Source organism: Bacteroides caecimuris (assembly GCF_001688725.2).
GTDB classification, from domain to species: domain Bacteria; phylum Bacteroidota; class Bacteroidia; order Bacteroidales; family Bacteroidaceae; genus Bacteroides; species Bacteroides caecimuris.
On the sequence record NZ_CP015401.2, the window covers coordinates 3,457,412 to 3,515,082 of the forward strand.

General features: G+C 40.5%; 28 protein-coding genes, 3 tRNA genes, 3 rRNA genes and 1 pseudogene (2 of these 35 running past the window's edge). 14 read left to right on the plus strand and 21 right to left on the minus strand.

The features are described from left to right. Together A4V03_RS15005 and A4V03_RS15010 are read right to left on the minus strand one after the other, a co-directional pair. Positions 1–868: the 5' end (the start) of an LptF/LptG family permease gene (locus tag A4V03_RS15005; RefSeq protein ID WP_065539492.1), read on the minus strand. It extends 1,031 nt beyond the left edge of the window; the window shows 868 of its 1,899 coding nt (coding positions 1–868); the start codon lies at positions 866–868; the stop codon falls past the left edge of the window. 76 nt (positions 869–944) lie between these two features. Further along, on the minus strand, positions 945–1,331 hold the full coding sequence (locus A4V03_RS15010; RefSeq protein WP_065539493.1) for an START-like domain-containing protein: 387 nt from the start codon (positions 1,329–1,331) through the stop codon (positions 945–947). A gap of 223 nt (positions 1,332–1,554) precedes the next feature. On the opposite strand from A4V03_RS15010, the gene A4V03_RS15015 reads away from it, so the two are divergent. Then, positions 1,555–1,628 (plus strand) — tRNA-Met (locus A4V03_RS15015). Between the two features lie 961 nt (positions 1,629–2,589). Here A4V03_RS15015 and guaA read toward each other — a convergent pair. Together guaA and A4V03_RS21340 are read right to left on the minus strand one after the other, a co-directional pair. Next, positions 2,590–3,414 (minus strand): annotated as a pseudogene (gene guaA / locus A4V03_RS15020) (glutamine-hydrolyzing GMP synthase); the annotation flags it as partial. Continuing rightward, complete coding sequence (locus A4V03_RS21340) at positions 3,415–3,558, minus strand: hypothetical protein (RefSeq protein ID WP_236588620.1); 144 nt, start codon at positions 3,556–3,558, stop codon at positions 3,415–3,417. It abuts the pseudogene before it with no gap. A 227-nt stretch (positions 3,559–3,785) separates the two neighbouring features. Here A4V03_RS21340 and A4V03_RS15025 point away from each other — a divergent pair, with 227 nt between their 5' ends. From A4V03_RS15025 to A4V03_RS15065, 9 genes are all read left to right on the plus strand, one after another. After that, positions 3,786–4,367, plus strand: coding sequence for an RNA polymerase sigma-70 factor (locus tag A4V03_RS15025; RefSeq protein WP_065539494.1), 582 nt, complete (start codon positions 3,786–3,788; stop codon positions 4,365–4,367). A gap of 83 nt (positions 4,368–4,450) precedes the next feature. Beyond that, positions 4,451–5,641, plus strand: coding sequence for a FecR family protein (locus A4V03_RS15030; protein WP_065539495.1), 1,191 nt, complete (start codon positions 4,451–4,453; stop codon positions 5,639–5,641). A gap of 24 nt (positions 5,642–5,665) precedes the next feature. After that, positions 5,666–8,995, plus strand: a complete 3,330-nt coding sequence (locus tag A4V03_RS15035; protein ID WP_065539496.1) for a SusC/RagA family TonB-linked outer membrane protein — start codon at positions 5,666–5,668, stop codon at positions 8,993–8,995. An 11-nt stretch (positions 8,996–9,006) separates the two neighbouring features. Continuing rightward, positions 9,007–10,509 carry a RagB/SusD family nutrient uptake outer membrane protein gene (locus tag A4V03_RS15040; protein WP_065539497.1) on the plus strand — a complete coding sequence of 501 codons (1,503 nt, stop codon included), beginning with the start codon at positions 9,007–9,009 and terminating at the stop codon, positions 10,507–10,509. 11 nt (positions 10,510–10,520) lie between these two features. Then, positions 10,521–11,381, plus strand: a complete 861-nt coding sequence (locus A4V03_RS15045; protein ID WP_065539498.1) for a DUF4843 domain-containing protein — start codon at positions 10,521–10,523, stop codon at positions 11,379–11,381. Positions 11,382–11,402: 21 nt separating this feature from the next. Then, the gene (locus tag A4V03_RS15050; RefSeq protein ID WP_065539499.1) at positions 11,403–13,082 is read left to right on the plus strand and encodes a PKD-like family lipoprotein; all 1,680 of its coding nucleotides are present in this window, start codon (positions 11,403–11,405) and stop codon (positions 13,080–13,082) included. 32 nt (positions 13,083–13,114) lie between these two features. Next, on the plus strand, positions 13,115–15,700 hold the full coding sequence (locus A4V03_RS15055; protein WP_065539500.1) for a zinc-dependent metalloprotease: 2,586 nt from the start codon (positions 13,115–13,117) through the stop codon (positions 15,698–15,700). Between the two features lie 14 nt (positions 15,701–15,714). Then, complete coding sequence (locus tag A4V03_RS15060; protein WP_065539501.1) at positions 15,715–18,258, plus strand: zinc-dependent metalloprotease; 2,544 nt, start codon at positions 15,715–15,717, stop codon at positions 18,256–18,258. A 285-nt stretch (positions 18,259–18,543) separates the two neighbouring features. Further along, a complete protein-coding gene (locus A4V03_RS15065) occupies positions 18,544–21,327 on the plus strand; it encodes an outer membrane beta-barrel protein (RefSeq protein ID WP_065539502.1) in 2,784 nt (927 codons plus the stop codon). Positions 21,328–21,447: 120 nt separating this feature from the next. Here A4V03_RS15065 and rrf read toward each other — a convergent pair. From rrf to A4V03_RS15160, 15 genes are all read right to left on the minus strand, one after another. Continuing rightward, positions 21,448–21,558: ribosomal RNA gene (rrf, locus tag A4V03_RS15070) — 5S ribosomal RNA — on the minus strand. Between the two features lie 91 nt (positions 21,559–21,649). Continuing rightward, positions 21,650–24,529, minus strand: a 23S ribosomal RNA gene (locus tag A4V03_RS15075). 159 nt (positions 24,530–24,688) lie between these two features. Beyond that, positions 24,689–24,762 (minus strand) — tRNA-Ala (locus A4V03_RS15080). A 15-nt stretch (positions 24,763–24,777) separates the two neighbouring features. Beyond that, a tRNA-Ile gene (locus A4V03_RS15085) sits at positions 24,778–24,851 on the minus strand. Between the two features lie 162 nt (positions 24,852–25,013). Further along, a 16S ribosomal RNA gene (locus A4V03_RS15090) occupies positions 25,014–26,542 on the minus strand. The 16S, 23S and 5S rRNA genes sit together here with 2 tRNA genes alongside, the layout of an rRNA operon. Positions 26,543–28,097: 1,555 nt before the next feature. Continuing rightward, positions 28,098–30,092, minus strand: a complete 1,995-nt coding sequence (locus tag A4V03_RS15110; protein ID WP_065539504.1) for a glycoside hydrolase family 97 protein — start codon at positions 30,090–30,092, stop codon at positions 28,098–28,100. A 228-nt stretch (positions 30,093–30,320) separates the two neighbouring features. Beyond that, the gene (locus tag A4V03_RS15115; protein WP_065540454.1) at positions 30,321–32,324 is read right to left on the minus strand and encodes a hypothetical protein; all 2,004 of its coding nucleotides are present in this window, start codon (positions 32,322–32,324) and stop codon (positions 30,321–30,323) included. A gap of 33 nt (positions 32,325–32,357) precedes the next feature. Next, positions 32,358–33,332: a glycoside hydrolase family 43 protein gene (locus A4V03_RS15120; RefSeq protein ID WP_065540455.1), complete on the minus strand. Its 975-nt coding sequence runs from the start codon at positions 33,330–33,332 to the stop codon at positions 32,358–32,360. A 23-nt stretch (positions 33,333–33,355) separates the two neighbouring features. Then, positions 33,356–35,599, minus strand: a complete 2,244-nt coding sequence (gene bglX / locus A4V03_RS15125) for a beta-glucosidase BglX (protein WP_065539505.1) — start codon at positions 35,597–35,599, stop codon at positions 33,356–33,358. 105 nt (positions 35,600–35,704) lie between these two features. Beyond that, entirely contained in the window at positions 35,705–37,768 is a 2,064-nt protein-coding gene (locus A4V03_RS15130; protein ID WP_084081161.1) for a DUF5125 domain-containing protein, read from the minus strand. 13 nt (positions 37,769–37,781) lie between these two features. Then, entirely contained in the window at positions 37,782–38,774 is a 993-nt protein-coding gene (locus tag A4V03_RS15135; protein WP_065539506.1) for a glycoside hydrolase family protein, read from the minus strand. 36 nt (positions 38,775–38,810) lie between these two features. After that, entirely contained in the window at positions 38,811–40,457 is a 1,647-nt protein-coding gene (locus A4V03_RS15140) for a RagB/SusD family nutrient uptake outer membrane protein (protein ID WP_065540457.1), read from the minus strand. A gap of 23 nt (positions 40,458–40,480) precedes the next feature. Further along, positions 40,481–43,846: a SusC/RagA family TonB-linked outer membrane protein gene (locus A4V03_RS15145; RefSeq protein WP_065539507.1), complete on the minus strand. Its 3,366-nt coding sequence runs from the start codon at positions 43,844–43,846 to the stop codon at positions 40,481–40,483. Between the two features lie 272 nt (positions 43,847–44,118). Further along, positions 44,119–45,132 (minus strand): FecR family protein, encoded by a 1,014-nt coding sequence (locus A4V03_RS15155; protein ID WP_065539509.1) that lies wholly within the window; start codon positions 45,130–45,132, stop codon positions 44,119–44,121. A gap of 71 nt (positions 45,133–45,203) precedes the next feature. Beyond that, positions 45,204–45,794, minus strand: a complete 591-nt coding sequence (locus A4V03_RS15160) for an RNA polymerase sigma-70 factor (RefSeq protein ID WP_065539510.1) — start codon at positions 45,792–45,794, stop codon at positions 45,204–45,206. A 188-nt stretch (positions 45,795–45,982) separates the two neighbouring features. Between A4V03_RS15160 and A4V03_RS15165 the strand changes: the two genes are divergently transcribed. Next, a complete protein-coding gene (locus tag A4V03_RS15165; RefSeq protein WP_065539511.1) occupies positions 45,983–47,497 on the plus strand; it encodes an SLC13 family permease in 1,515 nt (504 codons plus the stop codon). A 61-nt stretch (positions 47,498–47,558) separates the two neighbouring features. Here the strand turns inward: A4V03_RS15165 and A4V03_RS15170 are convergent, their stop codons facing one another. Both A4V03_RS15170 and A4V03_RS15180 read right to left on the minus strand, forming a co-directional pair. Then, a complete protein-coding gene (locus tag A4V03_RS15170; protein ID WP_065539512.1) occupies positions 47,559–51,587 on the minus strand; it encodes a hybrid sensor histidine kinase/response regulator transcription factor in 4,029 nt (1,342 codons plus the stop codon). A gap of 365 nt (positions 51,588–51,952) precedes the next feature. Next, a complete protein-coding gene (locus A4V03_RS15180) occupies positions 51,953–54,151 on the minus strand; it encodes a GH92 family glycosyl hydrolase (protein ID WP_065539513.1) in 2,199 nt (732 codons plus the stop codon). Positions 54,152–54,423: 272 nt separating this feature from the next. Between A4V03_RS15180 and sppA the strand changes: the two genes are divergently transcribed. The 3 genes in view from sppA to A4V03_RS15195 are tightly spaced (at most 10 nt apart) and all read left to right on the plus strand, a layout consistent with a single transcriptional unit that may run on beyond the window. Continuing rightward, positions 54,424–56,202 (plus strand): signal peptide peptidase SppA, encoded by a 1,779-nt coding sequence (gene sppA / locus A4V03_RS15185; RefSeq protein WP_065539514.1) that lies wholly within the window; start codon positions 54,424–54,426, stop codon positions 56,200–56,202. 10 nt (positions 56,203–56,212) lie between these two features. Further along, positions 56,213–57,343, plus strand: coding sequence for a tetraacyldisaccharide 4'-kinase (lpxK, locus tag A4V03_RS15190; protein WP_065539515.1), 1,131 nt, complete (start codon positions 56,213–56,215; stop codon positions 57,341–57,343). Next, positions 57,300–57,671, plus strand: partial view of a purine-nucleoside phosphorylase gene (locus A4V03_RS15195; protein WP_004316831.1) — the beginning only. The gene runs 438 nt beyond the window's last position; 372 of the gene's 810 nt are visible here — the first part of the coding sequence; its start codon is at positions 57,300–57,302; its stop codon lies beyond the right edge, outside the window. Before lpxK ends, A4V03_RS15195 begins: the two co-directional genes overlap by 44 nt.

The following is a 57,671-nucleotide window of genomic DNA, read 5'->3' on the forward strand; positions in this document are numbered from 1 at the left end:
AATACTGTCGTCCGATACTGTCACCCACAACCGTCATCGAGTCAATGGAACTCTGCAACTTCGCCATGTCTTTAGCACTGGACTGCTTGCCCATAATCTCACCATCAACCATATTGAAATCGGAATTAAACTCGATAATGGTATGTTTTTCCCTGAATTCCTCGCGTCGATAAGGCACATTCTCCGATTTCATACTTTGGGCTTTCAGATTCTCGAATAAATCTCCGCTATACAAATGTAGCCAAAGGTGCTGTTTATCCGCGGTCATCTCCAAACGCCCGGAATCAGCATATATGATACGTGCTTTCTCAAAGCCATCTTTCATACTATAAATCAGCACATCATATAGCATACCGGTCTTCCGGTTCTTCTTAGCTACCTTTAAATTATAGTCCTTGATTTCAGAATAGAAAACTCCTTCCGGAATGTCCAACTCCGGAGATTTTTGTTTCATCGAAAGGATCAGGGTTCCCAGTTTAGCCTGGGCGATAGGACCTACTACATTTTGGAAATAGAATGAGACGCCGACAATCCCGCAAACGAAGAAAGCAAGCGGACGCATGATTTTAAGGAGAGAAATACCTGCGGCTTTCATCGCGAGCAATTCATAACGCTCACCAAAGTTACCGAAAGTAATCAAAGAAGCCAGTAGCACTGCCAATGGCAACGATACTGGCACTAATGTCAACGCGGAATAAAAGAAGAATTGAGCCATTACGCTCATCTCCAACCCCTTTCCAACCAATTCGTCTACATATCTCCACAGGAACTGCATCATGAATATGAACAGACAGATGAAGAATGTACCAATAAAGAGCATCAAAAAACTCTTTACGATGAATATATCTAATTTCTTTATGCGTAGCATCTTAATAGGTTCGTGCAATTAGGATGCAAAATTAGCACAAAAAAAGGAGCATCGAAAATTTTTAGTTGAAAGTTAACTAAAAACCACAAGTTCTTCTTAATTTAGCTACTTGTGACTCCCACAATTCTTTCATATCATCCACTTCGTCCGGCTCTGCGAAATCAGTTATTTCCAGCACATAATCACTAGTCAGCTCATTATAAGTCATCTTGATTTCAAAATAATCGCGTTCGTTTTCATCATCCAGCCAACGGAAGCGGATAAAAGAGAAAGAGCGGATGGCTGTAATCTCTGCTTTCCTCAGCTCTGTCTTCCCCCAATGGAACTCTACTATTTTATCGTCAGAAATAACTTTGTCGGCAAACCAATCCTCCAACCCAGTCGGTGTACTTATAGCTGACCAAAGAATATTTTTAGACGTTGCATTCAGCAAATACTCTAAATGAATCTTTTCCTTTTTCATAGCAATTTCGAATTATTTTACGTGTACCAAGATAAATACTTTTTTCTAAATACATCGCATAAATCAGACACTTTATTTTATTATTCTCTCATTATCGGGCCTCAAGTTCCCTGTTTATAGGGGAAATTGAGGGCCTTCTTACAGAAAAAACACAAAAAAGTTATGAATTGTTTTGGAGATTATAAAAAAACATCTATCTTTGCACCCGCAATCGAGAAACGATGGCGGGATAGCTCAGCTGGTTAGAGCGCATGATTCATAATCATGAGGTCCCCGGTTCAATCCCGGGTCCCGCTACTAAGCCGAAAGGCTTGCGAATTAGGCAATTAGGAGGCTTCCACTCTTGGTTGTCTTTTTTTGTTTATAAGGGCATTTGCACAGATTTTGCACGAATTTCGATGTAAAGGCGGATCAGGGGGCACCGGATAAATCTCCGACTCCCCCGTTATCGGGGGGAGAGCAACCTTCTAGAAGGAGGAGAAGCTATGCAGAGCACTTGCGAGACTTGAAGTACCATAATATGCCCGCAGTTTTTTCAGGCTGACCCGCAGGGTTTTCAGACTGACCCGCAGGGCTTTCAGACTGACCTGTTTGTTTCCATCCGATGCCGTTCTTGGTTAAATGGGCTCAACCGCGCTGTAATTATGCTTCAATGCAGTCAACAATCACTGGCGGGAGAAAGTTTTCCGACAGGCGCCCCGTTCTGTTAACGGATGCAAACGCAATAGAAGAGAGTTTGTCCGCATTTTTAAAAACGTAACAAGCCACCCGTTGATTTACATCATTTAACAATCAAGCATCAAAATCCGCTTTATCATCGCTTCATGAAGCATTCATTTTCGTTTCTTCACGGATATTAAGTAAATATTTATTCAATTTTAGAACGAAGAGGGAACGAAGAGGAAACGAAGGGGATACGAAGGGGATACGGAGAAGTGACGAAAAAGCAGCGGAGAAGCGAGGAAAAGACAAAAAAGCGGAATCTTCGGGAAGGCTCCGGAAGGAGCTTGTTTTTTCGTTTTTTTATCAGTCTGTTAACCAAGATTAAGCGTCCGGAGTGAACCGCCGAATGGAAAACCTTGGGGTTCGTATATGGTATGTCACTCTAAAGTAAATAAAGAATTTACACCCATGTAAATCATATATCAATCAGATTACACATCCGTCAAGTTCAATGTGGCAAGGTTCAGCATATACAAAAAAATAGCCTCAACTTATAAAAAATTGAGGCTATCGAAATATCACTTAAAAAGTTTGTCTATTCCCATTCTATAGTCGCGTTAGGTTTCGGCGACATATCATAACAAACGCGATTTACATTCTTCACTTCTTTCAGGATACGGTCTGTTATCTTCATCAGGATAGGCCATTCTATCGGTTCGATAGTAGCCGTCATAGCATCTACCGTGTTGACAGCGCGAATAATCACCGGCCAATCAAAAGAACGGGCATTATCACGCACACCAACCGATTTAAAATCGGGTACTACCGTAAAGTATTGCCATACCTTTTTATCCAATCCGGCAATCCGAAACTCTTCACGCAAAATAGCATCGGACTCACGTACAGCCTCCAAACGCTCACGCGTTATAGCACCTAAACAACGTACGCCCAAACCTGGACCAGGGAAAGGTTGACGGTAGACCATCTCATAAGGCAATCCCAACTCCAAGCCACAAGCACGAACTTCATCTTTAAATAATTGGCGCAACGGCTCTACAAGCTCGAATTTAAGGTCTTCAGGCAGACCACCTACGTTATGGTGAGACTTCACCATTTTAGCAGTTTTCGTTCCACTTTCCACAATATCCGGATAAATAGTCCCTTGCCCCAAGAAGTCAATACCATTCAGCTTACGCGCTTCTTCTTCGAACACACGAATAAACTCACCACCAATAATTTTACGTTTCTGTTCCGGATCTTCCACACCTGCCAGCTTATTCAGGAAACGATCGGTTACATCTACATAAATAAGATTTGCTTTCAACTGGTTGCTGAATACCTCAACCACATCTTCTGACTCTCCCTTACGCATCAAACCATGATTAACATGTACGCAAACCAGCTTGTTGCCAATTGCCTTCTAAACTCCTAATGCACGGATGGAGCGAGCCAACACCGTATTCTCATGACTACCCAAGTCAAGGATAACAATCATATCCTGCTTCATCTGATTTTGGTTGTTTTTTAAGTTATCGTATTGTTTATTATTCACTATCGTTTCCAAACGGCCTGCAAATATAAAGATTTTTAGAGAGACTATAATGCATTGATTCTCTAAAGTTTCAGAACAGAGTCGCGTTTTTGGGTGTTATATTATTCCAATGAAAAAAAATGAAGTTATACAGACAAGTAAAAAGAAAAAAGAAGCATTCACAAACACTATAGAGTTTGAAAGACTTCTTTTATCCTAGATATTTTATACATTTGCTGCATAAAACATAATATTCCACCATGAACGAAGAGAAAAGTTCCTTTATAAAAGGCATAAATGAACAACACCCAACCGCTTATCATCAGCTTTATAATGAGTATTATAAAGCATTGGTGTTGTATGCCATCAACTTTCTCTCTTCCCAACAAGCTGCCGAAGATATCGTACAGGATCTTTTTGCAACTATGTGGGAAAAGAAAATGAGATTCTTATCATTACCTTCTTTCCGGACTTATCTTTATAATTCTATACGAAACGCCTCTCTTAATTATTTAAAACATCAGAATGTAGAATCTCTCTACCTTGAACGCTTGGCAAGCACTTATCGAGAAATCACAGAAGAAGAAGATACCAACGAAGAAGAAGTATACCGGCTACTATTTCGTGCTATCGATAAATTGCCAACACGCTGCCGGGAAATATTCCTATTGCACATGGATGGAAAAAAGAATGAAGAAATAGCTACTGCACTAGGAATTTCGATCGAAACAGTAAAGACACAAAAGAAAAGAGCTATACAATCTATCAAAGAACAGATGGGCACATGCTACTTCTTGCTCCACTTATGTGACATTTTGTATAGTTCGAAGTTTTTTTCGTAACCAAAATAATCTTTTTTAGAAAGTTTGTACCTCCTTTTAATCTTCATGTTGTCTTATTAGCAAATAAGACAACATGAAAATATATGAAAATTAAATCTGGTACAGAGGAATTAATAGCCAAATATCTCTTCGGTGATATTACAGAGCACGAAAAAAAACAACTTGACAATTGGATCAAAACCTCTCCACAACACGAAGAGCTTTTCAACCGTTTACGAACAAGCACATCATTTCGTAAGCGCTACGAAGCATATACACACATTAACTCACATCAGGCATGGAAACATTTCAAAAAGAAATATTGCCAAGTATCAGTCACATCAATTCTCCTAAAATATGCAGCTATTTTAATATTACCTATAATAATAACAGCAGGAGGATGGTACTTTTATACTGCTTCTGAAAAACAAATATCTGACAATCCAGCCTTAGGAGATGCCATACAGCCAGGAATTCCTAAAGCTACATTAATTTTAGCCGGGAATGACAAGCAATCACTTACCCCAACATATCCTACACCAGTTAAAGTTAATCATTCCACAACTGCTATAGCTCAAAATGGTGCGCTCATCTATCCATCAACACCCAATACAAATATAGATATACCTCAAAAACAGCAGCCTGAAACGGTAGAAAAAAACACATTAACAACCGAACAGGGAAACGAATTCAGAGTAACCTTTGAAGATGGAACAACCGTACACCTCAATTATAATACAGAAATACGGTATCCTGTAAAGTTTAACAAGTCTAAACGCATGGTTTACCTAAAGGGGGAAGCCTATTTTAAAATAGCCAAAGATGCTCGTCCTTTCTACGTTGTCACTGACCAAGGAATAATCAAACAGTATGGTACAGAATTTAATGTTAATACATTCACCCCTGGACGAACAGAAGTCGCATTAGTGAAAGGGAGTATCAGTATTATTCTTCAAGAAAGTACACAAGAACAACTCATAGAGCCGGGCCAACTGGCACACATTGAACAGGAAGGTAACAATATATCTATATACAATGTAGATCTCACTCCCTACATAGCATGGAATGAAGGACGACTTATTTTCGAGAATCGTACTTTAGAAAATATTGTCGAAATTCTAGAACATTGGTATAATGTTAATATTTCTTTTAGCACTTCCGAGCTTAAACAACTGCGATTTACCGGTAATATGGATCGTTATGCCACAATCAGCCCGATATTAAAAGCAATAGCACGTACTACGAATTTACAAATAGAAATAGAAGGAAGAGAGATTTTAATCACAGACAATTAATTACTAATTAAACAAGAAGAAAGAATGAGAAAGACAAAAAGTAGAGAAAGAATCCGAATACTTTCTCTGGTAGTAGTATTATCACTATTACCCACAGTGCTGTTTGCCATTCCAGAAAGTGGCAAAAAAGTAACTTTAAATCTGGAATCTGTCACTGTCAAAGATTTTTTTGAAGCTTTAAGACAACAAACCGGATTAAGCTTTGTCTACAATACAGAACAGACAAAGTCACTGAAACCCATCACTATCCATGTAAAAGATGAAACAGTGGATAACGTACTACGTACTGTGCTTAATGGTACAGGACTTACTTATAGTATGGAAAGAGATATTGTTACCATCTCTAAAGTGGAACAACAAGGGGATAAACGTTCCGCAACCGGTATTGTATCAGATGAAGAAGGATACCCCCTGCCTGGTGTTAATGTTGTGATTAGTGATCTTCAACGATTTGCCATAACCGACAACAATGGTAAATATAATATAGAGATTCCAACTAATACCGCATGTACTATCACCTTTTCATATATCGGTATGTCCACTCAGCAAGTAATGATTAATAGCGGTCGGAATGATGTACGAAAAAATATTACTCTAAAAAGTGATACCAAATTAGATGAGGTTATCGTTACTGGAATTTATACTCGTAAAGCGGAAAGTTTTACTGGAGCAGCAACTACTATTTCGAGCAAAGATCTGATGCGTGTCGGAAACCAGAATGTGTTCCAAAGTTTGAAAAATCTGGATCCTACAATATACATTGCAGATAATTTTGATATGGGCTCCAATCCCAATAGTGTTCCGGATATGTCAATGCGTGGAACTTCCAGTTTTCCAACGACAGAAAGCAGTTCTTTGCGCAGCAACTATCAAAATCAACCTAATCAACCCTTATTCATTCTTGATGGTTTTGAAACAACTGCCGAAACTGTGATGGATATGGATATGAATCGCATTGAAAGTATCACAATCTTAAAAGATGCCTCTGCTAAAGCATTATATGGATCAAAAGCAGCCAATGGCGTTATTGTAATTGAAACCAAACGGTTGGCAGGAAATGAACAACGCATCACTTATAATGGAAGTCTTTCGTTTGAAATGCCTGATTTAACAAGCTATGATTTATGCAATGCACTGGAAAAACTTGAAGCAGAACGTTTAGACGGAGTATATAGAAGTAGTAGCACCAATACACAAATCCAATTAGATCAATTATATAATGGACGACGAAAACTTGCATTAGAAGGATTAGATACATACTGGTTATCCAAGCCACTTCACACTGGCATAGGACATAAACATAACCTAAATATAGAATTAGGCGATTCCCAAAATTTACGTGCAATCTTAGACCTTACTTATAATCAGATTACTGGGGTTATGAAGGGATCTGACCGCCGCAATATATCGGGTGATATAAATTTATCATACAGACATAACAAACTATTACTAAAGAATATCCTATCAATCATATCTAACAAAAGTAATGAGTCCCCCTATGGAGAATTTAGCGAATATTCCAGAATGAATCCATATTGGCAAGCAACTGATGAAAATGGGAATATAGTTCAATGGGTAGAACAAATTGGCTCAACATCAACCAAAGTAGCTAACCCTATGTATAATTCTATTATCGGAACCTGCTTTACTTCCAGTTATTTACAATTCACCAATAATTTTTATGCAGAATGGCAAGTTGATAAAAATTGGAAAGCAACAGCACGTATAGGAGTCTCTGAAAAACGAAATGATATGGATGATTTCTATCCCGCCTCACATTCCATTTTTGCAAATGTTAATGATATACTTAAGCGTGGTAAGTATATTATGGAAAATGGTAAATCCAGTTCTATTTCCGGAGACTTGAATATAAACTATAATAATCAATTTGGTAAACATACTATCTTTGGAAATGCCGGTGCCTTTATCTCCGGAGAAAAATCATCGGCATATCGACACACGGCAGAAGGTTTCCCCAATAATCAGAAGGCAGATATTTCATTCGCAAAACAATATGCAGAAAACAGTACCCCTACTGGTTATTCCACAATTAACCGTGAAGCCAGCTTCCTATTAGCCGCTTCGTATGATTATGACAATCGTTATTTAGCCGATGCAACTGTGCGGGAAAGTGCATCTTCCTTATACGGTTCAGATAACCGTTGGGCCAATAGCTGGTCTTTTGGTATTGGATGGAACCTGCACAATGAAGCCATCTTGAAAGGTGTTGGATGGATTAAACAGTTAAAACTTCGGGCCTCAATTGGTTTGACTGGAAATCAAAACTTTGATACCAACGCAGCAATTGCTACATATAATTATTACACAGGCGTCGTATATGGAGGCTTAGCTGGCAAATTTACAGGAGCTTATTTAGCTTCCATGCCTAACTCCAAATTAAAATGGGAACAGAAAAAGGATCATAATATAGGAATCGATATGAGAGTTGCCGGATTATCCCTTTCTGTTGACTATTACTCAGCAGATACCAAAAATATGTTAACCGATGTAACAATCCCAACTTCTACAGGATTCGCAATAGTAAAAGATAATTTAGGATTGGTACGTAATTCTGGAGTTGAAGCTAAAGCTAATTATACAATATGGCAAGGAAAAGAAGGTTTTGTAAATGTATATGGAACATTTGCCTATAACCGAAATAAAATAATTCGTTTGTCAGAGAGTATGCGGGCTTATAATGAAAAAATGATGAAACAAGCAGAAGATAATAATACCTCTGCACCTGTATTAATGTATCAAGACGGATTATCTATGAAAACAATATGGGCAGTCCCTTCAGCCGGTATTGATCCGCAAACCGGACAGGAAACATACATTAAAAAAGATGGTACCTACACTTATACTTATTCAGCCAATGATATGGTCGCTGCTGGTAACTCCGATCCTAAGTATCGTGGTACAGGCGGTTTCACAGCCGAGTATAAAGGTATCGGATTAAGCGCTACTATAAGTTATCTTGCTGGTTGTCAAATGTATAATTCAACCCTCGTCAGTCGGGTGGAAAATGCAAATATTGCTTACAATGTGGATCGCCGATTGCTAATTGGTCGTTGGACTACTCCCGGACAAGTAACACCATACAAGAAATTTAACTCTAAAACAACCACACGTGCTACCACTCGCTTTGTACAGGATCGACGTGAATTATCACTCTCTTCCATCAGTGCATATTATGAGTTTCCCAGTTCCATTTATAAGAAATTAAGTATGCAACGCCTGCGTTTATCATTCTATTTAAATGATATTGTAACGTTCTCTTCTATAAAAATAGAACGAGGTTTAAATTATCCTTTCGCAAGAAATATGTCGTTCTCATTAACAGCCACTCTCTAAATTTTATAAAGATGAAAAAATACATATTAATCCTATTAACGTCCGTAGTAACATTATCCTCTTGCAGCGACTGGTTCGATGTTACTTCAGGGTCTGAAATTCGAGAAAAAGATCATTATAGCACTTTAGCCGGATTCCAACAATCTTTAATAGGTTGTTATATTAGCATGACAGACAATGCCCTTTATGGTAAAGAATTATCCTGGTATGCAATTGAAATATTAGGTCATCAATTTAATCCTGTGACTTCCAATTCAAGTAATAGTAGAGAAATGCAAGAATATGAAAAATTCAATTACGACCACACACAAATATTCTCGGACATCGAAAATATCTGGGCTAAAGCATATTCTGTAATAACCAATGCCAATGAAGCATTAACTAATATGGAAGGACAGGAGGCAAGTCTGAATGAAGTCTATTATCATGTTATCAAAGGAGAACTTCTTGCCATTCGTGCGTATATGCATTTTGATCTGTTGCGCCTGTATGGATATGGCGATTGGAAAAACCGTTCCGCAGAATTAAATTCTAAGAAAACGATTCCATATGTAACAACCTTATCATCGATACCAACTCCTCAACGTACAGGAAAGGAGACACTTCAAATGATTATCAACGATTTGGAAGCAGCAGAAAAATTTTTGAAAGAATACGACCCTATCACAAAAAAACATCCGGCTTCTTATTACACAAGTATAGATGCAGATGGTTTCTTTAAAGATAGAACTTTACGACTCAATTATTATGCAGTCAAAGCACTGGAAGCACGTGTATATTTATGGGAAGGCAGTAAAGAAAGCATAGACAAAGCTTTAAATGCCGCTGAAGAAATAATCAAAGCGATCGGTGATAATGGGATTGTTATGGACGATATGTATACTTACTCCTACCTGTTACCGGAAATTTCTCAATCCAACCGTTCTTTAGCATCCGAAGCTTTATTTAGCCTAGATGTTTCAGACGTTACATCCAAAATAACCTCATATATAATCCCCAACTTCGTCAACACAGACTATACGGCTATGTATATATCTCCGACAGATGTTGAAAGTATATATGAAGGCATAAATTCAGATGTTCGTTTCACACGAATGTTGGATCAAACCCAAGGTGATTCCAGAGGATATGTCCCTATGAAAATTCATCAAGCAAGCTTGGATGCATTCAATAAGAACCGCTTGTCTCTAATACGCTTGCCTGAAATATTCTATATTGCTGCAGAATGCTATGCAACAAGTGCAACCCCAAATCTTGACATGGCATTACAAAGGCTAAATAAGATTCGCGAAAACAGAGGTATCAGCACCCCTCTTGAAAATCTAAATGCAGATCAAATCATAAAAGAAATACAAAAAGAATATCACAAAGAATTCATTTCCGAAGGTGTCATGTTCTATTACTATAAGCGAACAGGCTGTAAATCCATTCCTAATTATAGTGAAGAGATGACAGATACGCAATATTTATTGCCTTATCCTACCTTCGAAATACAATCCGGTCGTGTACAATAAACAATATTAATATGAAAAAAATAGTTATAAAATCAGTCTTAGCGATAAGCTGTTTCTCTTTATGCCTCATTAGTTGCGGCAAGGAAGAAATACCATATTTTGACAGTCAATATAATGCTGTCAGATTCAATTCTACGAATGAGTACGATGCAGAAACGGACATATTTAAAGGGAATTATTCTTTTCTGGAGAATCCCTTTGATGAATATGGTGAATATGAATTGCCTTTAGTTCTGGTCGGAAATGTATCGGCAGAAGACCGTACTGTGAATTATGTAATCAATGTGGAGGAAACCACCGCCCCCGAAAACAGTTATGAAATAACTGCTGCAGTGATTCCCGCAAATAGTTTAAAAGGAACAATAAAAATAAGGCTGTTTAATACTGATGAAATACAAAATGGAGCATCATATAAACTTTATATCCAGCTAAAGGAGTCATCAACTCTAGGGTTAGGACCTAAAGAATATATCACAGCAACGTTAAGTTGGAACAGCAATATCATTGCCCCTCCGGCAACTGAACGATATTTATGGATGACATATAATTCACTAATAAAATCATCTCTAGCTCCAACCTCTTCTTCTACAACGGCTTATAGTTCCAATGCTTTAAAAACAATTGTAACAGCTTTAGACTGGGATGATTGGGACGATATGACTGCGCATCCTGACCAGCCACAGAGACCAACATATTTTACATATAAATATCTCGCCAATTATAGATTATTCGTAACCGACAAATCATATGAAGCTTATGCTGCAAAATTAGCGGATTATCTAAAAAAGTATCAGAAAGAACATCCCGATGCCCCCCTAGTTCATAACGAAGGTAATTTGAAAGGACAAATTATAGAAGCCAGAACATATTAATTTATATAATTCTATAAAATTATGAAGAAAAATAATATAACTCAATTAATAATATTATTGCTGCCTAATATTCTCTGGTTTACTTCTTGTTATGAGGATAAAAGTTCATTTGTAACAAACCTTATTCCAGAAGTACAAATTAGTATAAACGATAAAAATCAAGAAAATTCAATATACGTAGGTTATCAATCTCCTGTCGATATTGTACCATCTATTACCCAAGATGGTTTTGATGGTTCTAATTTGCGCTATGAATGGGCTGTAACCGAGGAACCCTCAACTAGCAATCCTGTTTATGAAATTATTGGTACAGAAAAAGACTTTCATGGTATTATAAATCGTCCTATATCAAATGGAGCCTATACGTTAAAATTGACTGTAACAGATGTAGCAAATGATAACTTACAATATATTTATTCTTGGGAATTATATGTACAAAGTAGCTTTCTAGACGGATTGTTAATCGCAGATAGTGAAAACGGAACAACAACAGATTTCACTTTGATTAACAATTCTCAAATAACAAATCAATATACAAAAGAAGAAAGAATATTTCGTCACATACTAGAAACTGCTAATGGAGCAGCATATGATGAATTATTAACTTCATTAACCTATGAGGTGATGGGGAACACAGCAATACTTGGTAGTTCTCACTTAAATCAGATTTGGGCTATTTCTTCCACAGGAAAAAGCATTCGTTTCAACTGTGAGGACTATTCAATAAACGGGACATGGGAAGATGAAAAAATATTTTTATATTGCCCCACCGATTTCCAAATAAAATCTTATATTCGTTCTTCACAACTTTTCATCGCTTATACAAATAATGGACTATATTCATTCTTAAACGTAGCAGGTAATAAATTCTCTATGCCTAATTCTGTTTTTAATGGATTTGAAATCAATAACAATGTATATGCAGCAAATTCTTCATATAGTATTGGTGACAATCATTTAGTATGGTTAGATAAACCCAAAGGTGCCTTTTATTCCTTAAATGGCACGAGTTATAACACATGTACTCCGTATATCTCAAATCCAGATTTCGATCCTAATGACATGGGGAGTCAAACAGCTATTGCCGCAACAAGTTCTCAAGATGGCTCATTGGCCACTTTCTTACTTAAAGACGATAATAGTGGAAATTATGCTATTTACACTTTAAGCCAATATAAAGCAGAAGAAGGACATTATGAAGATCCTGATAATTGGGAGGGATGGATTGTGACTTCACCAGAACAACCAGCAGCTGCAAAAAACAAATATATTATTCCAGCGGCAGGCAAAAACTTATTAGACAAAGCTGTATCTATTTTCTTCGGACATACAAATAATGTATTATATGTAGTAACAGATGCAGCTATATATTCATTCACATATGGTATGGGAAATGAAGTATCTGTCTCCACCACCTCACAGTTTACCCCCAGTAACGGAGAAAAAATCACAAAAGCCAAGCTATATCAACAAGGACAATACACTAATCAATTAGATGTAATGACTGGTAATCCACCAACTATTTCCCCCAATGCATGGAATAACAAAGCCCTCATTATTGTGACACAATCCGCAGAATTTAACGGAAAAGTTTCAATAGTTCCGATGAAACAGGCCGGTGCAGGTACCTTGGACGTATCCCAAGCACTTGTTTATGATGGTTTTGGCAAAATTCTAGATGTAACGACAACAGGATATTAATCTAATTTCATAAAAATACATTAAGAACTGATATGAGAAAAAAAATCCTCTTACTTGCAGCAATGGTGGTAGCTTCGTCTACCACCATTGACGCACAGCGCAAATTTCCATTCTTCTGGAAAAAAAAGAAGGCAAAAATGGAACAAACAACTCCTGCTAAAAAGGAAAGTGAATATGATAAACTCTTTAAGAAGAAGCATGAAACAGCCAAAGGGCTGATTACCCTCCATCTGCTGGATGGAAAAGTATATTTTGAACTTCCTGTGGATTTAATCAATAAAGATATGCTTATTGGATCCACTGTGACCAGCATCTCTGATAATGGTAATGCCGTGGTCGGTTCCAAACCAACCGATCTACTCCATGTCATGTTTACACGCAATAAAACACATGTACAGTTACGCCAGGTAAACACTGACTATATTACTGGTAACACACAAATTGATGAAGCTTTACGCAAAAGTACACTAGGAGCAATTATTAGCAACCAGAAAATTCAAGCATATAATAATGACTCAACGGCTATCGTATTCGATATGACCGGAGTTTTCTTAAGCGACAACAAAAAAATGAGTCCGTTCGATCGCAATTCAATTTATGGAATGTATAATCGTACAGAAAATTATCAATCCGACTGCTCGTACATTTCACAAATCAAGGCTTTCAAAGATAATGTTTCTATTAAAAGCTGTCTGTCATATACATTCTCTGTCAGCAATTCACAAGGGACATCACTCATAAAAGACCGTCCATTCACCGCAGAAATGACACGTTCCATCATGCTGTTAAAAGAAACACCTTACCGTCCACGTATGGCAGATTACCGGATCGGTGTATTCTTTACCGGACGCGAACAACTAGGCGAAGGAGCTAAAACGACCGCACCCGTTTACTATGCCAATCGATGGGATATACAACCGTCTGACACCGCCGCCTACCTACGTGGTGAGAAAGTGAAACCCACTAAACAGATTGTCTTCTACATCGATAATACTTTCCCGGAAAAATGGAAACCATATCTGCGGGAAGGAGTCACCCAATGGAATGAATTATTTGAACAGATTGGATTCAAAGATGTTGTAGCAGCCAAAGATTTCCCGACAGATGATCCGGAATTCGATCCCGACAATATCAAATATTCATGTGTCCGCTATGCTCCATCAAGCATTGAAAATGCAATGGGACCATCATGGGTAGACCCACGAAGCGGAGAAATCCTGAATGCCTCCGTATATCTATATCACAATGTCATCAAACTTATCAGCAATTGGTTGTTCGTTCAAACAGCACAAGCCGATAAAGATGTACGCACAGTCAATATTCCGGATGAAATGGTTGGAGATGCGTTGCGCTATGTACTTTCACATGAAATCGGACACTGTTTAGGATTTATGCACAACATGGGAGCTTCTTCCACCTTCCCGGTAGATTCTTTACGTTCACCGGAATTCACGCAGAAGTATGGTACCACTCCTTCCATCATGGACTATGCCCGCTTCAATTATGTAGCACAACCTGGCGATAAAGAACGTGGCGTTAAATTGACTCCTCCCCGCTTTGGTGAATACGACAAATACCTCATTAAATGGACGTATACTCCGGTATTCAATGTTAATTCTGCAGAGGAAGAAGCAATTATAACAAGCAAATGGATCAGTGATGCCATTAAAGAAAATCCTATGTACCGATATGGAAAACAACAAGTATATGGAGTTGTTGATCCCCGTTCACAAACGGAAGATATTGGTGACAACTCTGTGAAAGCAACTCAATATGGCATCAAGAACCTTAAGTATATCATGAATAATCTGGAAAGTTGGATTTCCGAAGGTGACGATACATACGAATACCGTGAAGATTTATTTATTGGTATCGTAGAACAACTTGCAATGTATGTTACCCATGTAGCAGGCAATGTAGGCGGCTATTTTGTCAACGAAGTTAAGGAAGGAGACACAATGCCACGTTTTGCACAGATTCCGAAGGCACAACAAAAAGAAGCCCTGAATTACCTATTCGAGATTTATAACGATCTGGATTGGCTTGACAACCAAAACTTGTTAACTAAATTCCCGGTTTCCGGTTCCCCTAAACAAACTATTCAAAACTTCATGTTAAGATATATACTGCCTGTACCTTTCCAGGTATCACAATACGAAGGATTAGAAAAAGATTCATTTACTGCTACCGAGGCTTTCAACATGATATACAATTTTGTATGGAAACCGACCATTTCCGGACGTACATTAACAGAATCCCAAATGAATCTCCAGAAACAATATATATACATGATGATGCAAACTGCCGGCTTCACAATCAAAGGAGCCGGGAAAGCATTGGCCGGAGAAAAACCACTTGACATCAATCACCGCCAGTTCGGATATACTTGTTGCCAGGGACATACTATCAAAGAGGACGTTATACACAACCCTGTAGCAGGTTTTGAATGGAAACCGTTGAATCGTTTTTCTATGACAGCCAAAGTTACTCAGGCAGATGTATACGCATATATAGCTAAAGCGAAACAACTGATGAAGCAAAAGGCAGCCAGTGCACCAGGGAAGACTAAAGCTCACTATGAATTATTATTAAAGATGCTCGACATCAACTTAAAATAAGGGAGGGACAAAAGATGAAAAAATTATTTTTATGGTTAATACCAATTTTGTTGATTATCGGATCAGCAAATGAAGCCAATGCCCGCTCCAAAAAGAAAAAAGGAAAAGCAAAAACCGAACAACAGACTGACAGTGTTCAAAAGAAAAAAAAGAGTGTCTACGACAAGCTTTTCAAAGATAAGAAGAAACATACAGTCAATAAAGGGACAATCACAGTTCATCAGTACGAGGATAAGATTTATCTGGAACTACCGGTTGAATTAATGGGACGGGATTTTTTAGTAAACTCTGCCATCACTACTGCAAGTGACATTTCACTGGCAGGCACAAAAGCTGCTCAAAGCAGGTATCTGATTATTGATAAAACCGATTCATTAATATTATTCCGAGATCCGAAATACAATGTTCGTCTCAACGAACAAGATGATAATCAAGAAGCGGCTTTTGCATTATCTCGTAGTAATGCTATTTACAAAGCATTTCCAATTGAAGGATACACCAGCGATTCAACGGCTGTTGTATTTAATGCCACTTCCTATTTCTCTTGTTCCAATAAAGATGTACTCAATCTTAGCGGACGCAGCTATGGAGGTATGCTCACAATTGTAAGCGCTTCCCCTCAAAGCAAAACATCTTTTGTAGACTCTGCAGACGCATTCGACAATTGTATCAGTATCACCCAAAACTGTACCGCAAAGTTGAGCATCAGCATCATGGGATTCGTCTCCAAAGAACAACCGGAATTAACCATGTCGGTGCAAACAACCCTGGCCCTACTGTCGAAAGAAAATATGAACACCCGCGAAGCCAATCCACGTGTAGGGACAGGTTATATCTCATACACAGACTATCGTAATGAAAAACGTTTCAAGAAAGGATATTATGTAACACGGCGTAATATAACGACGCAACAACCTGTTGTCTTCTACATCGACACTCTGATTCAAGATAGCTGGGTAAAAGCCATCCAAAAAAGTGCAGATGAATGGAATATAATATTTGAAGACTTAGGAATAGGAAAACCAATCATTATAAAACCGTATGAGAAAGATTCAACTTTCCGTGCTAATAACCCAATGATAAATACGATTGCTTTCCTAAATAACAATAATTCGGAAGTCACCGCATACAATATCACTGACTTACGCACTGGAGAAATCTTAAGTAGCAAGATAGGAGTACCACGCGACCTTGCCGTCAGCGTACGTCGCAATGGAGTATACCAAATGGCAGAGATTGATCCGCGCTTCCGGACTTATTACATTGCCGACAAGGTGATCTGTGAGAATCTGACAGCACGTATGCTAAAAGCATTTGGTCTTAGTCTGGGATTGGCAACTAATTTAGCTGGTTCTGCAGCATATTCTCCTGAAGAACTGCGTTCACCCGAATTTACTCAAAAATATGGTATCACAGCTTCAGTCATGGACAACGTACTATATAATTATCTGGCACAGCCCGGTGATAAAGAAAAAGGAGTGGCATTAATTGTCAATAAACCGGGTGTATGCGACGCATTTACGCTTAAATATCTGTATGCCGCCACCAGTGAAAATGAATCAGACACCTTGAAGAAATGGGCTATGGAACACGATGGAGATCCACGCTACTTCTATGGAAAGCGTTCACCAGCTTATGCTACAGACCCGCGTTGTCAGAACCATGATTTAGGTAATGATCCGATAGCCTCTTTAGATGCACAAATCGCTCATGTGAAATATGTAGTTAAAAATAGTCCTGCCTGGTTTCACGATGATAATATCCCCAATGATTATCGGGAGCTATTTCCTGATTTTGTGATTATTGAATTAATCAATAAAACACTGTCACCTGTATCTTCTTATATCGGAGGCATTTATATCAATGAAGCCAACGAAAAAAGCAATGTACCTTCCTATCAACCGGTATCGGCAGATATGCAAAGGAAAGTCGTACAAAAGATACTCAGCACCTTCTATGATTTAAGTTGGCTAGACTCTAATAAAGATTTTTTGCGTTTAGGTGGTGTCAATCCTGATATGTCAACATGGATTTACAATAACGGGTATCCGATGATGTCTTTAATGTTTCGTTTGATGCGTATGGGACTGAGCGTAGAGAAATCAACTAAATCATATACCCAGGAAGCATATTTGAATGATATAGAGAAACAATTATTCAAAGAAACTTTAAATGGGAAACCTTTAAGTGCTCCAATGATTGCACAACTGTCTGTATATATCAGTTCTTTGAAAGGAATGTGTCCGACATTAAAAGCTATTGATAAGGCTATATCAACAAGAGCGGCTTCTATTGCTCTCAACGAGCAAACTAATCATAAGTTACAAGAATTAGGATTACTGACAACTTTAGCCCCTATATCTGCAACAGAAAAACAATCTGGTATGGAACCTATGACTTCTGTTAATTTTTACTCCGGTACAGATATCGAAGCCATTTGCTATGATAAGTTGAAAAGTGCACGCCGCTATTTGATACAAGCTCGTTCTTTGGCTAGTAATGATATTGAACGTGGAAAATGCGATTATTTGATAGCAATGATTGACAGGGTAATCTGACCATTCCCCCTGCATTCATGATATTTACCTAAAATAAGAAGTTTAGTGATAGCAAAATATGTAACAATTTAAGAAATTCATATTATGGAACATATTATTTTATTTGTGCTTACCACAACAATGTATACATTCGCACAAGAGCCCGTCTCTTCCCCAATAATTAAGGGAAAAAGCAAGAAAGAGTTGGAAGCCGAAAGGTTGTAAATTTCTTCTTAGAGAAAGATCTGGAGACAATCCTCAATAAATAACAATCAAGCTATCACTAAATTTTTATCAAATTAAAACATGAAAAAAGCGACAATTTATATTTCATTATTATTCATAGCCTTGACCATGAATGCTCAAGATAAAACAAATGAGCTATCGGGATTTATTATACACAAACAAGAAAATGGATCTAATGGTTCATTAGACGGTGCCAATATCTTTTTGATCTATGCAAAAGACACACTGAAAACAACAAGCATAAATGGAGTATTCCGTTTCAAACCCATAAAAACAGGAAAAGCAAAACTCATTATCACTGCAATAGGGTGTCGGAAAATCGAAAAAGAATTAGATATAATAGCCGGAAAGAATCCTAATCTTTACATAGAGATTTTGGACGAATCCATCCAACTAGAAGAAGTCACCATCAAGGGCAGAATCCCCATTGTGACCCAGAATGGAGACACGCTAATATTCAACCCGAAGGCAGTCAACGTACAAGAAGGAGATGTCGCTATGAATATAGTCGAGCAACTTCCCGGAACAGAGACTGACGACCATTCCGTGAAAATCATGGGAAAACAAGTAACCAAAACTTATATAGACGGCAAACTAATATTCGGAAGTGACCCAATGGCAGCACTAAAGAATCTTTCTGCAACAGATGTATTAAAAATCAAGGCTTATGATGAATATGAAAATACGAAAACAAAAAAACTAATGTACAGAGGAGATCTCACCAGAGTGCTCAACATAGAAACTAAAAGCAAACTCATCAGTTCATGGAAGGCACATCTATTGGCTAGTGCAGGCAGCAACCTAGATTCAACGAACGACAAAGGAAAGTTCCGTAAAGGACTCGGATTCACAGCAAACTTTTTCTCCGAGAAATTTTTACTCACAAGTAATGTGTTTCACAATAATATCAACCGGAAATCAAATAATATCAAAGATGTTCTTTCTATTTCCGATCCGGGTAGTACATACAACGAAACGACTTATGCAGATCTGGCTACGGAACGCTCATGGGACACAGAAAATGGAACATACGGTACATTCAGAGCATTTTACACTTTCGGATATAATCGCGATAATACAAATACACGATCCGAACAACATTATTTTCCTGACAACAATTATCAGCAGCGCCTTTATGAAGAACAAAATAGCAACAGCGATAAAAAACAAAATCACTATTCCGAATTTTCTTTCTCCAATTCAAATGACAAATGGGGAGAATTCCGTTGGAACCAGCTTATAACATATAACAACAACAAAGATTGGCAATCGCTTTACATCTATAATGAAGAAAACAATCTTCAAACATCGAAAAGCCTGATGCATTACGATAATCTAAATAAGAATTTTCATGTGAAGGAAGATGTCAGTTATGTCAACAGTATTACCGACAGAATCGGATATACATTAGAAAGTTCAGTAGATATAAATAAAGGCAAAGATCATTCATTACGGATAGACACATTAGAAAGTTCGACAACACAAACTTATCTGACTATTCCATCAAAACTCCGCAATACGGAGTGGAACGGCAATGCGCAACTAATATATATACTGAATCCAAAAAATGACACCCAAATATCTCTTGACTATTCCGTTAAATACGAAAACGGATGGAAACACCAATTCGCCTGGAATATGTTGAGCCCCACAAATCCACAAACAGACGAAGCCAATACATATAGTTATAAAGTAAATAACCTGACACAAAAACAGGAAGTTTCATTTCACTTTTTTCCCTTTAAAAACACAAGTTGTGACATTTCAGCCGGACTGAAGGAAACTACACTTAAGCGGAAAGAAAAAGAAATGGACAACTACCGTAAAACATTCATCTCTCCAGCAGTAGCAATATCTTTTGTGCATACAGATATAACAAATTCATGGAGTGCCGCTTACAGACTGCATAATTTTGTACCAAACATAGTGCAGTTACGCCCACAAATAGATAATAGCAATCCTTACACGCTGCGCAGTGGCAATCCCAACTTAAAACAATCATATCTACATTCGTTCCTCTTCAATTGCAATCGTATGTTAGGAAAACATAACCACACCATAGGTGTTATTATCAATGCCTCCATCCGCCAACACTCTCCTGTTGCAAAGACAACCTATTACAATGCCGAAACTTATCTACCGGAATTGCAATACACAGCACCTGCACACAGTTCTCTAATTAGTTTTGAAAACGTAAAAGGGTATTGGGGCATAAAAGGCAAACTGATATGGCAGGCTCCTATACGTAATATAAAATCCAAATATGCCTTATCTACCGGATTCAACTACGAACATAACCCATATTATATAGGAGAAAATAAGACTACAACACGTACCTATGATCCATCGCTCGAACATTTTCTACTCTGTAATCTAACTAAAAGATTAAAAATAACAATCAGTGCCAATACCCATTATGTACATAGTATCAATACTGAAAATTATACAAGTAAAACATTCTATCAAACGGCAGGAGCAACATTTGATATAAGCCAAATATGTAAATACTTCTATCTAAGTAGTCATTATAATTTCATTTTCAGCCATGATTATGGAATCAATAAAGAGATTAACCGCAATCACACCCTACACTTGAACATAGGCTGTAAAGTGTTAAATCGCAAAGGAGATATTAGTATTACCGCATATGATCTACTAAATAGTCATCGGACTTTCAACAGCCAAATGTATTCCAACTACATTCAAAACACGTGGTCAAATTATTATGGACGGTTTTTCACCATAAATTTTACTTATCGGTTTGGTAAAGTGAAATCGAGCTACGAAGGTATTACAAACGACGGAAGCATACGCGAATATAGGCCGATGTCCGGCAAAATATGAATCTTATATTAGTTTTCTAATCCTAGAAAACAAGCCATAGAAGCTAAAGATCCTTTCAGTAAAGTGTATAAACGCCGAAATCCCCTTGACTCATTCCTGAACCAAGGGGATTCTTCTTTAAAACGGCGGCTACCTACTCTCCCACTGTTACGCAGTACCATCGGCGTGACGAGGCTTAACTTCTCTGTTCGGAATGGGAAGAGGTGGAACCCTCGTGCTATAACCACCTGAATAAGGTTATGACATGATGAAAAGTAAAATATAAAGTATTATTCGCGAAAGAATAATCCGCTAAACGTATATACCCAACCGGTACATATTTGAAAGAAAGTGGACGGGCAATTAGTAATGCTCGGCTATGATGTTACCACCTTTACACCTGCATCCTATCAACGTCATCGTCTTTGACGACCCTAAGAAATCTAATCTTGTGGCTGGCTTCGTACTTAGATGCTTTCAGCACTTATCCAATCCCGACTTAGATACCCAGCGATGCACCTGGCGGCACAACTGGTAAACCAGAGGTCAGTCCAACACGGTCCTCTCGTACTAGTGTCAGAGCCACGCAAATTTCATACGCCCACGATAGATAGAGACCGAACTGTCTCACGACGTTCTGAACCCAGCTCGCGTGCCACTTTAATGGGCGAACAGCCCAACCCTTGGGACCTTCTCCAGCCCCAGGATGTGACGAGCCGACATCGAGGTGCCAAACCCCTCCGTCGATATGAGCTCTTGGGAGGGATCAGCCTGTTATCCCCGGAGTACCTTTTATCCTTTGAGCGATGTCCCTTCCATGCGGAAACACCGGATCACTATGCTCTAGTTTCCTACCTGATCGACCTGTCTGTCTCCCAGTCAAGCGCCCTTATGCCATTACACTCTGCGGACGGTTACCAATCGTCCTGAGGGCACCTTTAGAAGCCTCCGTTACACTTTTGGAGGCGACCACCCCAGTCAAACTACCCACCAAACAGTGTCCTCTTATCCAAGAGTTAGAACTCAAATAATCAAAGGGCCGTATTTCAACAGCGACTCCACAAATACTGGCGTACCTGCTTCGAAGTCTCCGGCCTATCCTACACATCAATTACCCAAATTCAATGTTAAGCTATAGTAAAGGTTCACGGGGTCTTTTCGTCCCATCGCGGGTAATCGGCATCTTCACCGATACTACAATTTCACTGAGCTCACGGTTGAGACAGTGTCCAGATCATTACACCATTCGTGCAGGTCGGAACTTACCCGACAAGGAATTTCGCTACCTTAGGACCGTTATAGTTACGGCCGCCGTTTACTGGGGCTTCAATTCAATGCTTCTCTTGCGATGACATCTCCTCTTAACCTTCCAGCACCGGGCAGGTGTCAGGCTGTATACGTGATCTTTCAATTTGGCACAGCCCTGTGTTTTTGTTAAACAGTTGCCTGGACCTATTCTCTGCGCCCAACTCTCGTTGGGACCCTTTATCCCGAAGTTACAGGGTCAGTTTGCCTAGTTCCTTAACCGTGAATCACTCAAGCGCCTTAGTATATTCAACCCGACTACGTGTGTCCGTTTGCGGTACGGGTACCTTAAAGATTAAGTTTAGCGGATTTTCTTGGGAGTATGCTTACACGCGCTATTACCGTTTCCCGGAGGAATTGGTATACTATCAGGTTCGACTCTCTTTGTGGATTTGCCTGCAAAGATCAAAATCTACACCCTTCAACGGACTATTCCGTCAGTCCGCGGCGCTGTCACTGCTCCGTCTCCACGTCACTCTGAAAGGTAGTACAGGAATATTAACCTGTTCTGCCATCGGCATCACCGTTCGGCTGAGCCTTAGGACCCGACTAACCCTGATCCGATTAGCGTTGATCAGGAAACCTTAGTCTTTCGGCGAGGGGGTTTCCCACCCCCTTTATCGTTACTTATACCTACATTTGCTTTTCCACACGCTCCAGCAAAGCTCACGCTTCACCTTCGACGCGGAGTGGAATGCTCCCCTACCGATGTTTGCACATCCCATAGCTTCGGTAAATTGCTTCATGCCCGATTATTATCCACGCCAAACTCCTCGACTAGTGAGCTGTTACGCACTCTTTAAATGAATGGCTGCTTCCAAGCCAACATCCTAGCTGTCTTAGCAATCTGACTTCGTTAGTTCAACTTAGCAATTATTTCGGGACCTTAGCTGATGGTCCGGATTCTTCTCCTTTAGGACATGGACCTTAGCACCCATGCCCTCACTCCCGGGATAGGACTACTGCGCATTCGGAGTTTATCAAGACTTGATAGGCGGTGAAGCCCTCGCATCTTATCAGTCGCTCTACCTCACAGTAGTAATTCCCGAGGCTGCACCTAAATGCATTTCGGGGAGTACGAGCTATCTCCAAGTTTGATTAGCCTTTCACCCCCACCCTCAGTTCATCCGGAAGCTTTTCAACGCTTATCGGTTCGGTCCTCCAGTTAGTGTTACCTAACCTTCAACCTGACCAAGGGTAGATCACTTGGTTTCGCGTCTACTCCTTCCGACTGGGCGCCCTGTTCAGACTCGCTTTCGCTTCGGCTGCGCATCTCAAGATGCTTAACCTTGCCGGAAAAAGTAACTCGTAGGTTCATTATGCAAAAGGCACGCCGTCACTTCTTACGAAGCTCCGACCGCTTGTAGGCGCACGGTTTCAGGGACTATTTCACTCTTCTGTTCGAAGTGCTTTTCACCTTTCCTTCACAGTACTGGTTCGCTATCGGTCTCTCGGGAGTATTTAGCCTTACCGGATGGTCCCGGCAGATTCACGCAAGATTCCTCGTGTCCCGCGCTACTCAGGATACCACTACGCTTCGTTTAGCTTCGAATACAGGACTATCACCGTCTATGGTCCAATTTTCCAAAGGGTTCTTCTCACTAAACTTCTTGCGACATCGTGGTCCTACAACCCCAATATTGCCGTAACAACATTGGTTTGGGCTAATCCCCGTTCGCTCGCCACTACTAGGGGAATCATTATTATTTTCTTTTCCTGCAGGTACTAAGATGTTTCAGTTCCCTGCGTTAGCCTCCATCTAGGATGGATGATGTTCCTTCAGAACACCGGGTTGTCCCATTCGGAAATCTCCGGATCAAAGGTTATTTGCACCTCCCCGGAGCTTATCGCAGCTTATCACGTCCTTCATCGCCTCCGAGAGCCAAGGCATCCGCCATGCGCCCTTGCTTACTTTCTTTCAAACGTTCTGTCCGTGTATTGGTATTGGTGTGGAATCGCTTCCGGCCGCCAATATTGCATACCCGGACACGTACGGTTTGATATATACTTTTAGCTCTTACTTTTTATTTTACTTCTTGTACATCATGTCAAAGATCGTTTCTCTTTTCAGAGACTGTGGAGAATAACGGATTCGAACCGTTGACCCTCTGCGTGCAAGGCAGATGCTCTAGCCAGCTGAGCTAATCCCCCAAAAGAGTTTCGGAGTAGTCCCAGGCAGAGTTGAACTGCCGACCTCTACATTATCAGTGTAGCGCTCTAACCAACTGAGCTATAGGACTAGTTCAACCTTGTCTACCTGTGCGTTAGACTCGGCTTCTTGTTTCTCTTGTTTATCTCTATCTATACTTCTATAGATGGTTGATCTATATCTTATAAATAAACAAGTACCAGTAGTACAAAAACAGAACCTTGAAAAAGCCATCATTACGGCATCTCTCCAGAAAGGAGGTGTTCCAGCCGCACCTTCCGGTACGGCTACCTTGTTACGACTTAGCCCCAATTACCAGTTTTACCCTAGGACGCTCCTCGCGGTTACGTACTTCAGGTACCCCCGGCTTTCATGGCTTGACGGGCGGTGTGTACAAGGCCCGGGAACGTATTCACCGCGCCATGGCTGATGCGCGATTACTAGCGAATCCAGCTTCACGAAGTCGGGTTGCAGACTTCGATCCGAACTGAGAGAGGTTTTGGGGATTAGCATCCTGTCGCCAGGTAGCTGCCTTCTGTACCCCCCATTGTAACACGTGTGTAGCCCCGGACGTAAGGGCCGTGCTGATTTGACGTCATCCCCACCTTCCTCACATCTTACGACGGCAGTCTCTCTAGAGTCCTCAGCAGAACCTGTTAGTAACTAAAGATAAGGGTTGCGCTCGTTATGGCACTTAAGCCGACACCTCACGGCACGAGCTGACGACAACCATGCAGCACCTTCACACCTGCCTTGCGGCTAACATGTCTCCACGTTATTCAGGTGCAATTTAAGCCCGGGTAAGGTTCCTCGCGTATCATCGAATTAAACCACATGTTCCTCCGCTTGTGCGGGCCCCCGTCAATTCCTTTGAGTTTCACCGTTGCCGGCGTACTCCCCAGGTGGAATACTTAATGCTTTCGCTTGGCCGCTTACCGTATATCGCAAACAGCGAGTATTCATCGTTTACTGTGTGGACTACCAGGGTATCTAATCCTGTTTGATACCCACACTTTCGAGCATCAGTGTCAGTTGCAGTCCAGTGAGCTGCCTTCGCAATCGGAGTTCTTCGTGATATCTAAGCATTTCACCGCTACACCACGAATTCCGCCCACCTCTACTGTACTCAAGACTGCCAGTTTCAACTGCAATTTTACGGTTGAGCCGCAAACTTTCACAACTGACTTAACAATCCACCTACGCTCCCTTTAAACCCAATAAATCCGGATAACGCTCGGATCCTCCGTATTACCGCGGCTGCTGGCACGGAGTTAGCCGATCCTTATTCATATGGTACATACAAGAGGGTATGCATACCCTGTTTTATTCCCATATAAAAGAAGTTTACAACCCATAGGGCAGTCATCCTTCACGCTACTTGGCTGGTTCAGACTCTCGTCCATTGACCAATATTCCTCACTGCTGCCTCCCGTAGGAGTTTGGACCGTGTCTCAGTTCCAATGTGGGGGACCTTCCTCTCAGAACCCCTATCCATCGTCGTCTTGGTGGGCCGTTACCCCGCCAACTAACTAATGGAACGCATCCCCATCGATAACCGAAATTCTTTAATATCAAGATCATGCGATCTTGATATGCTATCGGATATTAATCTTTCTTTCGAAAGGCTATCCCCGAGTTATCGGCAGGTTGGATACGTGTTACTCACCCGTGCGCCGGTCGCCATCGGAAGTTTGCAAGCAAACTCCCATGCTGCCCCTCGACTTGCATGTGTTAAGCCTGTAGCTAGCGTTCATCCTGAGCCAGGATCAAACTCTTCATTGTAAAAGTATCTTTAATCATCCGTTAGGATGTCTTTTGCTCTGTTCAGGACGCCGTAAATTCATTGACTCTTTTCAAGTACCTGTGTCTCATAATACATTGCTGCATTAAGACAAGTATTGACGGTTCTATTTTTTTACTTGTACTACTTGTATTGTTTATCAATATTTCAAAGAACTTGTCGCTTTCGTTTCAAAAGCGGGTGCAAAGGTAAGCGCTTTATTTTTAACCGCCAAACTTTTTCGGAAGTTTTTTTCATTTTTTCTTTTTACTCATTTCTCAGGCTCTCTTTGCGAAAGGGAAAGAATGTATAAAAGAAAAGAAACAAAGGACGCTTTCTTTACGAATCGGACTGCAAAGATAAGAACTTTATTTTATATCTTCCAAAACTTTTTCGAAGTTTTTTTTGTTCTTATGTTGAAGACCAAGACGCGCTTTCTCACTAAGTCAATCTTACAAGGCTTTCTTCTCTTGGAAAGCGGGTGCAAAAGTAGGCCCTTTTTACATATACTCCAAATATATCAGGATCTTTTTTCGAAGTTTTTTTGAAGGATTTTGCTAAAGTGCTGAAAGAGAATGATGTTGTAGAACATGTTTTCTTTATCATAAAAGGATTGGGGAGGAAACGGTAAAGGAAATGAACATTATTATATTGCATGCGGGTACGCGCGTGCGCATGCGAAGAATCGCACACATGAAAAGAATAGAGCGAAAGGGATAAACAAGAGAAAAAAGGTAGATTAGACAACGGATTGTTGATTGAAGAGATCCGTTAGTTCCGGTGGTCCCACATATTGTGGGAAAGTATTCCCGCATATTATGGGAATTTGTTCCCTATTAATAGGGAATATTTTCCCAAGCGCCCGGGAAACTTTTCCCACAATATGTGGGACTGATACACGGTATATGGAAACAAGCAAAAGGAAGAGGGCGGATACGATATAACTATACTTGGCAAAAGCCGGCAATTGAGGCATATATCAGGCATTCAAGCGATAAAAAAAACGCGAAATGCCCCAAAAACAGAGGAGTGCTTGCAGAGGTGCAAAAAGCAGATATATCATTATCAATCAATGGATTGAATCAAAAAAAAGGAAATTCGGATAGTGAGAGCAAACGCCTGCCCTCACTATGCTATCATACTTGCCCTAATAGCGGAAAGCACGATGAATAAAGGGATTGAAGAGAAATGTGAGAGCATGAGGGCAAAAAAGGGAAATAATTCCTGTGGGAGGATTAAGAAAAATGAACTTAGGGGAGAATTACGAAAGAGGAATTTTATCTTTTCTTATGAAAGTAAGTAAATATAGGCACTGGCTGAATTTACTAAATGAACGGAGAAAAACTTAATACCAAATTGGAAGAAGAAACAAAAAATGTGCCGAATGTGCTAAAACTCTCTTTTTAATGTAATACCCCTCACCACAAACAGTTGTAGTGAGGGGTATTCTTCGTTTATAAAGGTTCGGGACGCATTCTTATCCAACCTATTACAGATATGTCCAATCTATTTTCAAGATTTAATAGACATAGACAATGTAGCGTGCAAAGTGGTTGTTTACTTAATCTTCAAAGCAAAACCACCTCCGGGTGCCAAATGAATCTTCAACTTACTGTCATTCTTTATCCGGATGGATTCACATTTATAATCACGCCCGATCCGGTGAGCATTTGCTCCATCTTTAAACAATGTGGCGTCATACGTCTTATCACCCAGGAAAGAGCAATCCACTTCGATGTCACGTGCCGTCCAATTGGTAATTCCACCTATATACCAGACATTTCCACTCCGGCGTGCTGTCACGATATACTCTCCCATCTTACCATCAAGCACGATACTTTCATCCCACACTGTCGGAACATCAGCAATAAATCCTGTTGATTCCGGTTCGCGCATATAGTTGCTCGGCGTATCACACAACATATTGAAAGGAGATTCGAATACAACATACAGAGCAAGTTGCCGGCAACGGGTTCCTTGGCTCATCGGTTCAGTATTGCAAGGGTAATAATTACCTTTCGAAGCATTCCGCATCGCTCCTTGAGTGTAGTCCATCGGACCGGATACCTGACGAATGAAAGGAATCATCACGTCATACTTCACCTGATCCACTGAAGCCGGACTCCATTTCATCTGTTCCAAACCATGGACACCTTCAAAGTTCAACACATTCGGATAGGTACGATTCAAACCGGCTGGTTTGTGCGTTCCGTGCAAGTCGAGGATCAGTTTGTATTTAGCACACATTGCGGCAGCCCGATAATTGAACGCAGTCATAAGCTGATCGTCACGATCCATAAAGTCGACCTTAAAACCTTTTACTCCCATGTCGGCATAATAACGGCAAACGTTCTCCATATCACGTTCGAAAGCATAATAACCAGCCCAAAGAATGATGCCTACATTTTTGGTGGCTGCATAATCTACCAATTCTTTCAGATTAATCTCTTTCACCACTTGCATCAAATCCGCTTGCAGATTTACCGCCCAACCTTCGTCAAGTATCACATACTCAATGCCGTTTGCAGAAGCAAAATCAATGTAGGCTTTATAAGTCGGATTATTGACTCCGGTCACAAAATCAACACCATCCAAATTCCAGTCATTCCACCAGTCCCATGCTACTTTGCCGGGTTTGATCCATGAAAGATCCGTCAGACGGGAAGGGGCAGCCAATAAATAGCTCAAGTTGCTTGCTGCCAAATCCTTATCGGAAGTGGTAACAATGCTCATGCGCCACGGGAAATTCCGGGGTTTATCTACTTTGGCAATGTAAGCTTCATGCTCTTTCACCAACATCTGAAGCCGATTGTGTCCGCCTTGCACCATCTTCTTGGGGTATGGAGCGAAACGTCCCGTCAATCGGTTGTCTCCTTCAGCAGCAGACAAATAGAGACCGGGATAATTCTCCAAATCGGATTCTGTGATACAAATCTTAACGCCTTCGCCGGCATCTACGACTAATGGCAAAAACATCAAACGTTTTTTATTCAGCTTCGATAATGGATCGGTAGTATAAGTATTTTCGAAGGAATTGAAATATTGAGAGTCATAATCACCGTCCTTTCCCGTTTTTACATAAGGTACGGAAGCTACCATATCGGATGGAAAACGATAATCTACTGTTTCATCTACTACATTGAAAGGTTTCTTCGAACGGCTGACAAAGCGGTAAGCAATACCATCGTTGTATGCACGAAACTCTACATTCCAGTCTTTTTTAAACCGAAGAGTCAACTCGTTATAGTGGTCTCTTAATTCACTGGCACGATAGAAAGGAGAAGGGATCATCTGATCGACTTTTTTCCCGGAAGTGCCGGACAACTTTGCTTTCTCTCCCCAGACTTCTCCGTTATCCAATGTCATCGAAATTGGAGAAGGAGCAAGAATCTGCCGTCCGTTACAGCAGATTTCATAAGTCAACTTGTCACCTACGGTAATCGTTGTTTGAAGCTTTCCATCCGGAGAGTTCAAAGTAAATTGTTTTTGCGCCTGTACCGTAAGCGTACATGCGACAACACACAAGAATAATAAAATCTTCAGTTTTTTCATGGTTTTAATTATAGTAGTTATCAAATTATAAAAGAACGACGCAAAAATAAAATAATATATTATAGTAACCTATATGAAAACTAAAAACAAAGGCAAAAAAGATCGGCATTATTTCCGATATATCTTCCACGTCAAATCAACTGTCAAAGGCAACGACTATCAGTTCACCATCACCTTCTATCCGATGGATGTTTGCGGTTCTGGATACCAAAGACAAGTAATTTTTGTTCATTTAATACGCACTTCGATTGACTTCCCATTCTCAACCTTGTATTTTTCTATAATATTATTATCCTTTTTTATCAGAACCTGTAATGCGTTGCCTTTATTGCGTTTCACTTCAATATCAAATGTTGCGCCAAATGCACAAATGCGTTTCAAAGACATTGTATTCCAACCTTCCGGAAGTTGCGGTGTCAGTTTGAAAGCATTCAACGCAATAGGGCGTATGCCAAACAAACCTTCCGTCATAATACGACAATATAAAGCACTTTCTGTCGACAGATGGCGTTGGTTTCCTTCCGGCCATGCTTCTACCGCATAAGGGACATGGTCGCCCAGCAAGCGAGTTGCAGAATATTTCTCCAAATATTCAGTAGCTATCTCCCGGGCACCACAAGCGTAGGCTCCCCGAAAAGCATAGAGGGTAGAACGATCCCAATAAGTAGAAGTGCCCGACTGCGTGAGCAGTCCATTCTCCATCCACAATTTATCTGAAAACAACGCTGAGACAGTACCTTCAGCACGGTCATAAATTCCCATAGTCAACGGAATGCAAATCCAGGAACGAAGCACATCATTACCATCATAGTAACGATACGTTTCATATCCTTCCACATTCCAGGCAAAATATGCATCCATATTCTTATAAAGTTCAGTAGCTTTATCCCGGTAGGATTTTATCTGCTCACGATCTTTTTTCAGTGCTTTCCCCAAATAAGTAGCCGAAATCAAAGCGTCATAATACAATGAAGAAGTACACAAATTAGCTTTCCCGGAAGGGAAGCGGTTTTCCAGTTCGTCAGAGTCCGATTCCACTACCCCTTCAGCGTTCAGCTTCCGGTTGCAGTATTCCAAACACCATTCAATCAGCGGCCACAACTTTTCCGCCTCGTGGCGGTTACCGGACGCCAGAGCATAACGCGCCGCACCATAACCAACCATTGCCACATCTCCACGATCACCTGCCACACCAAAACAATCTATCCCTTCTGCAATTATAGAAGAAGGCAAAGGTTTATACTCGTCATTCATGTAGCGCATAAACAAACTGAATGAATTCATTGCCGAACGGTTTCCTGCCGGATAGCCCAAATAAGGAAAAAACGGATTGATGTATTCTGCCTGGTCATTCGCCCAAATACCTGCGTAATAAGCTTCTCCACCAGGGCTTTGCATATATCCGCCCTTTGTATCAAATATACTTTCCGAACCGCGTATCTTGGCAAACGAGAACATAGTATTGATTACATCACTCGGAGTTTCGAGCACCAAGTTACTCTGCACTTGCCGCAAGAATTCCCGTCGTGCCATAAGTTCTTTCTCAACATCCAGTGCCAACTCCCAGTCATTCTTTTTGTATCCTGCATAAAGAACTTGGAAACAAGCCCTCTCACCTGCCTTCAATTGGCAAACGCCTTCTTTTGCAGGAGACGAAAGAGTGGCTGTTAATGTATAGCTACCTTCTACTCCTCTTGCTTCATCAGTACGATAAGAAAGGCTATTCGAAGGAAATTCCACTGTCAAGGAACGATCCGTTACATTCTCCAACTCGTACTTTTCACAGAAAACCGGATACGAGGTAGAAGGAAAAAGCGTACGTGTCAGTGCAATACCTTTATCGGAATATATACTCTTTACAGTCATCACCCCACTCAAAGATACAGTTTCTACCTTCTCTCCCAGTAATGGCTGTCCATTTACAAGACACAGATATGCCCAGTCGCCATTGAAACGATGCTGCAAACTAGCGTGGGTATCATTAGGGATAGTACGGAAAGTCGGTAAGACTATATTCCTGTCAATCACCCACTCGCCTGTTTCATTCACACCATAACGCAACACTGTAGATACTTTCAGTCCGCTCATTTCAATATGGTCATGATGAGCGCCATTCACTTTCCAGCAAATACTATCGGGTGAAACAATAGTCCATCTTCCAGTTTCACCAGCATTCAAAAAATTCATGCCGAACAAAGTAGCCAGCACCGCAATCCATGTTTTCTTTTGCATAATCATTATATTCATTTTTTATCTGACAAGTTATTATTTCTTTAGTTTTAGAGTGTTGCCACAATCTTCTAGATAGAAGATACGTGCCCGTTCAGCCCCTGACGGGTTGTTGGGCTGGTGAAGAACCAGGCACAGTTGGCCATCTGTTGTTTTGAAAATCATGCCATGCCCGCCGTTGTCCGGAAACAGCGGTATATCTTGATGTTTCCAAGGTCCTTTGACCGAGCCGGTAATGGATTCCGATATGCCTATAGCATAATTGCCATGGTTGAAACTCGACCAAATCATCAGCAGACGTCCTGTTTTAGTCCGGTATAGGTAACAACCGTCTGTAATATAACCTTTAGGTAACCCCTGTGATATCATTAAACCATCAGACCATTCCGGAGCTGAGCCATTAAATAAAACCATCGGTGTCCCTATGGTTTGGGAAAGGTCCTCACTAAGTTCAACAAGTTCCATAGTACCGTCGCCATGTAATTGCACCCATTCGTGGCAATACACCATGTAAGGAACGTTGTTCTCAACCCATAACGTTCCGTCAAGAGCCATATAATCAAGCTGTGTATGCGGATATTTCCCGAACGGGACAAATGGTCCGTAAGGAGAATCGGAATGAAAAACTTGTGTGCCGCGAAATGTGTATTCCGGCCATCCTTCCGTACTCTTTTTCCATTTCAAATCGCTAGTTATTGTGGCAAAAAGGTAATAGCGACCTTTATATTTATGCACTTCCGGAGCCCATACCGAACCTTTGAGAGCATTACTGTCCGGGATTGTCAGTACACGTGACGGCCCCTTCCATTCTTTAAGGTTTGTGCTGGTATAAACCACCACACCACCTCGGATACAGCCGTTGGCATCCAATGTGTCTTTGGTACAGTACATGTAGTATCTGTTTCCGTCATTGAGAATAAACGGATCACGAATATTGATATCGTCAATGTTCAGAGCATATATCGAACACACCGAACTGCAAAAAATCAAAAGACTCAATAAATGTTTCATAATCATTATGGTGGAACTGTTTTTTACTGATTAAATACATATTCTAAGGTTTGAAGCATTCTACTGTCAGGACCGACCATTATTTCAAATATCCCGGAATCACATACATAATCCGAATTCGCATTATAATATCCAAGTATATCAGGCGTGATGCTGAAAGTGATTTGTTGTGTTTCGCCCGGTTTCAGTGTGATGCGCTGATAAGCTTTCAGCTCTTTTACCGGACGGGCAATCTGTGCTACCTTATCCCGAATATAAAGTTGTGCAATTTCAGTCCCTTCAACTGTCCCTGTATTGGTTATGTTTACACAAACTTCATTACCCTCCATTTCTACTGCTCCATATTTGAATGTGGTATAGCTTAAGCCATATCCGAATGGGTACAGCGGTTCATTGCTTATATCTATATAATTGCTGCAATAACGATTGAATACACCATCTTGCGGGTCGGGATGACTGGACATAAGGTGATTGTAATATACAGGGATTTGTCCGACAGCACGTGGAAAGGTTACAGTCAGTTTGCCGCTTGGGTTCTTCTTTCCGAAAATCACATCTGCGATAGCTTCTCCTGCCTCCGAACCGCCAAACCACACATTCAATATTGCCGGTATGTGGTCACTCTCCCAATCCAGAACAAGCGGGCGACCGGTGAATAAAAGCAGAACGACCGATTTTCCTGTAGCAACGAGCTTGCGCAACAAGTCACGCTGAGTGTCTGGTATGGTTATATCTGCACGCGAAGCAGATTCCCCGCTCATATCTGCACATTCGCCCATTGCTGCGACAATAACATCAGCTTTGGCTGCTACTTCAAGTGCTTCGCGATGTAGCCGGCTGTCATCTCCACGTCCTATCGGTCGTAATCCCATGGCATTCTGCTGAACGGTTTCATCATAATAGATATTGCAACCTTGGGCATATAGGATTTCGGCCGAACCGTCCACGGTCTCCTGCATGGCTTGGAGAAGTGATTTATGCAATTGGTCGTTACACAACATACTCCAGCATCCGCACATATTATTTCCGGCATCAGCCAATGGACCAATTAGTGCAATTTTACCTTTTTGTTTGAGAGGTAAAAGCTCATCCTGATTTTTCAATAATACAAATGTTTCTGTTGCAATTTGTTGTGCAACCTCACGGTGGGCTGTGTTGAAAATATCATTTTTCACTCTCTCTCTATTGCAATATTTATACGGATTGTCGAATAATCCGAGTTGTTGCTTGGCCCGCAGTACCCGGCGGCATGCGTCATCAATCATTTTTTCGGTGATTGCACCACGGTGGAGAGCATCTTCAAGCGTATTGACAAATAGCCCCGACACCATATCCATATCAGTACCGGCCTTAATAGTTACGACTGCTGCATCATTTTCAGATGCACACCCCATTGTCGCTACCTCAGGCACTGAACCGTAATCAGTGACAACAAGCCCGTTGAATGCCCAATCGCTACGCAGTACATCATTAACAAGCCATCCCGATGATGTGGCATGCTGGCCGTTAATAAGGTTGAATGATGTCATAAGGCTGCCAACACCTTGTTTAATGGCTGCATGGAAAGGTGGCAGATAGTAGTTGAACATATTTTCACGACTCATATCTACTGCGTTATAGTCACGCCCACCTTCAGCAGCTCCGTACAAGGCAAAATGCTTGACACAAGCCATTAGAGTAGAGTCGTTTGTCATATCATCCCCTTGGTATCCCCGAATATAGGCACGTGCCATTACGCTACCCAGATAAGGGTCTTCTCCTGAACCTTCGGCAATACGCCCCCAACGTGGGTCACGGCAAATGTCGACCATAGGGCTGTAATTCCAATTTACTCCGTCAGCGGTTGCTTCAATGGCTGATATCCTGGCCATTTGCTCCACTGCGGTGCTATCCCACGAACAAGATAGCGCCAATGGTATCGGAAAGATTGTTTCATAGCCGTGCACTACATCGGCACCAACCAGTAGCGGAATTCCATGTGGTCCTTGTTCGACAGCAAGATGTTGAAGACGGGAAATTTCTTCTACCCCTTTTATATTGAAGAATCCACCTATTTTCCCCGAAAGGATTAGGCTGTCTAATTCAGTTCCTTTTACTGTTCCCGAAACAATATCACCGCCCACCGGTAGATTGAGTTGCCCTAATTTCTCGTTAAGAGTCATTTGAGACATTAAATTGTCAATGAATCGTTCGTCGGCTGTTTTTTGAGAACAAGACACAAGTGCAAGACTTGCACTGAATAGAGTAATAATGGTTAGTCGTTTCATTATTGAGAATATAAATTAAAAAAAACGCGCTCCGCCTCCTTGGAAACGAAGCGCGTTTATACAAACTTTATTTTATTGCCAAATCTCTATATACAAAATTCGACATTAGAGCCTTGTAAAGGTACACGTATTTGTATTCATATCCCATTTCAAACGATATACCCCATATTGTTTATCGATATTATTTTTTGTAGCTCCAAAATTTTCCTTGTTCCCTCCATCAGCTTCATATCCATTTGCACGCCCAAATGAGCCGTCTAGGGAAACAATTTCTACTTCGGAAGAATTGAAAACACGATTCCAGTTGTCTTTTGCCAGATAGAAAGACACAGCTCCCCAAAAGGCATGAAAATAGAATGTTGTTTCAAATATCCCTTCACCTGTTTTGGCACAACAAAGATATTGCCCGGGAGTAGCAAATCCCCAATTGTCTACACTCAAATATTCCCAAACATTCCCATCTGTCTTTGGATGTCCAAAGCCATTTCCGGTAAGCCACATCGCATCAGGATAACTTGTTTTGTCTGTTCTCTCCACATAAATAAAATCTCTATCCGAACGATAACTGATACGATAAGTCCCGCTTACAGCCCTAAACTTATACTGCCCGTCAGCCCATTCGAAAAATTCCGGTTGAAGCATATATTGTAAGTAGGAAAATCCTTCAAATGCAACCTCTTGTCCCTGTGTCAATTCAAGCTCCACTTCCAAGAAATCAGGCGTTTCACTTCGCTGCATCAGTTGCCCATTTACCTTGAATTCTAATGATTTAATATCATCTTCATTCATCTTATTGACCGCCGCGATTACCCCTTTGTTCATATCAATGCGAAGGCGATATACTCCGGGAGTAAAATCTTTACCAGGAATCAGGTCACCAGTAAAATGTCCATTTCCTATGCTACTCAAATTATCAACTTGATAATGCTTGTCCAGCAGATTAGCTGGTAACGGATCGAGCGTCTGGGTACCAATGCCTGTACCCCAGTCACCACGCTTCTTAAAAAACTTCAGATGAAAATCATTATCCAGAAATAATGTTGTTTCGAAAACACCCTCATCAACTTTCACACACTGATAAGAATCACCAGTATTAAATTGCCAACCATGAACCGTTACTCTTTCAGCAGCCGGATGGCCATATCCGCTTCCACAAGTCCACAAAGCATCAGAATAATCCGATTGGCTATTCTCAACATAAATCAATCTATTGCCTAAATCATAATACAAATTATATGTTCCAGCCATCCCTCGGAAAGCAGCTTGGTCTTCAGTAGCATTTTCAAAGAAATCGGGCTGAATCATTTCGCTGATATCACCAAAATTCTCAAAAGTCAAAACATCTCCTGTTTTTAATTCCAGTGCCACTCCCAAACAAGAAGCAACTCCGGGCATGATACCCATTTCCTTACCATTAACTGCAAAATTTATATCGGCAGATTGTCCATTCTGCGGTTGCATAGAGAAAGTATTGGCATTCATATCTATTTTCAGATTATATATGCCAGGTTGAAACAATGGTCCCGGTACAAAATCCTCGGTTCCCTGAACTAAAGTCGGATTATCTAAAGTTAAATCTTCTGCCCAGATTTCAATCTCCTCATGAGTTCCCCAACCATGATGTTTGAAAAGTTTAAAAGCAAAATTCTCTCCCAAATAGAGTGATATTTCAAACACTTTGTCTGATACACGGCGGCAAGTCATTCCATTATCCGGTGTTGCATGCATACTATCCCATGTAGCTGAAATAACTTTGCCAGCTCCCGCATGTCCCAGGTTAGCACCTATCAGGTAGAGAGCGTCGGGGAATTTTTTATCCGTTTGTTCTACATACAACAACTCATTAGTTGCATCATAAATCAAATCATATTCTCCTGTCTCACCTTTAAAACGTGCTTTTGTATCGGACTTAAACTCCCAGAATTGAGGCTGCAAGGCAAACTCCAGCGCCTCGAATCCGGTGAAATCGACTTCTGCATCCTGTGTCAACTGACGTTTTTTCCCTACATAATTGGTATAATACGTCTCTGTCATTTCTTCTCCGGCTACTGTGACCGGGTCTTGTGTTTTCCATTCAGGCCAGTTATCATATTTCTCTACGCTGTCCGTACAAGATACAACAATGGCTGAAATAAGTAATGATATTGCAATATAATAGTTCTTCATCATATATTTGTCCTTTCTATTTCTTGTAAGCCTTTAAAATAGCCTGATAAACCTCCTCATTCACTCGAACAATGCATCCGTGACGGGCATCGGGACCTTGAAAATAACGTTCAGTCCAGGGACCGTCTATTGAAGAAGCTTCAAACATGTCATATTGCTTCGGATAGCGCTCCGCATAAAGAAAGAATCCTTTGCCATCCACAGTAGGAACGAGAATGGGAGCTTCATGCCACACATTCAATGAAGTAATCGGGGCTCCCGGATTGGCGTATGGTCCTGTCAAATGCTTCGACTTTGCCATACGGATCGTTTTAGCTACTTCCGGAACATCTTCCGGCCAACGTTCATCTTTCATAAGAGCGCAATATTCATCGCCCACTTTACGAATAATCACATCGATGGTTGCCATATCTTCGTCACTACCCGTAAAATTGAACAGACGTTGCGGCTCGGTGAATGTCTTGAAATCCGATGTTAATATATAAAATGTACGTTTGGACTTCCACTCTGATGTATCACTGTCTTTTCCTGTTTTACCAGCATGCCAGGTTATGATATATCGTCCATCAGCCTCATCATAAAACATCTTTGGAGCTCCATAATAGGTTTCTTCATTCTTATAACCCAAATCTGATATTTTATTGAATATAGACTTTTTCAACTTAGTACTCTGCCAAGTCACTAAATCAGAAGACGACCACAATATAGGTATCCCTGTGTTTGGCTGTACGCCAATCATATAATAGACGCCATCCTTACCCTGACAAATATCCGGGTGACCGCAATACTCAGGTAACACAATCCGCTTTTTATTCAATGTTTCCCAATGGAATGCATCACGAGAAACTGAATAAAACAAACGAGCATAATTTTCATCTGTCATATGAGCAAACAGGTATCCACCGTCAGTAGCTACCATCGGTTCTTTTTTTTCTTGTATCGTATCCTCCGAACATCCCCATCCGGCAAATATCATTAGCATACCTATTAGATAATTCATATATTTCATGTTACTTAATTATTTAATTGAATAAAAATCATTCTTTTAGATTCCGCCAGCTGCATCTTTGTCTGTTTTCCACTCCGGTCTTTCATAATTTTGCTCGAGAGTTTTTCCATTCTCTGCTGCCTGGTCTACAGCATAATTGGGCAGTGGCATATACTGTTTAGTAGGTACTGTTCCTTTTATGTCGGCTGTCTCACGCGCATAACGATTGAAACGAATCAAATCAATCTTACGGCATCCTTCATAAAACAGTTCATGTCCACGCTCTTTCAGGATGGCAGTCAGAAAAGCTTCCGCTGATGATGTATCGACAGATGATAAATCTCCAAGCCCAGCACGATTACGTACCTCATTCACGGCAGCTATTGCATCTGTAGTCGGAGCTGCTTTCGATAAACGAACTTTTGCTTCAGCATACATCAACAATACATCCGCCCACCGAGCCAAAGGAATGTCCGTACCCTGGAAAGTTCCCGGCGTTTCTACCGGAAATTTATTACAAATAAATCCATCCCATTTCACACCAATATCATTTTTTGTCACTTTTATTCCGTCTTTTGTCCAAAATTCTGTAAGAATGGCATCTTTACGTCTGTCGCCCTCTTCAAAACTGTTATAGAACTTAGGAGCTACATTGTAAAAAGCATTCCAACCGCCATTTTGAGGATAGAAAGGAGTACGACTTCCCTGCGGATCTAACGCTGACGCTTCATTAGGAACAACCAACATAGAAAGTATATTGGCATTTCCGTTCTTAGGATTACCGTCGGCATTCGGGTCACAACTTACTGCCATAATGATTTCGTTATTAAATTTATTGGCATTTTTAAACAGGTCTGTATATGGATTACTTCCCGATTTAAACAAAGAATATTTTCCTTTCAATTCGTCATACATATCCAAGGCCTTTTGATAGTACCCCTCCATATGTCCTCCTTCATTCAGACAATGACGCATCAGACAAAAGCGGGCATAATCACGGGTATATCGTCCTTTTTCCAATGTAGTTTCAGGAGCGTTATTGGCAGCAAACTCCAAATCATCTGTAATCCAACTGCACATCTCGGTCAGTGTGGGGCGAACCGTATTCCTCAATGCTTCTTCATTAAACACGTCTTCCGGATTGATTATCACCGGCACCGGACCATAAATATGCATCAAGTAATACAACATCATCCCCCGGCACAAGCGGGCCTCTCCCAACAGGTTGTTCTTCTTTTCTTTCGAAAGTACGTCTTCCGAGACTTTTTCCAACGTACCTATAATCTCTGTAAAACGAGTTACCTCTGCCGTTTTAGGAAAATGATTCAGGTTATGGGCATCGTCTACCCAACCTCTCCAGAAGTAATAGCAATTTTCGAAGTTTGCCTGAGTAAAACGGAGCCATTCATCGTTACATTTCACCGTAGCAGGTGCCATTATATCTGACGTAGAGTCAAACATACGAATATTCCCCCCGGTAGCAATATAGAAGCCGTGCTGTCCTGTTCCACTATTTATTTCGTATGTAAATACTGAGGTAAACGGAATATAACACGTCATCATATAAGAAACACATTCATCTTCTGTAGACGGATATTTGCCTTGCATGAGATTGCCATAGATATGCGCATCGAAATTATTCTCGCAACTTCCCAACAAAAGCAACAAAGACGACAGTATCGGAAATAATATTTTCTTTTTCATCATATTTCTATATTTTATATCAATTAGAATGAAATTTTCGCACCAAAAGAATAAACTCTCAATTGAGGATATTGCCCATGGCCAAGGTTACCGGCAGAGGTTGCAATCTCCGGGTCGTCGCCTTCGAACTTGGTCAATGTGAATGGATTTTGAAAATCTACAAAAAGACGGATATTCTGTACATTACCTTTCAGGAAAGCCAGTTTTCTCGCATCCCAATTATATCCTAGCGTAATGTTTCTGACTCTCAAAAATGAGGCTTTCTCCCAGAATGCGTTGATAGGAGCATTTTCGGGAAGTGTTACAGATTTATAAGCAATTCCCGGTACCTCTCCATTCGGATTGGTCTGTGAATTCCAAATAGAATAGGCATAATCTGTAGGATTAGCAGCCAATATGCCGCTTGCCAAATTGGCTGCAGAACAATTACTGGAATGGGTGGAATTAAACTTCTTTACCCCCAACTGTCCGTACATATAAATATCCAAATCAAAATTCTTATAAGCAAAGGTATTACCGAAACCATAATATACTTTAGGCAATGTGTTGTCCATATAAATATCATTGATATCGATTTTGCCATCTCCATTACGGTCATCAATAATCGGATATCCGGGCAACTGCGCTTCACGGGGTAACGAACGTTGAGAATCCGGCATATTACTTCTGTCTTCATTAATGACTCCAACCATCTTATAATAATAGTATGCATTCTTCGGCTCATTTTCCCGCTTCTGGTATTTCTTATAATCGAAATTCGGCATCCGCTCAATCCAGCATGCATTATAATGAGACAATGCAAGCGAAGAAGTCCATTTAAAATTCGGTGTTTGGATATTCAAAGTGTTCAAGGACAATTCCACACCAGTCCGTTTATAATGTCCTCCATTTACAGGACGATAACCGTACATATTCAATAAAGAGGTAGGAGCTGTATCCAGCAGGTTAGTCACATCATTTCTAAAGACATCAAGACTTCCCCATATCCTATCTTTCAAAATTGAGAAATCCAATCCGATGTTTTTCATCGTTGTCTTTTGCCAGGTTACATCCGAATAATTGGCACTTTGCAATGCATAAGGTACATAAGTAACGCTGCTATTCGAGAACTTGATATCCTCACGAGATATACCGACAATACCATATAAAGATGTTCCCAGATTGTCGCTACCCGTCATACCATAACTGGCGCGCACTTTCAACAGATTCAACCAAGAAAGGTTTTGCATAAACGATTCATTGGAAAGCTTCCAGGCTACCGAAGCGGACGGAAAAAGTGAGTATTTTTTATCCGGGAAGAATTTGTCTGTTCCATCTCGCCGTAAAGTGGCTGTCAATACATAACGATCCAATATATCAAAAGAAGCACGAAGGAATTGAGAACGTTTCTCGTTTTCATATTTATAGGAAGTCGGGGAGAATGGACCATCCGCAGCGGCCAGATTGCTGTCATTAATCATATCATTCGCATTCTGATAAGAGACTGTCATTCCGGTTCCCTTGTCCAAATAGCGTCCTATTCCCGCTACAGCATTCACGTCTATTATATTCCAAAATTTATGCCGGAAAGAAAGAGTACCTTCCATCGTCTCATACTGCCGTTCATTATATCCAAGGCTTCCCCTTGATTTGCGGACAAGCCCCCAATACACATCCTTAGGAATATAGGCAGAACGTTTTCCGTTCTCTTTATTCACACCATATAATAACTTGGCGGATAACATATTTTTGATAATATCAAGGTCGAGCGCAAAGTTCACATAGTAGCTACTCTGTTTAGATTGGTCGCGGATTTGCAATGCAGCCAGCGGATTCGGTTCCCTGTTGAATATCGTATATTCTCCCATGTTATCATACATAGGAAGATAAGTAGGATAATTCATGGCTGTATAAAGAGAGCCCGCCGCCGAGTCTCTTTGATTACCGGTATCTCCTCCTACCGTGGAATTACTGTATTTATTATGGTTCAGATTTGCTATGGTCGTTAACTTCAAGAAACTGAACAACTGCGCAGAAATATTCGTACGCAAAGAATAACGTTGCATTCCGGCATTACGGACAATTCCATCTTCATCGTAGTAATTTAAACCTAAATAATAACGGATTGCTTTTGAACCGCCACTAATCGTCAGGTTCTGATTATTGACTTGTCCTGTCTTCAACACATAACTCAACCAGTCGGTCGTAGTTGCATTCGCTATTTGTTCAGATGTAAATATTGGTGTCCATTTACCGTCATATCCCACATTTCCATAAGGATATTGCTCATTAACATACAGATAATTTTCTTTTCCGAACAAATTAACCATATTCATGTATTCTTGTGAATTGAGGCGATTCATCCCATAAGAATAACGCTTCTGAATAGAATAACTCCCTTCATAGGTAATATGCGGCTTTCCTTCCGCACCTTTTTTGGTAGTAATCAGGATAACACCATCAGCTGCACCAATACCATAGATAGCCGCAGAAGCATCTTTCAATACTTCGATAGATTCTATATCACTAGGATTCAGACCTGCCAGCGCTGCACGCTTAACACCATCCGGCAATCCTGTGTCCCCGCTCCCTACTTCCAAAGATGAATTAGGCATCACTACCCCGTCAACCACATAAATAGGATTTTCACCACCACGAATAGAAATCTTAATTTCACCTCCGGGTTGAGTGCTATTTACCGTAGCCTGCAATCCTGCCGCACGCCCTAATAACATACTAGCTACACTGCTATTGGCAGCTTTTGATATTTTATCAGTCTTTACAGTAGCAATAGCTGTAGTCAGGTTTTTACGAGAGGTTGTACCATATCCGACTACTACTACTTCATCCAGCACCTGCTGGTCTTCAATCAAAGTAATAGCCAAAGCTGTCCGGTCGCCCACTTTTACTTCTTGTGTTTGATAACCGATATAAGAAATCTCCAATACAGCTCCTGGTGATACCTCCAAAGCAAATTTTGCATCCAAATCAGTCGCGGTTCCATTCACGCCTCCCTTTTCCTTAACAGTAGCACCGATAATAGGTTCACCATTCTGGTCATTCACCACACCTGTGATTTTTCGTTTCTTACTATCTTTCACTTCTTTCGGGCGAGGTTGCCCTTTTTGAACAATAATGTTCTTGCCTTTCACTTCATAAACAACGTTTTGTCCGTACAAAATCTGATCGATGGCTTCAATCAACTGTTTCGCCTTTACATTTACAATCTTTTTGGTATCCAGATCCCCGACTTTATATACGAAAGAATATCCGCTTTTATTTTTCAGTTGCGTCATCGCTTCTTTCACCGAAACATTATTCATTTTCAATGAAACGGCCTGGGCTAGCATTGCTATGTTAAGGCAAAAGAGAGCCACGACCATTAATATGGCCTTCTTCCTGTAATTCATAAAATAAACAAATTATTTAATTAAAACTTGAATAACTCGTTTTAAAAGAGATGTATTTTGCTAACTTTGCATTATCTCTTTTGAAAACATGCTCACGTTTGAAAGTTGTTGAAGAAGGGATTCAGGAACCGGAAGATGTTCGAGATCTTCCGGTTTTTTATTTTCCCTCCTTATCATTCACTAAAGACTATTCGGTATTATTTTCTTCCTTCATATTCTTCAATTTCTAAGGTTAAACAATCATAGTATTATAAATCTCTGGTAACCGGTTATTAATAGATAGTTATATTGCGTTCTTCAATCTTATATTGTATTTTCTCCGTAGATGCTAACGCATCCAATACTTCCTGAATACTTTGTTCCTGACGGACAAAATTACCGTAGAACCGGAAGGTATTTAAAGAATCATTGGCGATGCGAATAGTTACATTGTAGCTACGTTCCAATTCTTTCACGATGTCCGGCAGAAGCTCTTCATCAAAAAACAGGTAACCGTCCGTCCATTGCGAAGCATTAGAGACTGTGACAGTTTCTACTGTCATCCGTCCGTTCGTTTTATTCAATATTGCTCTCTCATCAGGCGCAAGAATTGCTTCTTTCTCTTTTTTCAGTAGATTATTCAGTTCTACTTTCCCTTCCAATAAAGATACTACGACTTCATGATCCTCCGGGTAATCGCGAAAATTAAATTTTGTTCCCAGTACTTGCAATTGTAAATCTTTAGTCTTTACAAAGAAAGGAAGTTTCTCATTCCGCCGGACTTCAAAATATCCCTCACCTTCCAGTTCGATCATACGATTATCGACTCCGAAACCTTGTGAGTAAGTCATTCGTGAACCGGCATTCAGCCAAACCAATGTACCGTCCGGCAAATAAAGCTTTGTCCTCGATCCTAAAGGAGCTTCTACGGATATATCCGCGAATGTATCTTTTACGTTCACTCCTCCCTGCCAATAAGAGAAGCAGCCGACTGCAAGTACGACTGCGATAATCGCTGCATAACGCCACAACATTGACAACCGGAATCCATGATGAGAAGTTTTTTCTATTTCCTTCCGATTTCCGATACGTTTCTTAAATGTACCGAACGCTTTATCTTTATTGTATTTCGACGCAACTTCACGACTGACAGCAGAAAACCAGACTTCCCGCTGCTGAATAAAGTAATTCTTATTTTCAGGTGATGCAGCTATCCATGCTTTCAGTTCGGCTAAAGCATTTTTGTCCAAACCTTCCGTCAGATAGGTTGCAATCAATTCATCAATATGTTTCTTTTCTTCTTCCATTTTTCTGCGTTCTATAAAGGAGACAGTAGTTTTTTAATTGAGGGTAGTCTGAAAATGACCTTTTTTCGTTTTTACCCGAAAAAAAATAAAAGTAGAGTAATCAGATATTTACTTAGATTCGTTTGTAAAGATGCTAATGCATTCTTTATATGATACTTAACCGTATTAACAGAGATGCCTAACTCTTGAGAAATTTCTTCGTATGATTTTCCTTCAAAACGGCTTTTATCGAACACGCGACGACATTCATTCGGCAATTTATCAATGGCTTTATATATTTCCTCTTCCAGTTCACGCTCCAGCAATGCACCTAACGGATGCGAATCGGAGATCGTCATTTTATCGTCTGTTATCTCATCAGGCATTAGAGATGAAAACGCGATCTCACGCTTTTCCCATTCAGAATTCAGATAGTTGATACAACGATTACGGACGGCTCTCACCAAATAGCTACGGATAGAAACGGAAATCTCTAACGTTTCACGAATCTCCCATAAATGAAAAATAGTATCCCCGACAATGGTTTCCGCGAGGAATTGATCTTTTACATAGCCACTCGCGACATGACACAGCAGAGCATAATGATGGTCATAGATGTATTGATAGGCGTCTTCGTTACCTATCTTCAACTGCTCTACTATTAAAGTTTCAGTGTGCTCCATGAATGTATTAGTCGAATTAATGGCACAAATTTAGAGAAATTGCAGCAGACTACCTAATATCCATATTAATATCTTCAAGGACATCACAACCAAAAAGAATTATTAAAAACTTCTCTCACTCACTTACGAAATATAGAATAAAAAGTTATTTTTGCACCGTTTTTAAAATTTTATCTTAAACTAGTATCATGTACAAGATTTTTCACGGCTTCCATCTAGTGGAAGCTTATCAGGACTTAAAGAAAGCCAAACGGTTGGCAAAAAATCAGACAGTGGCCAGATGTATAAAGCTAACCGTAGCTATTACCCTCTCCCTTATTTTATGGTTCCTCCCTATTGACACATTTGGTATAGAAGGGTTGACTATTATAGAACAAAGACTTATTTCTATCTTTATTTTTGCCACACTGATGTGGGTATTCGAAGCTGTCCCTGCATGGACCACTTCCGTATTGATTGTCGTTTTATTGCTGCTCACCGTTTCCGACAGCAGCTTATGGTTCCTTACTCAAGGAATCTCAACAGAAGAATTGGGACAGACAGTCAAATATAAGTCCATTATGCATTGCTTTGCCGATCCAATCATTATGTTATTTATTGGTGGGTTCATACTTGCCATCGCAGCAACCAAAAGCGGATTGGACGTATTGTTGGCACGCGTCATGTTAAGACCTTTCGGAACCCAATCACACTATGTATTATTAGGATTCATTCTTGTTACAGCTGCATTTTCAATGTTCCTTAGCAACACGGCTACAGCTGCCATGATGCTCACTTTCCTAACTCCTGTATTAAAAGCTCTGCCGGCAGACGGTAAAGGAAAAATAGGTCTGGCTATGGCTATTCCTGTAGCTGCTAATGTGGGTGGTATGGGAACTCCTATCGGCACACCGCCCAACGCAATTGCCTTAAAATACCTGAATGATCCGGAGGGACTGAACCTGAATATCGGTTTCGGAGAATGGATGAGTTTTATGTTACCCTATACTATTGTTGTATTGTTTATCGCTTGGTTCATACTTTTACGTTTGTTTCCCTTTAAACAAAAGAATATTGAACTACAAATTGAAGGTGAAGCCAAAAAAGACTGGCGTTCCATTGTGGTTTATATCACTTTCGCCATCACAGTCATACTTTGGATGTTTGACAAAGTGACGGGAGTAAACTCTAATGTAGTAGCTATGATTCCGGTAGCCGTTTTCTGTATAACGGGAGTCATCACCAAACGCGATCTGGAAGAAATCAGTTGGAGCGTACTTTGGATGGTAGCCGGCGGCTTCGCCCTGGGCGTTGCTTTACAGGAAACCGGACTGGCGAAACACATGATTGAAGCTATCCCATTCAACACATGGCCTCCTGTATTAATGATTGTCGGCTCCGGACTTATTTGTTATGCTATGGCTAATTTCATCTCACATACAGCTACTGCCGCATTGCTCGTCCCCATCCTAGCCATTGCAGGAAGCAGTATGCGTGAGAACCTATCTTCCTTAGGTGGAGTAGAGACTTTATTGATCGGAGTGGCAATCGGTTCATCATTAGCAATGATATTGCCTATCAGTACTCCTCCCAACGCATTGGCACATGCCACTGGCATGATTCAGCAAAAGGACATGGAAAAAGTCGGAATAATCATGGGAATCATCGGACTGATATTGGGATATACCATGTTGATCATACTTGGTTCCAACAATTTATTATAAAAATTACTCTTTCCATACAAAAAATCCCTGTAAGAAGCAATCATTCTTACAGGGATTTTTACTAATCAGTCTTACTTGGAAGATTAACTACCGAAGAAGATCCTGTCTTTTCCAACTCTCCATACTTGCTCGGACTTACACCATAATATTTTTTAAATACCTCACGGAAATATTTCGCATCCGAGAACCCGACCCTATCAGTAATTTCCGCTATTGTATATTCGCCCTGCTTTAGCAATTGTGCAGCATGTTGCAAACGTATCATCCGGATATAATCAGCCGGAGCATAACCTGTCAAGACCTTTAATTTATTAAAGAAACTCGTACGGCTCATGTGATGGCGACTGCTAAGCATTTCTACATTAAAATCCGGATCACTCATGTTCTTCTCTATACATTCCTTGACCGAAGCTATAAATTTCCAGTCCAGAGTATTAGTACAATTAACCGCAAATTTCTGTTCTTCCTCTTCGATACTATTATAAACCTGACGGAGCAAAGCACGATTCGCCAGCAAATTCTTAATCGTTGCCTTGAGTATTCCTACACTGAAAGGCTTGGTGATATAAGCATCCGCTCCGATTTCCAGCCCTTCGAGCATATTCTTCTCATCTCCCAGTGCTGTCAACAAAACGACCGGAATATGAGACATTTCAAGATCCGCTTTTATCGCTGAACAAAGTTCATCGCCGCTCATTTCAGGCATCATTATATCGGATATAACAAGATCCGGATTAAATTCCTTCATTATGATAAGTGCATCCTTCCCATTCGGACAAGCCTGAATATTATAATTCGTCTTAAGCATATCCACCAGATAATTGCGCAAATCATCATTATCCTCCACTATCAGGATACGTTGCAAGGAACTGTTTATCTGGGATACCTCTATAGCCGGCAATTCGGAAATACCACCCGGTATAATAGCCTCCGGACGTTCATCCGGCAGCTTGGGAGAAATAAATTTAGCTTTATGAAAATGGCTATTTCCTTTCGGGAAAGTAACGCGTACACAAGTGCCTTGTTGTTCATCGCTCTGAATCTGAATCTTGCCTTTATGTAATTTAACTAGTTTGTATACCAACATCAGCCCTATTCCGCTACCTGTTACTTTTAGATTGACAACATTACTTCCTCTAAAACAGTTTCTGAACAATTTCTTCTGTTCGCACGAAGGAATACCAATCCCCGTATCTTTCACCTCAATGCTCCAGGTGTTTCCTTCCTCGCAGGCGGAAATGCACACACTACCTTCTTCAGGTGTATACTTCAATGCATTTGACAAGATATTTTTCAGGATAGATCCCATCTTGTCACTATCAAACCATACATTCAGATAGTCAAAATTGCTTTCATAAACAAACCTGACATGTTTCATTTCGGCATATTTGTGAAAAGCGGCACAAACATCATTCATAAAAGTATTCAGTTCATACTCGGAAACGTAAAGAGTGGATGAATAAACATCTATGCGTTCGAAATTTATCAAGTTAGTTGTCAGCTGAAGCAATGTATTCACATTCTTAAGAGCCATATTCATATGAGGTAACGCCTGTTCGGTCACCATACGATTTTCTATGACTTCCTCCAGCGGAGCTTTTATCAACGTAAGCGGTGTACGTATGTCATGAGCTGTATTAATGAAGAACCGTGTCTTCTCATCCGACACCTTCTTCTGTTTGTGCAACATGATAACACGGAATATAACAACCATAACCAGTACCAACAGGATGGCATATCCTACCATTGCCCATACACTGGCCCATACAGGAGGTGTTATAACAATCTGAATGTTCCTTGTCTCATAAGTCTTATACTTCTCTTCATTGGATACGGCACGAATTTGTAACGTATAACTGCCAGGAGGCAGATTTCTAACAAGAATCCGGTTATCCTGACTTGGACGAGTCCATTCTTTATGATAACCGTCAATTTTCCATGAATAAAGAATGTTAGAAGGATAATCATAATTAATGGATGCCACATCAAAGGAAAATGTATTTTGTCCGTAAGCCAGTTCCAGCCGGTCAGTTTCGTCAATATCCTTCTTCAAAGGAGATCCGTCATCACCCGGATAAACAGGATGATAAGCAATCATAAAATCACGCAATAACAGGCGTGAGTAATGCGGTTCCGGTATCTGTATATTTGTCGGAAACTTAACCGCACCTTCATTACCGCCAAAAACAAGTGTGTTTTTATTCCAGGCAGTGGCAGACCCTGTATTAAAATTGACACTCATCAATCCTTGCTCCCGTGTCCAATTACGGAAAGAATGTTCCAGAGGAGAATAGATTGTGATACTGGTTTCCGTACCTATCAGAAGACTCTCGTCCTGACGTGGAAGAATTGTATAAACATTATCGGAAATCAACGCACAGTTATCAGTACGATATTGATGGACAAACTTCTTATTATTAATGTCATACACAAGAAGTCCGGCTCCACGAGTACCGATATACAGGATACCGTCTTCTCTCTGGTATAATGCACATATATGGGGAGATTCAACAGGCAGATCAATATACTGGTAAACTCCGGATTCCTTGTCAAGCAGGTAGAGTCCCATTCGCGTACCAATCCACATCAGCCGGTCATCCTTCTCCTGAATAATAGTAATAGAACTTACTCCCGGATAAAAACGTACGTTTTTAGTCTCAAGATTGATACGCTTCAGATGATAATATCCACCGGACCAAATATCACCTCCCGAATCTTTTTTAATGTCATAAATATATTGGTCGGGACGTACTCCTGCAATGGCAGCAGGAGAAAGATAAGTTACCTTAAACCCTTTCTTCTTCTCTATCTTGTAAATACCCGATGTATAACCACCAGCCCATATTACACCAGAAGAAACTTCACATAGCGCTAAAAAAATGTGATTCTCATCATTCGGTACCGGATCAAAGGAACTAAAGAAGGAACGCCATTCTTTTGTATCAGTCTGATAGAAACTGATACCGTTACTGGTTGCAAACCAGAGATCACCGTCACTATCCTCTATCACATCATGAATCTGATCATTCACCAACGACTGGGCATTACCAAGTGAATGTTTTATCAGGTCATAACTTCCATAACGGTTGTTACGAATTGTAACACCGGTGGGATAATTGGCGAGCCAGATGCGTTCTTCTTCATCCACATAGACATCATTAATGTTATTTCCATTCATCCCGTTATAACTGTTATAATCAGCTGTTATATAGGGTTCACTCATGTATGTATTCACATCCAGCTTATATACACCTTTTCCCCCTGTAGCCACTAGAAGTTCATGAGCGTTTAAAGCAGTAATCTGGTTAACCTCTACATGATTGGGAAATTGACAAGAGATGATTTTTCCTGTTCTCCCCATGTCGTATATAAGTATTCCCTCTTTATAGTTTCCCACAAATAACTGTTTTGAAACAGCATGGTAATAAAGTTCATGTACCGGAGCAATGCTTTCCACCACTTCATCAGGAACCACCTTTAACTTACCGTCTTCTATTCCGGCACGAAATAAACCACTTCCCGTACCTATAAAAAAATGATTACCTTCTGTCTGTTCAATGGTGGTTATTTCGCCATCAACCGGTACTGACATATTCAACACCGTTCCGGTATGGGTATCATACCAGGTAATACTATCTTTACAGCACAACCATATACGGTCATTTTTGTCCAAATAACCAAAATTCAGAAATGCTTGCGACTTATTTCTGATCAGCTCCGGATGCACATAAGCCAGTTCAAACTTATCGTGCTGCGAATCATACCTAAAAATACGACCTTTCTGACCAATTACCCATAATACATTTCTGTTGTCCATATAAAGCCAACTCAAGGCAATCCGTGAATCCAACGTCATGTTATCATCTGAAAAGTTGTAATGCTTGATCTGTTTGCCATCATAACGGTCTATCCCTTCTTGATTCAGAAACCACATATACCCACGTCGGTCTTTTTGGATATGGTATATTTTCTGATTATTCAACCCGTCTTCCAGTCCTATGTACTTATAAATCTGCCCTTTGCTTACAGTACAGTTAATGAGAAGAAGTACAAACAAAAAGATTCTTCTCATTTTTACAAAATTATTCATGTCTTTCACTAATATTCAAAAAAATACTCTGCAAAAATATGAAAAAATAATCAAAAAGCAAGTCAAAAATGTATTTACATTTTAACCATCAGCTAATATTAATACCCACACTTCCAGTTTTAAATTTGTTGAATACTGTAAAGAAGAGCTAGAATTTCAGTTACCTCTTAATATGTAAAATTTCATAAATGCATAAATAAAAAGCTATTCTATGAAACTTTCAGTAAGCTCAATTAGAAGTGAACAGGACTATACAATAAAGGTAGTTTCAGTCTGTGTAAAACACCGTTTCCGTATGCTCTGACAGGGAATAATTCTCACTGCAATGAGTATTTTTTCTCATTGCAGTGAGAATGTTTGAGAATTTACTTCATCTTATACACTAGTGTACCACCTTTTATAATATCTTCATGCGAGATTGTTTTCTTCGTATATGGTTTGCCATTCAATGTAATACTATCTACATATTTATGTTCTTTCGACAAATTCTCCGCAATAATCGTGAAAATCTTGCCATCAGCCAGATGCAAAGTCATCTTCGGCAACTGTGGAGCACCGAATACATATTCCGCACTTACCGGATCTACCGGATAGAATCCCATCGCACTAAGCATATACCAGGCAGACATCTGTCCGCAATCATCATTTCCGCAAAGTCCGTCAGGTTTGTTTTTATATTGAGTATCAAATATTTCACGAACCAATTCTTGTGTACGTTCCGGACGACCAGCCAGTGCATACAAATAAGTCACATGATGGCTTGGCTCATTTCCATGAGCATATTGCCCGATTAATCCAGTAACATCTGCCAAACTTTCACCTTCTAGCTTAACTGTAAACAATGAATCTAATTTATTCAAGAAAGGTTTTTCTCCCCCAAACAACTGGATTAATCCCGGAACATCATGTTGTACATGCCAAGTATATTGCCATGCATTTCCTTCCGTATAATCTCCACCGACACTTTCAGAATGTGCCAACGCACTTGGGTTAAACGGAGCTTTCCAAGTTCCGTCAGCTTTGCGCGGACGCATGAACTTCGTCTCCGGATCGAAAAGATTCTTATAATAGTCAGCACGTTTCGCAAAGTAAACGGCATCTTCCTCTTTACCCATACGACGTGCCATATCGGCAGCAGCATAATCATCATATACAGATTCTAAAGTGGAAGATACAGATTCTGCTTTTATCAGCTCTGTCGGGAAATAACCATATTTCGTATAAACCTCCCAATCAGACTTCAACGGATGAGATACGGTCTGCGTCTTCTTTATTATATTGAAAGCACGTTCAGCGTCAAAGCCACGGAATCCTTTGCGATAAGCCTCTGCAATGACTGATACGCCGTGATTACCAATCATACAGAAATTCTCTTTTCCCCATAATCCCCAAATAGGCAGGAAACCTTGCACTTCACCCTGTTCGATGAGAGAATTCACAAAACCGTCCACACGTTCGGGAATCACCAATGTATAAAATGGATGAGCGGCACGGTAAGTATCCCACAAAGAGAATGTAGAATAGAAGGTACCTGTTCCGGCTTTTACAATAGAGTCGGCGGCATTACGATACATACCGTCCACATCCGATATCTGATTAGGTTGAATCAACGCATGATAGAAACAAGTGTAGAAATTCGTTTTTTCATCATCGGCGCCCTCTATTTCAATACGGCTCAAATAGTCGTTCCATTCATTGTGGGCGGCAGTTCTTACTCCTTCAAAATCCCAAGCAGGAATTTCTGCCTCCAGGTTCTTTTTAGCCCCATCTATGCTGGTAGTGGAAAGAGCCACTTTCATCATCAGCTCATCTCCCGGCTGCATGTCAAAAGAGGCAATGATGCGTTTTCCTTTTTCTGTTTCACCCATCGGAAGATAAAGTGAATCGACTACCGGACGGTTGAATTTCATCACAAAGAAATAATCCTGATCGACCCATACCGTGTTATTGACATGCCCTATCAGTGTTTGAGCATCTTCCCAGTTCACTTCACAACTGTTGACTTGTGAATGATATTGTTCTTCTCTCCATGCAGGGCCATGTTGCAAGTCTATCAATATAGAAGCAGAATCAGCCTTGTGATAAGTATAGCGGTGAAGGGCAACATGGACAGAGGCAGTCAGTTCCGCTTTTACCTGTGGATCAGAGAGCTCTGCGGTGTAATATCCTGGAGTAGCCGCTTCTTTATCTTTAAGAAAATGACTGCGATAAGCATCCCACGCACGTACGCGTGTACCGGTGACCGGCATCACCAAAACATCACCTAAGTCCATACATCCCGTTCCATTCAGATGTGTTTGAGTAAATCCCCAAATCAGGGAATCTTCATAAACATATTCAGAACAATAGCGCCAACCAACCGCTCCCGTCACCGGACTGGTTTGTATCATACCGAAAGGATAACACGCCCCAGGGAATGTATGACCATTATCTGCAGCACCGATAAAGGTATTCACGTATTGAGTATAATCCTTTGTTTCCGCTTTTTCAGTCGGAGTACAAGAAGAATAGAAAGACAAGCCTGCTGCTAAAGCTGCAGCCACAAAAGGGGTTTTTCTTTTCATGATAAATAGATTGTTAAGTTAATGTCGCATTACACATGCTGATGTTTATTTAATTTTTCACGATAATAGTTGTGCCACAAAATTAGAGAATTCTTCTCATTTAAAAGGATTAGATACAAACAAATATACTTAAATTTTACAGGAAAGAAGCTCCTATTTATATGGATTTGCTGTGATAAAACAAAAATTCATACGACTTATTGAATAAATATCAACTCAATTATTTATCTTTGTTAGCTTAATAACAAGCTGACGCAAAAACAATAAGTATAATGAAAGATTTCTTGAAGTTTACACTTGCCACAGTGACAGGTATCATTTTGTCAAGTATTGTATTATTTATAATCAGCATGGTAACGCTGTTTGGCATCATGTCCGCTTCGGACACGGAAACAATCGTAAAAAAGAATTCTGTAATGATGCTCGATTTAAACGGAACGTTGGTTGAACGTACGCAAGAAGACCCGCTAGGTATTTTATCACAATGGTTTGGTGACGAATCTAACACGTACGGGCTGGATGATATTCTCTCTTCCATCCAAAAAGCTAAAGAAAACGAAAATATCAAAGGAATTTATTTGCAAGCAAGTTCATTAGGTGCCTCTTATGCTTCCTTACAAGAAATCCGCAACGCACTACTCGACTTCAAGGAGAGTGGAAAGTTCATCATTGCTTATGCCGATTCCTATACACAAGGGCTTTATTATCTTTCCAGCGTGGCCGATAAGGTGCTGCTCAATCCTAAAGGAATGATTGAATGGAGAGGTATCGCTTCCACTCCTCTGTTCTACAAAGACCTGCTACAAAAAATAGGAATTGAGATGCAGGTATTCAAGGTGGGAACTTACAAGTCTGCCGTAGAGCCGTTTATTGCAACAGAAATGAGCCCTGCCAATCGCGAACAAGTAACAGCATTTATCACTTCTATCTGGGGACAGGTGACGGAGGGAGTTTCTGCTTCCCGCAATATTCCAATAGACTCTCTGAATGTTTATGCCGATCGCATGTTAATGTTCTATCCGTCAGAAGAGAGTATACAATGTGGACTGGCTGATACTTTGATTTATCGCAATGATGTGCGCAATTATCTTAAAAAACTGGTAGAGATAGATGAGGATGACAACCTCCCGTTAGTAGGATTAAGCGATATGATGAACGTAAAGAAGAATGTGCCCAAAGACAAGAGCGGCAATGTCGTGGCTATTTATTATGCATCCGGTGAAATTACAGACTATCCGGGTTCCGCAACTTCCGAGGACGGGATTGTTGGTTCAAAAGTCATTCGTGACCTGCGTAAATTGAAAGATGATAATGATGTAAAAGCTGTTGTACTCCGTGTCAATTCTCCGGGAGGAAGTGCTTTTGCTTCAGAACAAATTTGGCATGCAGTAAAAGAGTTGAAAGCTAAGAAGCCGGTCATTGTCTCTATGGGTGATTATGCCGCGTCAGGAGGTTACTATATCTCTTGCGTTGCCGACACGATTGTTGCAGAGCCTACCACCCTGACTGGTTCTATCGGAATCTTCGGTATCATTCCTAATGCAAAAGGGTTGACTGATAAAATCGGTTTAAGTTATGATGTAGTTAAGACGAATAAATATGCTGATTTCGGAAATATCATGCGCCCGTTCAACGAAGATGAAAGATCATTGCTTCAAATGATGATTACCGAAGGATACGACACCTTTGTCAGCCGTTGTGCCGAGGGCCGCCAAATGCCCAAGGAAGCAATCGAAAAGATTGCCGAAGGCCGTGTATGGACTGGGGAAACTGCTAAAAAGTTAGGACTGGTAGACGAGTTAGGCGGCATTGACAAGGCATTGGATATTGCCGTGGCAAAAGCCGGTATCGAGGGATACACCGTTGTTTCTTATCCTGCAAAACAAGATTTCTTTTCTTCCCTGCTTGATACGAAACCGACGAATTACGTAGAATCACAATTGCTGAAAAGCAAGTTAGGTGAGTTCTACCAACAATTCGGTTTACTGAAAAATCTGCAAGAACAATCCATGATTCAGGCTCGTATTCCGTTCGAACTGAATGTTAAATAAACTGCCATACATGGACGAACACTTTATCAAAATACATAAGTGGCTCTACCCTGCCTCCTGGCTCTACGGAGCAGCGGTAATGATGAGAAATAAACTCTTTGACTGGGAAGTGCTCCAATCAAAGAGGTTTGATATACCTATCATCAGCGTAGGCAATCTCGCTGTTGGAGGAACAGGAAAAACTCCGCACACTGAATATCTGATAAAGTCTCTTTGTAATCAATATAATGTAGCTGTATTAAGCCGGGGATACAAACGGCATACGACAGGTTATGTGCTGGCTACTCCGGAAAGTACGGCAAGAAGCATCGGCGACGAACCGTACCAGATGCATCAAAAATTCCCGTCTGTCACAGTAGCTGTTGACGAAAAGCGTTGTCATGGCATAGAAAAGCTACTTGCATTGCAAAAGCCTTCGATAGATGTTATTCTGTTGGACGATGCTTTCCAGCACCGATATGTCAAACCGGGATTGAGTATCCTGTTAACGGACTATCACCGGCTGTTCTGTGACGACACCTTGCTCCCCGCAGGACGACTTCGTGAACCAATTAACGGCAAAAACCGGGCACAAATCGTTATTGTCACCAAATGTCCGCAGGACATCAAGCCTATTGATTATAATATTATCACGAAACGACTGAACCTTTATCCATATCAACAGTTGTTTTTCTCATCGTTCCGATATGGCAACCTGCAACCGGTATTTCCTAGGATGATCCCGAACACAGATACCACTTCGGCAAACAATGAAATTGCTTTGTCCTCGCTGACACATACAGATATATTATTGATGACCGGAATTGCCTCACCAGCTCCCATTCTTGAAAGGCTGAAAGATTGCACCCAACAAATAGATTTGCTATCGTTTGACGATCATCACCACTTCAGCCATCGGGATATACAGCTTATCAAAGCACGATTTCATAAGCTGAAAGGAGAACACCGGTTGATTATTACTACCGAAAAAGATGCAACACGACTGATTAATCATCCGGCTCTGGATAAGGAATTGAAACCATTTATCTATGCCTTGCCGATTGAAATAGAAATATTACAGAATCAACAAGATAAATTTAACCAACATATTATTGACTATGTTAGAGAAAATACAAGAAACCGCAGCTTATCTGAAAGGTAAGATGCATACCAGCCCGGAAACAGCCATTATTCTTGGCACCGGACTTGGCAGTTTGGCAAACGAAATCACCGAGAAGTATGAAATAAAATATTCGGATATCCCGAACTTCCCAGTATCTACCGTCGAAGGTCATAGCGGTAAGCTGATTTTCGGCAAACTAGGCAATAAGGATATCATGGCTATGCAAGGACGCTTCCACTATTACGAAGGTTATTCTATGAAAGAAGTGACTTTCCCTGTACGTGTGATGCGCGAATTAGGAATCAAAACCCTGTTTGTATCCAACGCCAGTGGCGGGACAAATGCAGACTTCGAAATCGGTGATTTG

What these genes read in the sequence shown, in the direction of transcription:
- A4V03_RS15010 (WP_065539493.1), bottom strand. Translation starts at nt 1,331, where the DNA reads ATGAAAAAGGAAAAGATTCATTTAGAGTATTTGCTGAATGCAACGTCT.
- A4V03_RS15025 (WP_065539494.1), top strand. Translation starts at nt 3,786, where the DNA reads ATGAACGAAGAGAAAAGTTCCTTTATAAAAGGCATAAATGAACAACAC.
- A4V03_RS15030 (WP_065539495.1), top strand. Translation starts at nt 4,451, where the DNA reads ATGAAAATTAAATCTGGTACAGAGGAATTAATAGCCAAATATCTCTTC.
- A4V03_RS15035 (WP_065539496.1), top strand. Translation starts at nt 5,666, where the DNA reads ATGAGAAAGACAAAAAGTAGAGAAAGAATCCGAATACTTTCTCTGGTA.
- A4V03_RS15040 (WP_065539497.1), top strand. Translation starts at nt 9,007, where the DNA reads ATGAAAAAATACATATTAATCCTATTAACGTCCGTAGTAACATTATCC.
- A4V03_RS15045 (WP_065539498.1), top strand. Translation starts at nt 10,521, where the DNA reads ATGAAAAAAATAGTTATAAAATCAGTCTTAGCGATAAGCTGTTTCTCT.
- A4V03_RS15050 (WP_065539499.1), top strand. Translation starts at nt 11,403, where the DNA reads ATGAAGAAAAATAATATAACTCAATTAATAATATTATTGCTGCCTAAT.
- A4V03_RS15055 (WP_065539500.1), top strand. Translation starts at nt 13,115, where the DNA reads ATGAGAAAAAAAATCCTCTTACTTGCAGCAATGGTGGTAGCTTCGTCT.
- A4V03_RS15060 (WP_065539501.1), top strand. Translation starts at nt 15,715, where the DNA reads ATGAAAAAATTATTTTTATGGTTAATACCAATTTTGTTGATTATCGGA.
- A4V03_RS15065 (WP_065539502.1), top strand. Translation starts at nt 18,544, where the DNA reads ATGAAAAAAGCGACAATTTATATTTCATTATTATTCATAGCCTTGACC.
- A4V03_RS15110 (WP_065539504.1), bottom strand. Translation starts at nt 30,092, where the DNA reads ATGAAAAAACTGAAGATTTTATTATTCTTGTGTGTTGTCGCATGTACG.
- A4V03_RS15115 (WP_065540454.1), bottom strand. Translation starts at nt 32,324, where the DNA reads ATGCAAAAGAAAACATGGATTGCGGTGCTGGCTACTTTGTTCGGCATG.
- A4V03_RS15120 (WP_065540455.1), bottom strand. Translation starts at nt 33,332, where the DNA reads ATGAAACATTTATTGAGTCTTTTGATTTTTTGCAGTTCGGTGTGTTCG.
- bglX (WP_065539505.1), bottom strand. Translation starts at nt 35,599, where the DNA reads ATGAAACGACTAACCATTATTACTCTATTCAGTGCAAGTCTTGCACTT.
- A4V03_RS15130 (WP_084081161.1), bottom strand. Translation starts at nt 37,768, where the DNA reads ATGATGAAGAACTATTATATTGCAATATCATTACTTATTTCAGCCATT.
- A4V03_RS15135 (WP_065539506.1), bottom strand. Translation starts at nt 38,774, where the DNA reads ATGAAATATATGAATTATCTAATAGGTATGCTAATGATATTTGCCGGA.
- A4V03_RS15140 (WP_065540457.1), bottom strand. Translation starts at nt 40,457, where the DNA reads ATGAAAAAGAAAATATTATTTCCGATACTGTCGTCTTTGTTGCTTTTG.
- A4V03_RS15145 (WP_065539507.1), bottom strand. Translation starts at nt 43,846, where the DNA reads ATGAATTACAGGAAGAAGGCCATATTAATGGTCGTGGCTCTCTTTTGC.
- A4V03_RS15155 (WP_065539509.1), bottom strand. Translation starts at nt 45,132, where the DNA reads ATGGAAGAAGAAAAGAAACATATTGATGAATTGATTGCAACCTATCTG.
- A4V03_RS15160 (WP_065539510.1), bottom strand. Translation starts at nt 45,794, where the DNA reads ATGGAGCACACTGAAACTTTAATAGTAGAGCAGTTGAAGATAGGTAAC.
- A4V03_RS15165 (WP_065539511.1), top strand. Translation starts at nt 45,983, where the DNA reads ATGTACAAGATTTTTCACGGCTTCCATCTAGTGGAAGCTTATCAGGAC.
- A4V03_RS15170 (WP_065539512.1), bottom strand. Translation starts at nt 51,587, where the DNA reads ATGAATAATTTTGTAAAAATGAGAAGAATCTTTTTGTTTGTACTTCTT.
- A4V03_RS15180 (WP_065539513.1), bottom strand. Translation starts at nt 54,151, where the DNA reads ATGAAAAGAAAAACCCCTTTTGTGGCTGCAGCTTTAGCAGCAGGCTTG.
- sppA (WP_065539514.1), top strand. Translation starts at nt 54,424, where the DNA reads ATGAAAGATTTCTTGAAGTTTACACTTGCCACAGTGACAGGTATCATT.
- lpxK (WP_065539515.1), top strand. Translation starts at nt 56,213, where the DNA reads ATGGACGAACACTTTATCAAAATACATAAGTGGCTCTACCCTGCCTCC.